Origin of the sequence: Parapedobacter flavus (genome assembly GCF_035818675.1) — a bacterium.
Taxonomy (GTDB): domain Bacteria; phylum Bacteroidota; class Bacteroidia; order Sphingobacteriales; family Sphingobacteriaceae; genus Parapedobacter; species Parapedobacter flavus.
The window spans coordinates 1-57,671 of the sequence record NZ_JAYKZZ010000006.1 but is presented as its reverse complement, the minus strand read 5'-3'; the positions used below and the strand labels follow the sequence as shown (position 1 = coordinate 57,671).

Here is a 57,671-nt window from a genome sequence, read left to right as displayed (position 1 = left end):
TGACTTTCCTATCGGTCAATCCCATCAGCTTTGCCGAATTCCTTTCCATAGATAGCCCCCAGCTATTCGATTATCTACATGGTATCGATAAATTGGAGCCACTGCCCGATATTTTCTTTAATCCGCTAGTAGATAAGCTTAAAACCTATTTTATTTCCGGCGGCATGCCCGAAGCGGTGGCTACTTTGGTAGCAACGGGAGATGTACAGGCCACACAGCAGGTCTTGCAGGATATATTGAATGCCTACGTGCTTGATTTTTCGAAACACGCAGACAACAAAGATATACCGAAAATCCAATATATCTGGTCTTCCATCCCATCGCAATTGGCCCGTGATAATAAGAAGTTCCTGTATCAAACGGTACGTGAAGGAGCGAGGGCAAGGGACTATGAGGATGCATTGCTCTGGCTTTCGCACGCTGGACTTATCCACCGCGTATTTCGGAACAACAAACCTGGTCTGCCCTTATCGGCTTACGACGATTTGTCTGCTTTTAAAACATACCTCCTGGATGTTGGGCTGCTACGCCGTCTCTCCTTGTTAGATCCAATTGCTGTAAAGGAGGGCGACCGTTTATTTACTGAATTCAAAGGAGCGCTGACTGAAAATTTCGTCTTACAGCATCTTGTAGCGTGTTTTGAAGGCACACCACGATATTGGACGTCGGGGAATCAGGCGGAAGTCGATTTTCTGTTGCAGGTAAAAAATGACATTATACCCGTTGAAGTCAAGGCAGAAGAAAACGTAAAGAGCCGCAGTCTGACCATTTATAACCAGCATTATAACCCTCCAGTACGACTCCGATATTCGCTAAGGAACCTGGAAATAAACAACGGCATGTTGAACATTCCATTGTTTATGGTCGATTACACCGAGAAATTGCTCAACCTGTCTGCACGGGCGACCGATCCATTTTAGGTAAGTTCGCATAATAGAAACAGGGGTTTCGGAAACACACGTTTCGGAAGGACTACGGCAAACGCCGGAAGCGCTCTGCCAAATCGCTGTCGAGTATTACCTTTTGTTCCCTGATGAAATGAATTTTGTTGATGACCACTTCATCAGCAATCATCAAGGTTTTAACAGCGTCGGTTTGGTTTTCCGGCATAGGCTGGTCTTTTAGTTTGATATCACAAATTGTGATATCAAGTTTACGCTTACTCCAAACGGTTACCATTTCTTGATTTCGGCTTTTAGGTCAGTTGCGGTGATGTTCAACGTACTCAAAAGCCACTTTTTCTTTTTGACTTCCTTGATGTTGTCTATATCAATAATCAATTCCATAGCTTTGACGCCTTATATTTTCAAAGTTAGCTTTTCTGGCTATAAATCCAAAATCTATCCATTGCCCTCGATTGGACAATCAAAGACTTGCTCGCACCCGATGACTGGGACATTGGCCACGGCACCAACGCGGCCCGTCATTGCGGTTTGTAATCCGCGATATGTACGTAAATTGCCACCCGGTCGATGATGTGCTCATCCTGGTAAAGGTACACCCAAACCGGAAGTTCGTAGGGGTCTACCCCCCTACGGGGAACAGTGAGGTCGAGGGAAACCGCGCAAGCCTGCTCGATACGCGGGTCGTCGCCATATATAATGTACAAAAAATCATTGCCATTGGGGAAATGTGCGTTTACCGCGAAACCCTTAAGCTGTAGTTTCTCCTCCACATTATCCCTGCGCGGAGCAATGGGGTTGGTTAGGCAGGAGCCATCGAGCCGATCTTGTACGCTCACTTGTATGGGATACGGGATACCGCCGAGGAACGATTGCCCCGCACCCGATATATGTTTGATTTTGTAGCTGGTCGTCTTCACCTCGAAATCGGCATACACATCGGCGTCTTCGATAAAACGTGCACGCAGCGTGCTGTATCCATATCCGGTGGTATCTTTTGTGCCCGGAAAAGTTGAGTACACCATCCCGTCCTGAGCCACGGTGGCAAGTTTAGCGCCCGATGTGACGCTCCAGGCAACCTCCTGGGGTGCCTCCGCGGGGTGCACGGTTGCCTCCAGCTGGAATTCCATACGGCCAAAGGGCAGCGTAAACCGTGGCGGTGTACCCCCAACGGTCGTTATCGTGATGGATTCCGGATCGGGCGCCTGTATCCGTAGCGGCAATTGGTAATCAAGGATATTGAATTCATCGGTAAACTCGAAGCGCAGCGCCGTCTTGTACACTTCGCGGTAGGCCGCCCGGAACTCCCCGGTATAACCCACGGCCAACTCGGCCATGCCCGGTAGCGCCATCTTATCGTTCAGTTTGAAACGGCCCAGCGTGTCTTGTAAGTGGAGGTTTTCGGCCACTAAGTGCTCAGGCAAGGGCTCCCATAGGTAGGCCGAATCGGGAGCCTCCGCGGGCAATGGCACATGCTCCAACGGTGGCACATCCTCCGAAACGGAGAACGTGGTGAGCTGTGCCAAAGACGCATTGACATTGGCTACTCCGGTAGCCGTGAGGTCATAGCCCTCAAAGAGCAGATGCATCAATGGCGCCACGGGCGCTCCACCGCCTCGCGGGCGATCGGCTAGTGAAACCGGGCGCCGTGCCAACGAGGCATAAATGGGGAACGGGACGCCAGCCCGGAAAACAGGATAGGCGTCGGGCCGTGGCCCGGGATTGTCAGGCAAATTCATCGGGGCAGGCGAAAAAAAGACCTCGTCGATGATTGGCGTACGCTGCAATAGCTCGCCGAAGTAGTACGAAACAAGTTGCCCATATAGTACGGAAGCATAGGTAATAAATAGTTTCTCTGGCGACTCGGGGGGAGCTAACAGGGCATAGAAGGCATAATGGTCAAATTCAAAACAAGCCGTAGCGTAACTGGTAGTCAGCTGGCTTGCCGGTTGGGATGCCGCCATGGCCGCCGCGTGGGGAATATCGCCGGCACCCGCCCATTTGTAGGGTCCGGGCCGCCGGCCGGGCAAGTACGCAGCGGCGTCGCTGGACTGTAACTGCTGCACGGCACGGAAATAACGGACAACCTGGGTCTTTTCCGCCACGGATAATCCCTCCTGGTAAGTACGGAAGGCTCCATAGCCCACAGGGGATATATCCGCGCCCAGTTGGCCGATTCGGGCTGCGACCGACCCGATGTGATCGGCGATGGCCACGTAGGCAGCATCTACATCGGGTACCGGCGGTGCCGCTTGGACACGGATGTGATACTCGAACTGCCCGAGACCCGGGATGTGTAAGGTGACAATGCCGGTGTCGATGCCTGCCGGCATGGCCAGTAGCAATGCCGTATCACCGCTATTGAGCACGTTGACTTCCATCTCACCCAACGTGGCGTGGTAAGATGAACTATCCAACTGGCTGGTGTACGGAATGCTAATGAAACCGGCCTGTGGACCATCCGTATCGGGAACAACTTGTACGGGTGGGTCTACGGGCACAGTCGGTTCGGGCGAATTATTAGGCTCTTTTTTGCATGAACACATATGCAAAATAAGGAGCAGCAGGACAGCAATGGCGCTTGGGCGAAAGGTATTCGAGACGATCATCACATCTTATTTTAGTATCTACGACAAGTTTAGGCGCTTTCTGGTTGGCAACAAATACCCAGTGGTAGGTATTTCACCAACGGCGGAATCGGTTAGCCAACGGGAGTATGTTATTTAAATCGATAGCGTACGAATATAGAAGCCGGTGTTGGATTCTCGGCCAGTTTTTCCCGAATCTTCAGGTTAGTTTAATAGATTTTTATAATTTGCACAGACCCAATTTTTAAAGCAGAGGATGAAGGTTGGCTTTGCATAAAATGAGATACGCGAAAACGATGTTACACAATAGCATAACAGCTGCGATGTGCGCCATGCTGTTGGCCATAGGGTGCATGCCCACGTATGGCCAAAAGCCCAACGTGATTGTTATACTGGCCGACGATCTGGGCTGGGCGGACCTTCCGATGTATGGGAACACCTTCAATGAAGCGCCCAACCTCAACCGATTGGCCAAACGGGGCATGACATTTAGCAATGCCTATGCCGCCGCCCCTGTATGCTCGCCCACCAGAGCAAGCATTATGTCTGGCCAATATCCGGCCCGCGTGGGGGTTATCGACTTTATACCCGGCCATTGGCGCCCATATGAAAAGGTCATCGTCCCCAAGAACAAAACGCAGTTTCTCCCTGCAGCGGTTACCACCATAGGCGAAATGATGGAAGCGGCAGGCTATACGAACGGCTATTTCGGAAAGTGGCATCTCGGATTCCAGAAAGGGCACCATCCGCTCGATCAAGGGTTTGAAGAAGCCTACTGCGCCGATGGCGGTTTCTATAACCCTAAATTCACGCCGGCCATCACACCACCTCCCCAAGGGCGCTTCTCCGATATCATCACGGATATGGGCGTCGACTTCATACGACGGAATAGCGACAACCCGTTTTTTCTCTTCCTGGGGCATTATGACGTTCATGTGCAGCTAAATGCGGACACGGCGCTCATCAAAAAATACCTTGGGAAGGCTCCGGCCGATGGCTATCCCAGCAACGCGGTGTATGCGGCGATGATTACACACCTCGATAATAGCGTAGGGAGGGTGATGAACACCCTCGATTCTCTCGGCATCTCGGATAATACGATGATTATATTCTACTCCGACAACGGGGGCCTACACCGCCGCTTCGACGAAATCCCACTGATCGATAAGGCTGTAGAACACTTCTATGATGGCGATAGTCTACAATACGTGGCCTCTTCCAACGCACCCCTACGCGATGAGAAAGGTTCGTTATATGAAGGGGGGATACGGGTGCCACTGATTATTTCGTGGCCTAAAAAAGTGCGACCCGGCACGAAATCCGAAGCCATGGTTACGTCTCCAGACTTGTACGCCACGCTCGGAGACGTAGCGGGCACGCCGCTGCCTGCCAAACAGGTAACGGATGGGATAAGCCTAACGCATACCCTGTTGACCGGCAAGAAACCGGCCGACCGACCGCTCTTCTGGCATTACCCCGTTTATCACCACAGCGCTCCTGCTTCGGCGGTGAGAAAAGGCGATTGGAAGCTCATCGAGTGGTATGAAAACAACAGCGTCGAATTATATAACCTGAAAAAGGATATCGGAGAAACCCGCAACCTGGCGGAAAAGCGGAAAGGAAAAGCCGCCGAGTTGAGGTCGTTGCTGCACGAATGGCGTCTTGCCGTAGGGGCCGAGCTGCCGGTAAACAACCCCGCGTTCGACCCGGCAAAAAGAAGGCAATGGGGGAAACACCCCGACAGGAAATGATCTGTAGCGGTTTCTTTCCCCGCATTGCCGGGTGCTCACGCTGGAAGGCCGTATTGTTCGGCATGACCATTCGTGCGCGTCGCCTGTTGCTGACAACAGCAGTTTACTGACGCATACCTTACGTGGCTAACGCCATGATTTATCATACGCCTTTTGGATCAATGGTTCAGGCGACCCTAACAGGGTTTTACGGGCGTTGCTGTGCCAGGCGACCTGTACGTTGTTTGGAAAGTGCATAACCACCGTATAGACTCCTCGGCTTTTATTGTCGGCCCATACGCCGTTTTTATAATAATAGTCGCCATGCTCGCCAGCAAGTTTCTTATCAAAACCCATAAGGTCCTTTTTCATCTTTTTCATCATGGCTTCGCTTACCAATTTGTTTTGTTCACCCGCCGCCAAAACAGCCGCCATCTCGGGGCTGTTCATATACCAGCCGCCGGGGCCGGCCTCCAAGTAGGTGGTCCAGGTCGTTACGCCGGCGAGGTCCGGTTCCTGAAAATTATAGTAGAGCGTTATCCTTCTGTCGCCGCTCTGGGGATCGATAGTTCCCGTCTCGTTCCAGGGGCCAACGTCAATAGTAGACCAGGTGGATATCCCTGCCTTCTTGAAGATGTTTTCACGCACGTAGCTGCGATAGAATTGCGATACCAGCTCGTTCGCCGCAACATCGGTAAGGCCTTTCAATCCCTGCGTTCCGTTGACGATGCAATACAGCAGCACACGGCACATAGAGTAGTTGTTGTTGTTGTACTTGTAAAACGCCTTGCCAAACCCGGTTGTGGGCGTTTGCATGCTGGTCCGATGTGATTGATAATCCGTTCCATATTTGGTCAGGCCAGCATAGTGCTGCAGCAACATGGCCACGTTCAGCGCATAATTCTCCTCCGGGATGTTCCACCATTCGGGTAACAGATCAACAAGCAATGCTGTCTCATCCTTGCCTTTCGCCTCCAGCGCCTGCAAGACAGCGAAGGCGGTGACCGTTTTCGAAGTGCTGCCGGTGCCCTGGCGGGTAAGGAAGTCGTAGCCCACTTCGCCGTCTTTTTGGGTACGGGCTATGCCACCCGCATCATATTTAACGACTTTTCCATTCTGGGAGATCGCAAAAGAGTAGCCGACCGTCTTACCGTCGGTTGCGGCTTTTAGGTTTTCACGAAATAATTCGGCGTCAAACCCGGTGTTAACAATATCCAAGCTTTTTTCGCAACCGGAAGCGAGGACTCCGATAAGTGCCAGCGCAATGGTGGCTGTTTTGATCGTTGTTTTCATTCTCGTTAAATTTAATTGAGGTAATACATGCTGCAAAGCTGCGCAATTGCATGCACCCCCAATTATTGCTTTTAACGAAATGGGGGGTTGGGTTAACGTAGACCTTACGAGCCTTTATTATGTAATCATCACGGGGGGTTCCTGCTGCTTGCCCTCCCGGTTTGCCATAGCGGTTGATATGGTCTGAACCCCACGATGCGGAAATCTGGGTTTCTCTTTTTAGCCACCTTCGTCACGGCATTGTCTATTTTACAACTTTTAACAAATTAATTGCAACAAAACGGTGCCCACATGCGTTATACAAGTTCATAATTTAGGTTTATAATTGGTTAGTTTGAAGGCCCCGATCCTCCCCGTTTCGGGGCCTTTCTTTTTCTCTTCCGATTCCTTTATGGTCATCCTCCCTGTCGGCAGGTGCTTGCCGGGGCAGACATTTGGAAAATCTCGTGCAGGGCCGTCACTTGGCTAAGCATGGCACAGGCAAAGGCACCTATTACACGTTGGGTTAAATAGTCTTCATGAATAATCATAGCTAATTTTAGGGGAGATTACACTTCTTGCAGGTTACTGCGGTAACCGCCGAAATGACAATCAAAAAAAGTAGCGATCTTTGCATACTCAGGTGTTTATGGATATAGACGATATTGCAGCTCATTTTGCTACACCAATATTGTTGCCAGCTTTCCGCATTGAGGCCGCTCTCCCACGTGTTCCACATACGCCTATACGCCGTATTGTTCGGCATGACAATACGTGCGCGTCACCTATAGCTGACAACAGAAAATTCCTCCGGATGCCATTTCTTTGTAAATCGCGCCCGCCAACCGCGGATCGTTTCGGTATCCTCGTTTTCGATAATTTAAAATCGCTTCATCGCCATCATGTCAAAATCATTGACAAACCGAATATTGCGGCGGTGATCTTCTATAATAACATTTCCTCTGGCAGAAAACATTTATTACCTTTGTAAAAGGCTAATAAGAAATATGTTGATGCCTACATTATTGAACGAAAGTGGATTCAGGTTTTTCTTCTATTCGTCCGAAGGTAATGAACCTGCTCATATTCATATTGAAAAAGGAGATGCTGTAGGAAAGATTTGGTTGGAGCCAACTTTTGAGCGTGCGTATTTAAATGGATTTACCAAGCAGGAAGAGAAAAAGCTGTTAAGCATTGCGGAAAAATCAAAAGAGGAATTTAAAAAGGTTTGGCATGGATACTTCAACAAATAATTTCGATTCGCTTGAACAACTGATATATTCGGAAAACATCGCGATACAAACCATCGATGTGCATCCTGACCAAGACCTGATGATTATCCTATTGAATACCGGAGGTATTCTGCGCGAGACCATTTCCAAATACCCTCGATTAAAAGGAGCTTCAGCCCAAGCACTTAAAAACTATCGATTGATCGGCAAAGGGACCGGCGTCCATTGGCCTGATGTAGACGAAGATCTTAGCTTAAAAGGTTTTCTAAACAGCGGATTGAAAAATCTGATATACAACCACCATAGGGTAGCCTAATACCATTGGTATGGTTACCAGGTCACCTGTACAAATTACATCAGCGCCTGCCGGCAAGGTATAATACGCAACCCTCGGCTATTCAAACAGCCAGCACACTTTTTTTTCAAAAAAATCGTCACCGAACAAAACAATCCGCTGGCATCTTCGTTTTAGATGTAGGTTTAGGTTGATAGCCCCTAACCCCATTGGGGCGGAGACCCGTCGCTTACAAAGTGACGGGTTTCTCTTTTTTTAGTTTTTTTAGCCACCTTCGTCACCGTCTATTAACAACTCTTAGCAAATTAATTGCAACAAAACGGTGTCTACAATAGGTCAATCTTTCTCCAACACAAATTGATCAACCAACAATCCCGCGACGTTGTATGCCTCGTACTCCAATCGATTCCCGTCCAATTGTATCAATTGGTACACCTGGGTTTCGGTCAAGGCTTTGTCCATCCAACGGTCCGAATCGGAATCATACATCTTTGGCCCAGCGACAGATACCACATACATGGGCGATGTAGGCTGGGCCCCTGCCCCCCTGCCGCGTGCGTAGGTGTGGTCGTGCCCCTGGAACACCAAATCTACCCCGTATCGATCGAAAACCGGCTTGAACAATTCCCTAAGCACCGCATTGTCGCGCCTTTTCGATGTTGAATATACCGGATGGTGCATGGTAACGATGGTCCAAAGCTTCGGATTGTTTGCCAAGACCCCTTCCAACCAGCGTAGTTGGGCATTGCGCGCTTCCTCGTCTAGCATAATCAGCTGGCTGTTCAACGAGATGATGCGGACATACTGGTAGTCGAGGTAATAGACCGATTCCTGCAATCCTTCGGGGCCATTACGCGGGAGGGTGAACTGCGCAGCCCAGTGCGGGTCGAGGGTCAATCGCTCGGCCGTGTCACGGAAGTATTCGTGGTTTCCCGGTGTGGGGACCACGGGTACCATCGCGTTGAAAAATCCACCGCCGTGGTGCCATTCCCCCCATTCCTTATCGGTGTTTGCCCGGTTGATGAGGTCGCCAGCATGGATCACAAAACGCGCATCGGGGTCGGCCAGTATGGCCGCCCGTACCGTACGCGACCACCGCGACTTCAGGTCATTCTGCCCATCGCCCAAGTAAATAAAAGAGAAAGCCGAGTCGCTGGTCTGTGCTGCCGCCGTGCGGAACTGAAACCATTCGCTCCAGTGTTCGCCATCGCCCACCCGATAAGTATAGTGCGTACCGGGCTGCAAGCCGCCGAACGAAACATGATGATACCGGTCGGTCCGTCCTTCTTTGGTAACCAGTACACGCGATGCGGCCCTGTATTCCTGCATCCCAGCCTGCATATCGGGCGTGCCATCTTCCACTTTCAACTGCGCTACGGCCTGCACCACCGTGCTGTCCGTACGCCACGTAACGGTTTGGCTGTGGGCCGGATCGGCCGCCCAGGTAAGGGTAATGCGATCGGGCCAGGCGGACGAATGGAATGGTTGGCCCACCGCACTTCCCGCAAGCGCTACAAACAGTGCCAGCCACAAAGCCGGCCGATAGTTTCTGGCTTTTGACGAAACGAATTTTGAAATTGACATATTGTGAATTGTTTAATGGTTTTTAAAAAGGATTGAACCGAATACCGACATTCCCCCACACCGAATAGATGCGATCATTGTCGGGCCGCCCATCGCCATAGTAGCTACGAACCGGCGCATTTGTCAAGTTGCTTACGCCCAAGAACACCTGGGTCTTTTTAGTCAGGCGCTGAGATGCCGAAAAATCGAGCTGGAACCGGCCGGCCTCGATCAGGTCTTCTTCGGGCGTATCAGCGAGCTCCATCGTGAATGTTTCGTAAAAGTAGGCAGAAATACGTCCGGAGAATCCATATTTCTCATACGATAACGCTACGTTACCTACTTTCGGTCGCATATCGGGCAGCCGCACCGTACGGTCCATCACCACACCCGGCACATCGAATTCCGACTGGATTTGGGTGTAATTTGCATAGATGCCAAAACCATTGAGAAATCCAGGGAGAAAGGTCAGCTGCTGCTGCCAGGCTACCTCAAAGCCGTATACGTTTGCAGCAGCTCCATTGGCCGACTGGTCGATCCGCCATCCGTCATACGTTCCCCCCTCCTGGGTAGTGGAGCGATCGTAGATATAATCGTCGATACGCTTATAAAACACCCCGCCGGAGAGCAGGCCGATACGCTGGAAATAGTGCTCGGCCAGCAGATCCAGGTTGGTAGCTGTTGCCTGCTTCAAATCCGGGTTCCCTTTATTGAGCCGTTTGTTCCGGTTAAGCACTTCTTCCCACGGCACCAAATCATAGTAGCTTGGCCGCGAAAGCGAACGGGTAGCCGCAAAGCGGAGATTGGTTCGCTGGGTTAGCCCGTATTTGAGGTTGAGGCTGGGGAAAATCCCATCAAATACGTTGTGCGTGCTTACCGGGTTGGTCCGCACATACACCCCGTCTTCGTCGAGGACCACTTCGTTGCCTTCGTAATCAAAACCCGTTTGCTCGTACCGGACACCCGCCGTAACTTCCAACCGATTGATGTTAAAGCGGGTCATCATGTATGCCGCCGCGAGGTATTCGGTACCGGTGTACGAGTCGGGGTCGGTATTTTGGCGGGTATAGGTTTCGTCGTCCTTGAATGCACCGCGGTTTGCCAGGAAATACTGCTGCATTTTTTCGACGTCGGGAAACATGCCTATCTCGTACTTGTCCATGTAATAATCGTTCCGTTGTATGCCTGTATTGAACTCATCCAACGAAAAGGCCCCTTCATTGAGCACATGGCGGAAATAATTACGCGATCGCTCGTTATATTTGTAACGGAGCCGGCCACCGAATTTGAAGATTCCACGATCGCGGGCATTGAATTGGAACGTGCGGATGGCATTGACCGTGAGCTGTCCGTCGTGGTCAAGCGCTGAGTCATGCCGATTTACATACTGCGTAGTGGTATACTGGCTAGGATCATACATATCCGAACCGTCTAGCGCGATTCCCGGGGTACGCAGATCGGACAAGTCCACTACGCCTGACAACCCCTTGCGGGTAAAATTGGCATTGTAGTAGATGGGTTGGTCGTATACGCCGCGGCTATAGCTGATATCGCCGTTCAATTCCCAATTAACCCAGTTTTTCTTGCCGCCGAGCGAAGCCATGATCAGGTCGCGGTTATAATCGCGGTCGTTGCCCGCCTGTTCTACCGTAATACCGGAAACGTGGCTATCTGAAGTGTATTCGCCGATGACAAAATTGCGGTTATTGCGTGCCTGGATTTCGTAGTATTTATTGTAATTGACCCGAAGGTAAAAATCGGCATCGCTATTGGGATAAAAATTGAGCTCGGCCGAAACGCCCAGGTTGTCCCGTTTCAACTGCGTATCTTCGAGCGAAATAACCCGCAGTTGGTTCTTGCGCTCCACGCCGCCAATGGTAAATCCATCGTAACCCTTTTCTATCCGATCTTCGCCACGCAGCGAACGCATATAATTGCCACCGATCTGATACCCCCACCGGCCTTTCCGCTCGGCATAGTTGACGCCGACTTCATACAGGTTCTTCCCTACCAACAGGTTGTTTCCCAGTGCCACCTTACCATCCAGCGACCGCGAATTTGCGGGCGGCCGTTTGGTGATGATGTTGACCGCGCCTGCCGTGCCGTCGGCATCCTGGTCGGGCGTCAAGGTCTTGATTACTTCAATGGCCTCCACGGTGTTCGACAGGATGCCGTTCAGGTCTGTTGTCCGGTAACCGGCCGAGGTAGAGGGGAGGCGGTTGCCGTTCAACGTGACCGAGCCCTGACTTTGGGCCAGTCCGCGGATGATCACATTGCGGGCAAGGCCATAACTGTATTCAACCGCTACGCCGGGTACGCGCTGTAAGGCTTCGCCCACGGTATTGTCGGGGAAGCGTTCGATTTGCTCCTGCGACAGCACGTATTTTATATTCTCGGCGGTCTTCATGGTGTTCAGCGATTTCACCTCTCCCCTGCGGATGCCCGACACCGTGATTCCTTCCAACTCCGTATGGGCCGCCGTCATTTCAACGCCGACGACTACTGGTTTACCGGGTACCACCTCCACGTCAACTTCGCGGGTGATGTACCCAATGTAACGCACGTTGAACACCACCGGGCCTGCGGCCACACCGGTTATCCGGAAGTACCCGTTTTGGTCGGCCACAATCACGGCCTCTTTCCCTTTGAGCTGAACAGTTGCGTTAGGCAGCGCCTGACCCGTCCCGGCGTCCGTGATACGGCCCCGGATGCGTCCGGGTTCTTGTGCCTGGTACAGGCTTATCGTGCCGGATCGTTCGGTAAATGCAATGCGATGGGCAGACAATACCTCTTGAAGAACATCGCCCAGCCTGGCGTTATCAAAACGGATGTGCTGAAGTTTGAGATCGGACAGGCGCAACCGATCGGTGTAGGCAAATTGAACATCGGCCTGCCGGGAAATGTCTGCTATCATCCGCGCGGCATCGGTCTGTTCATAGGCAAGGTTGACCCGCGTATTCAATAGCTGGCCGTAGGATGCCGCTGCCATCAGGAAGTGGGAAGTCAATACGATAAAGCATGTTACACTAACGATAATGCGCATAAGCTTGTCGACTAGCAGTAAAGTTAAATTCATGAGATTAGTAAGTAAATGCCCGTACATTGGAAATAAATCGTTGCGTTTCCTTATGTTTGGGGCAAGGTTATTATTCAATTAATGACTCGGGGCTATAGCACCGCTTCCAAACGTCAGCTATGGCCCTTTCTTTTTAGCATCGATCAATAGATGGTGATATTTCCTGTAGCCTCCTTTCTGAATTTTTTCTGTAAGATGGTGCAAATGGTCTCAACGGCCTCCTCCATGCGCGTTGTTGCCTGCAGCGTGACGTAGAACCGGTGCGAAAGAACCTGCTCATCGGTGGTCGTCAATTGCAAGCCATATAGGTTTTCAAAGCTTTGCGCAAGTTCTTCGAAGGTTGCCCGGTGCAACACCAACCGGCCTTCGCGCCAGCCGGTGCGTTGCACGGGTTGTTGGGCTACCTCGAAGGTTCCATGGTCTTTATGGAAATACAGTTCCTGACCCGGCGTTAGCTCAGACATCACATTGGAAGCCGTATCCGAAACCCGGACACGTCCCGTGTTTACCGAAACAACGACCTCGCGCAACCGCCCATAAGATTGCACGTTAAACGAAGTGCCCAACACGTGTACGGCTACCTTGTCCGAAACCACCGTAAACGGCGCATCCGGGTTGGGCACCACATCAAAAAAGGCTTCGCCGGAAAGCTGGATTTCGCGCTTATCCTTTCCGTATTGGCCCATCAAGTTTAATTCACTGTTTGCGTTCAGGAAAACCACAGACCCGTCCGGCAGTGTCAATTGTTTTACTTGCCTCACGCCGGTGGCAAAAGTCCGGGAGACGACCCGTTCTTCACGCATCTGGTCGGGCTCATACCGGGTGTTGTATAACCAGATCGATGTGGCTAACGCGAAGATTAACCCTGCGGCTGAAGCCAGCCATAACCGGTTTCTCGACCGTCGTTGCACGCGGCGCTCCCGTGCAAAAGTGCGGACGAGTATGCGGTTTTGCAGGGCATCCGCAAACGCTTCTCCAACTTGCTGGCTTTCCGTTTGTTGCTGACTTTCCTTATGCGGCCCGTCAGGAACGCTTTCCAGCCATCGCTCAATGATATACCGTTCCGCCCGCGTTGCGCTCCCGCTGAGGTAACGCTTGCAGATTTCCCTTAGTTTCGATTCTTCCAATTTCCCGCTCTTTACATGAAGAAAGGGACTTGGGAAGCCGATATGTACGTTTAATTTATGTGGTTAAAAGATTAAGGTTGTATTAAGCCAGCAACGATCAACACCAGCAGCGAGTGGCTGATGTCCGGGTGTTTGGCCAAGAGGGCATGTTTGAGCCGTTGGCTTAGTTCGGCATGGTAATTTCTCACGGTCTGCTCAGCCAGCCCCAGCGCTTGGGCGATTTCCCGCAACGAGTAGTCCTCCTGGCGTAAGGCAAATACAAGGCGCATGTTGGCGGGCAGCTTCCCGATGGCGTCAGACAAGGTCTGTTCCAAATCAGATGCCGCCATCATATCGAGTACCGTATGTTCTATCCGGTGCATGTGCCGAAGCAGGTATTCGGAGGCTTCTTCATGCAATTTGCCTCGGGCAACCAGTCGAAGAAAACGGTGCCGAAGCATACGGTAAAGATATCCTTTAAGTGATGACGATAGGTGTATATTACCCCTGTCTTGCCAAAAATCCGCGAAGACGTCCTGCAACAAGTCTTCAGCCTGGGCGCAATCGCGTGTCCAGCGGAGTGCCTGCCGAAGCAGGTCTTCCGCATACAGCCCAACCATGCGCGTGAAAGCCTCCCTGTCGCCCATCTTAATGCGATGGTGCAACGCTGCCTCTTCGTCGTTTACATTAACATTGGCAATCTTCTCCATCCGCAGGCAAATTTAGGTTGAAATAGCACGCGCTACGGCGGGTTTGGATTAACAATTCGTTAAATTATCAAACCCAGCGCCACGTCAGGGCTGGGCGAACACCGCCAGCTGCAGGATGAGCAGTTGTAGCTTAAGGAACTCCGGCACGCGGAATACCCAGTGCTGATGCTGTTGTCTTCATACTGTCCCGCCGCGCAACTCGCGTAGTACCCGGTGGGTGTAATTGCTACAGCACCGTTAGCGCAAAAAGCGGTAAATTGGTCATCCAGCTTTCTTCACGGTAGTTGCTCATGGACGTCCGGATGGCCCGACGGGGTTGATACTTCTCGCAGAATACCCGCAGGCTCTTGGCTTGTAGGTTTTCTTCGGCCTTCACTTCTACCGGAATAACGTCGCCTTTGTGTTGTACCAAAAAGTCTATTTCTGAACGGGCGTTGTCTGGCGACCAGTAGTAGGTGGCGAGGTCATTCCGTGCCGCAAGTTGCTGCAATACATACTGTTCGGTAAGTGCGCCTTTGAATTCCTGAAAAATAACGTTCCCTTCCAGCAGCGTGCGCACATCCAGGTCGGTCATAGCACCCAGTAGCCCTACATCCACGGTAAAGAGCTTAAAAACGCTGAAATCGACGTAGGCCTTCAATGGGATGGCCGGTTTGGTTACGTTATTTACCTGATGCACCAAACCACAATCCTTGAGCCAAGCGATGGCAAGCTCATAATCCTTGGCGCGGGCGCCTTGTCGGATGACGCCGTAAATAAACTTTTTGTTTTCCTTAGCCAATTGTGCTGGAATGGAATTCCATAACATGCGTATACGCGGCACGACTTCATGGGGAGCGTGTTTGGAGAAATCCTGTTCATAAGCCGTGAGGATTCGCTTTTGGATGTGGCGAATTTCTTCAAAATCTTGTGTTCGTGAAAACGTAAGTACAGCTTCCGGCATTCCGCCCACATAGTAATACTGTCGCAGGCGCTCGATGAACCGAGGGGCGAAGCTGTTAATAAGCGGCCAGTCTTCGCTAAGGAGCAATTCGGTAAGTGCTGCTTCGCCAATGGCATTCAGAAACTCCACGAACGTTAGCGGATGGAGGTCGAGGAACTCTACCTTGCCAACCGGGAAGGAGGTATGGTGGTGGAGGGCAACGCCCAACAACGAGCCGGCACAAAGGATGTGATATTCGGGGGCATTTTCCTGAAAGTATTTTAACGACGTGACGGCTTCTGGGACTTCCTGTATCTCGTCAAAAATCAGTAGCGTGTCGGCATCGATAGCTACACCTGTTTCAATACGAAGACCGGTTAAGATCCGATCCACATCGAAATCAGTTGAAAACAGCTGTTTCATCAACGGACTGCTCTCCATGTTGATGTATGCGACGGCTTTGTACTCCGCCCTGCCAAAAGCCCGCATTAACCATGTTTTGCCCACTTGCCGGGCGCCGCGGATGATAAGCGGCTTCCGGGATTGACGCGCTTTCCATTCCTTCAGTTTCGTATATAGGGTACGCTCCATGAAGCAAAAGTACATAAATATGTACGAGTTTTTGCCAATTTATACATTTTTATGTACGAGTTTTTGTTAATCTATACACTTTTATGTACGAGTTCCTAAAATCCCGCCACCCTCAATTCACAATCTTTCCCCTTACAAGGATGAATTCTTTTTTAACTCATTAGTATGGTGTCTACTTTTGTTGTTATTTTTAAATAACTGAAATTACAAAAAAATTCAATTCCAATCTCACATAGGTCAATCGGCATACGGTTGTATACCAAATTTATCTTTGTTGCAAAACTTTTGCGGCTTCGGATTCATCGATCGGATGGCTGTCATATTTATGGTACAGTTGAAGGAATTTAGCAGCGTCTATCGGTTCCTCGGCAAGTACAGCAACCATACCCACGGAAGAAATCTTCACGATGCTGCGGCGGATTGAAAAGCATCAATGCTTTAACCTCACCGTCCGTATCATTGTAAAATCCGTGGGGCGTGAATCTGGGAATGTGGATGATGCCGCCTTCTGCTAATTCTACTTCTTGATCAATCAATTGAATGGTGAGCGTACCCTGGGTCACCACAAAGGTCTCGTCCATAAAACGGTGATAATGCAGCTTAGCACCAGATACATGGGGAGCTAACGTGACCTCATACAAGCCCAATTGATTGTTAGTGGATGCAGTCGTCAGTTTGAATGTCATCGTTGACCCAAGCACACTCAGCGTTTCGCCGGCCCCGACGTCCATGACAACAGCGTTGTTGACCAAATTGTCTTTCAAATAATCAGGTGCATTAGTTCCATACATCGTCATAGCCCAGAATGTTGTGTTAAAATTTGTTTTGTCACTATTTCTTTCTTTCCCTATCAAAGACAAGCAAGGGCAAGAAATGTGACAAGTTTTACCTTATTGTTATTGCGAAAGTTATTGAGCCTCGTTTTGGGAAGCTCGTCGGTGATCCGTTCTTCCAGTCTTTTATCCTGACGGTCAACATAATAACCTTCTTCTAATATTTTCAATATAGCCAAAATCGCTTAGCAACACGACTCTTTGGTTACCTTGCGTTTTTACACCTCGACATCATTTCATAGGAGATGAATCATACCCCGACCGTTAATATCTAGGTTTTTTTTTGAAGCCCTTAAAATAATTCGTTGGCATCTTCGTGAATGAACATCAACCGGGGCTTCCGTCGCGATTATCGCTTTCTTCGGTTTTGCCCTCCACGATCAGTTCGTCCACTTCCTCTTGCTCTTCCGCCTCCAGGTGCTCCACATCCTCCTGCTGCGCGGCAGGCTTGCCGAGATGGAAGGTACAGCCCATGGGGAAATGATCGGAACCTACCGAAGGGTAAATCAATAGCCGGTCGATGAAAACCTCCGGGCTATGGAAAAAAAGATCGAGCGGCACCCTGAAAAACCAGTAATTGGCATGGAAGGTAGCGAGTATGCCCCGGCCGATGCGGGCATCGATCAGCTCACTTGTCTTCTTGAACAGGATGGATGCTCTGGCCCAAGCCACGTTGTTGAAATCGCCCGTAACCACCACAGGCAGCTTTTGGTTGCGCACCCGCTTGGCAACGCTCAGCAGTTCGCCGTCGCGCTCCTTCGAGTTCTCCTCTTCCGTAGGGCTCGGCGGGGGCGGATGCACGCCGAAAAACAAAAAGCGGTATCCATCGGCGGTTTCAAGTTCGGCTTCCACACTCGGCACGTCATCGGCCACAAAATAGTGCGTCTGTAAACGGATTACGTTCAGCTTCGTGTAAAAGTGCATGCCATACGTATTCTCCAGCGTTATCTTCTGGTGGTTAGGGTAGTCGTCTTCCAACACGCGCATCGCCCGCTCCCAATCCTTGTTGCTCTCCATGGTGATGACGATGTCGGGGTGTTCGTCCTTTACCAGCTGTACAAACCGCTCATGCTCGGTATTGAACTGGTACACGTTGCACGAAATAACTTTCACCTTATCGGATACCTGTCCGGAGGAGTCGATCTTCTTGGTGCGCCAGAACTTGGTATACCGCATCAGGATATAAACATGGTAAACCATTAAGGCGAATTGCCCGCCTTGCAGTATCCAAAACACGGGCGACCACTCACCGAGCACCATCCACAACACAAACACGACCACCTGGAGCACCAGGATTTGGAGCTTGAGGAACTCCGGCACCCGGAATACCCAGTGCTGGTGCTGCACAAAGGGCAGCACGCTGAGCAAAATCAACACCCCCGAGAGGATCATGAAGGTCATTCCCATTTACATCGTGCTTCTGGCATCCAAAGTAGTGAATATTTTTCAGTGGAAGATCTCGGCCTTAACGGATCGTCCGAATCACAGAAACTGTACATCCCGTCGGTGCGGTTCGCCGACGCAGCCGACCGTATCTGGGCGCGGATGGTCCACCCACTTTAAAACCGGCCGCTACCATTAAAACGGCACACCCATCGACTTTATTTTGCGGCGCCAATTATAAGCCAAATCGTTCTTGCGTTTAACCAGATGCCCCTACATTTGTCATTAACAAAAAACCAACTCATGGAATTCAATCCCAGCAATCCCGTTGTAAAACGCTGCCTTGAAGGCATGGCCATGGCCGAAAAAGGCGAGCCTGCAGCCGCAAGCAAGCTCTTCCGCCAAGCGTGGAACGAGGCCACGGATGACCTTGAAAAATTCATCGCCGCCTATTACGTGGCCCGGCACCAAGAAAGCCCTGCCGACAGGCTGCAGTGGTACGAAACCGCGCTGCAGTATGCCCTGGCGATAAACGACGACTCCGTGCACAGCGCTTTTGCCTCGCTGTACACCCATATTGCCAATTGCTACGACGCGTTGGGCGATCCCGCGCAGGCGGAAAAACACCGAACACAGGCGGCCACGTTTGCCGATAACCCGACAGACACCGGTCCCTTCTATCACGGCACGCGCGCCGACCTGAAGGTGGGCGATCTGCTCACCGCCGGACGCCTATCCAATTACCACCCGGGCGTGGTGATGAACCACATTTATTTCACCGCCATGGTTAACGGCGCCGGGTTTGCGGCAGCACTGGCGAAAGGCGACGGGCGCGAACGCGTGTACATCGTGGAGCCGACCGGAAGCTATGAAAACGACCCCAACGTGACGGATAAAAAATTCCCGGGCAACCCCACCCGTTCCTACCGCACGGCAGCCCCGATGAAAATCGTGGGTGAAGTGACCGAATGGGTGCGGCAAACGCCGGAGGCCATACAGCAATTCCGGGAGAAGCTGGCGGAGAATAAGGGGGAGATTGTGAATTGAGGTAGCTTCTTTACTTATTTGGCGGCGGCAAGCACTTCAACGGTATAAGGGTCTACACCAAACTTTTTTGGAAACAGAATCGTCAATTTATTTTGCAGATATCCACCTTTTTGTTACTTTTGGTTTCCAATCCGCGGGCCAATGGCCCACGGGGACCAAAGATGAGACTTAATAATTAATTAATAGCATCATAAATAAGTGTTACCAAATTTCAATTAATTTTGGTTTGGTACATTTACGAAATATGGCGTCGCGTTTCTACAAACTAGCATCTGATGATAAGCTGGTCGATCTGCTTCGGGCGGACGATCAAGAAGCCTATACAGAGATCTATAGTCGGCATGCTGAAAAATTGTACGTGCACCTGCGGAATAAATTGCGTGATCGAGAGGATGCCAAAGATATTATCCAAGAAGTCTTCACCGCACTTTGGAATAATCGTGCAGGGATGAAGCCCCGTGCGAATATATCGGCATACCTGTTCGCGGCCGTCCGATATAAAGCCATCAACTTGTTGCTCCAGCGAAAGCGCTTTACACAATACCTCGACGCTTCAGCAACGGCTCTTCCCGAAGAGCCGACGCGCGCCGATCACCGCATTCGGGAACGCGAACTTCAGGAGCAGATAAACGCCGAAGTCGCAAGGTTACCCAAGAAAATGCGCGAGATTTTTTGCTTAAGCAGGGATAACTACCTGTCTCACCGTGAAATAGCCGAACGAACGGGACTATCCGAATCCACAGTTAAGAAACAGGTAAATAATGCACTAAAAGTGCTTCGAGTGAAGCTCGGAGCGCTCCTTTCTTTCGTTTTTTTCTTTTTTTCTTGAAATAATTACTTTTTTTCTACGCCCAACGGCAGCGTTCATTGAATATATCAGTGTGAGTGGGGATATAGTCCTCAGCCAAAATGAACGAAAAACGATTAAAAGAATTATTAGCCCGCTACCTTGCGGGATCATGCTCGGACGCGGAACGAGCTTGGGTCGAAGCGTGGTATGGGCGTTTCAATCACGATGTCGAGGACGGTCAGGATCATCCTTTTCCCGACCACGAGATTCGGGAAGATTTGGCGGCTATCCAGACCGGGCTTCCTGTTCCTGCCAAAAAATCACACCGGTTCAGACGGTGGCTGCCCTATGCAGCGGCAGTGTTGGCACTGGCAATCGTGAGCGCTTGGTTTATCGCTGACAATCAGCACATCGGCCAATCCGGGCCAGACTATAAGGCTAGTCAGATGCTTACCCAAGATATTGAGCCTGGCGGTCATCGTGCAACGTTGACACTGGCCGACGGCCGAACAGTGGATCTGCGTTCGGATCAAACGGGAGTCGTTTTGAAAGATGACATGACCTACTTGGACGGCACCGCTGTACTTAGTCAAGAGATACACGAGAACAAATCAAATTACGTGGCACTTACGACGCCAAAGGGCGGCACCTATTGTGTTACGCTGCCCGATGGCACAGTCGTTTGGCTCAATGCCGCTTCGCATCTAGAATATCGGGAAGATACCATCGCCCACCTGAGGCTCGTAAAATTGGACGGCGAGGCATTTTTCGAGGTAAAATCAGACAAGCACCGGCCATTTAAAGTACAAACAAAAGGGCAGGAGGTGGAAGTCCTTGGAACCAGCTTCAACATCAACAGTTACTCGGATGAGCCAGCCATTCGAACCACGCTAGCGGAAGGCTCCTTGAAAGTTCGGGACGAATCCGGCCTGCAGGCAGTCGTGCTCAAGCCCGGGCAACAGGCTACACTCGGCCCAGCCAATCGGCTCGAAGTTCATGAGGTGCTCGTAGATGACGTAGTGGCGTGGAAAAGCGGGATGTTCAGCTTTAATAATACGGATATCGAAGCCGTCATGCGGCAGCTTTCGAGATGGTACGACGTAGCTGTGGAATTTGAAGGCGATATCCCGAAAATAAACCTGTGGGGGGAAGTATACCGCGATGTGAATGCTTCCGAAGCATTAGCCATACTCCAGTTTTTTGGACTCAAATACTCGGTCGAGCAACAGGCAGACACCAAGCGCATTGTAATCTCTAATGAACATATAAACTAATTTTATTATGAAAAGAAAGACTGATACATAACGCCTCTAACTAAGAATCGCCCTCCGATGGCCGTCGGAGGGCGAGGGATTTGAGTTTATTTTTTTGTCGAACAATTAACCCAAACATTGCAAAGGTAATGAATTTAAACCGGTGTATAACCGCAAAATTTCTCATGCGATTCCACTTGATCTTCAGTATCCATCTAATCGCATTTTTCCAAGTCAGCGGAAAGCTCACAGCGCAACACGTAACTGTACAGGTACAGAACGCACCGATCGATGCCGTATTCGCTTCGGTGAAAGCCCAGTCGGGATATGTCGTCGTATACAACAGTAACGAACTTAGGCAAGTCAAAGTAACACTCAACTTGAAGCAGGTGCCTGTTGAGCGTGTTATTATCGCTTGCCTGGCAGACCTAAACTATTCGTACGTGATCCAGGGCAACCACATTCTCATCAAGAAGACAGTCAAAAGCCCGGGAGCGGCAGGGTCTTCCGGTCCCGTAGCGGTCCAGCAACGGGAGGTCCGCGGACGCGTTACAAACGAGTCGGGGGAACCCTTGGCCGGAGTTACCGTGGCCGTTCCAGATCATGGGATTACCACCGTGACAGACAATGATGGAAACTATCGACTGTCGCTGCCGGCGGCGGCTAATGTCCTGTTGTTTTCAATGGTGGGCCATGAGCCGCATGAGCGGCCAGTTGCTGAAGGGCCCGTAGTCGATGTGGTCCTTCGTGAGCTGGTCTCAGACTTAGATGAAGTGGTCGTTGTTGGCTTCGGCCAACAAAAACGGGCCACGGTCACCGGCGCCTTGTCATCCATCGGCACCAAAGAACTCTTGCAGTCGCCGCAAGCCAACATTAGTAACATGCTGGTAGGGCGGTTGCCGGGCTTGCTGGCGGTACAGCGGAGCGGCCAGCCGGGCGCTGATCAATCTACCCTGCGGATACGGGGCGTGGGCACATTCAGCGGTTCGCAGACGCCACTGATACTGGTCGACGGAATCGAAGGGATCAACTTCAATAGTTTGGATCCCAATGAAATTGACAACATAGCTATCCTCAAGGACGCCTCCGCGACGGCGGTTTACGGAGTGCGGGGTGCAAATGGCGTCATCTTGATTACCACCAAAAAAGGCGTTATCGGCAAACCCAAAATCAGCTTTTCGTCCAACTTTGCTTCGACATCATTTACCGATGTGCGCGAAAGCGCACGCGCTTATGATTATGTAGTGGGCTTCAACGAGGCGCTGAAGTACGATTCTTATATTACCGGTGGTTACAATGAAAAGTACACCGCCGAGGAAATCGAATATTTCCGAACAGGTAGTGATCCGATTTTTTATCCCGATGTCGACTGGTTTTCAACCGTATACAAGCCGAGGTCGGGTCAGATGCACCATAATCTCAATGTAAGCGGCGGGGTAGAACGCGTAAAGTATTTTATTTCGGCCGGCTTTTTCAATCAAGAGGGGTTGTTTAATGAGACGATCACCAACTTTATCAAAGAATACGATACCCAGCCAAAGTATAACCGGTACAATTTCAGGTCAAACCTTGACTTCGATATTGCGAAAGGCCTGAAAGCCAACCTGAATGTATCCTATCAAATGGAAGAACGTCGGGGGTTACTCAACAACATTAATGCACGCCTGGAGGTGGTTACGCGCTCCAACCCTGTCAATTCGCCGGGTATCGTTGACGGAAAACCCATTACCTTAGGGGTAACCGGTCCAGCTGGGGCTGTGTTAGGGGCTTTCCTGCAGGATGGCTACCAACGCCGCTACCATAACCACCTCAACGGGTCGATCCGCTTAGATTACGACTTAGACTTCATAACGCCAGGGTTGCATACACACGGCACCCTATCTTACATGAATTTCAATGCCCAAAACGGAACGTTCTTTAAACGGATGGTCGACTACCTACCCGTGCGCTTGCCGGATCAATCGCTGGTCTACGTGCCGCAAGCTACTGAGACACCATTTACATTCAGTGAAGAGGTAGCCAAGAACAGAAGGGAATACCTGGAATTTGCACTCCAGTATGATCGGCAGTTCGGATCGCACGAGGTAGGGGCGCTCCTTCTTTATAACCAGAATAAGCTTCACGATCCAACATTGGCATTTCTAATTCCGCGTGGCTATCAGGGCTTGGTAGGGCGTATTACCTATAACTACAAAGCGCGTTACATGGCGGAGTTCGATGCAGGATACAATGGCACGGAAAATTTCGCAGAAGGGCGGAGGTTCGGGTTTTTTCCGGCATTCTCAGCTGGATGGACCGTTTCTGAAGAGCCCTTCTTCCCTGATAACCGCTACCTGTCTTACCTCAAATTCCGGGGGTCGTATGGCGAAGTAGGAAACGACCAAGTGGGTGGCGATCGGTTCCTGTACCTGCCCTCCTCTTACAACTACGTCAATAATTACTATGCATTTGGGGAAATTGGCAGCACCTACAATAACTACCGCGCATCGACCGAGGGAAAGATTGGTAACCCACTGCTTACCTGGGAACGCGCAAAGAAGAAGAATATCGGGCTCGAAGCCAAGTTTCTAGACGATAAGTTGCAGCTTACCGCGGATTGGTTCGACGAAAACCGCGATAACATCCTGGCCAATTTGGGCACGGTGTCGTACGTGGTGGGGGCAAACCTGCCCGCGGCAAATTTCGGGCGTATGCGCAACCGGGGGATAGACGGCGATATTTCATTCAATGGCCGGGTGTCTAACGTATTGTATTGGATAAAGGCAAACTATACATTTGCACGCAACACCATTGAGTTCCAGGATGAGGTTAATCGGCTTTACGATTACCAATACCGCACCGGACAATCGTATGGCCAGCATTTTGGGCTTATAGCGGATGGGTTCTATAATACGTGGGAAGAGGTAAACGCCCAAAACAGGCCGCAATCACAGTGGAACAACAACCGGTTGCAGCCTGGCGATGTCAGGTACCGGGATTTGAATGGCGATGGTACCGTCAATATCGATGACATGGGACCCATCGGCTATTCTAATTTTCCAGAGAAGATCGCAGGTTTATCTTTAGGCGGCAATTTCAAGGGAATAGACTTTTCAGTGTTGTTTCAATCGGCGTGGAATGTTTCCGTATCCTATTCACGGAATTTCCGGTACGGCTATCGCGAGGAGGCGGGTGTGCCGCAATATGTCCTGGATTATAGCTGGACACATGAGCGCTACGCAAACGGCGACGAGATCCGGTTTCCACACCTTTCCGAAGGAGACGTAAATCAAGCCCACAACTATCAAGCATCCTCCTTGTGGGTGAGAGATGCAAGCTATGTCCGATTGAAGAACGCCGAGGTGGGCTACTCCTTCGGTGAAAAAGTGACGCGGAAACTAGGGATTACATCGATGCGCGTTTATACCAATGGCAACAACCTGCTCACCTGGAGCAGTATGTTTAAGGGCGTAGACCCCGAAAGTCACATTGCGGGTACGAACAACGAACCTTATCCACTTACACGAACCATCAATGTCGGTTTGAATATTAACCTTTAATCAAGAAAACTGAAATGAGATATTTACCCATACTCGTCGGATTCATGACGCTTATCTCCACGTTTTTCTCTTGTGAGAACAACCTGACAGATTTTTTAGATAAACCGCCGGGCGTCGACGTCAACGAAGATACGATCTTTTCTTCCCAAACGCAGGTGGAAACCTTTATTGCGGGATTGTACCGCGAAGGTGTACATTCCATGCTATCCATTAATGAAGGCACCGGCGGGCCCACCGCAATTACCGGCCATTCCGGCAGTGACCGTTTTTCGTTCGTAGGCATCACGGATGAAGGCGAGCTGAGCGTAACGTGGGGCGAGAGCCGGCATTGGAATAGCGGCAGCATTACGGCAACCAATATCACTTACACGGATTTACGGCAGTACCTCAGATGGGCGGTCATCAGGAGGGCCAACATCCTCCTCGAACGCATCGCTGCGGTTCCCGGGGTAGATCAGACATACATCGACCAAGTAACGGGCGAGGCGCTGGCCATCCGAGCCATGAATTACTACGAAATGCTGAAGCGCTACGGGGGAGTACCCATTATTGAGCGGCGGTTAACCACACAAGATTTGCTGGAAAACCCAACCGTCCGCAATACCGTCGAAGAGGTGGTCAATTTCATCGTTGCCGATTGTGACCGTGCCGCGCAGCTGTTACCCGATACCTACCCGTCAAACATGATAGGCAGAGTTACAAAAGGAGTGGCGCTCATGGTGAAAGCGAAAACATTGTTGCATGCGGCGAGCCCGATATTCAACACCGCCACGCCGTACCTACCCTTCGGCGAAAACACCAAACTAATCTGCTATGGCAATGAAGACCCAGCCCGGTGGCAATTGGCCGCCGACGCCGCCAAAGCGGTCATCGATTGGGCACCAACTGCCGGCAAGCACCTGATTACTGACCAAGGCGCTGATAAGAACTATAAATACATGTGGGAGGTTCATGACAATCCCGAAATCATATTAGCCAACAAACGCAAAGGTAGCACGGCGCGGAGCACCTATCCGTGGATCGGCATACTCCCGCCCCGGATATACAGTGGTTATGGCATGAGCGTCTCCTTTACCTTCGTTCGTAAATACGAGAAAAGGGATGGCACACCGCAGACCTGGGATATGAACGGCGGGGACGACCTCATGGAAAAATATGCCGAACTCGACCCCCGGTTTGGACAAACGGTTGCTTATAACGGCGCGCGTTGGAACAACGATATCCCCGTAGTGCATTTATATCAGGGGCACGAGCACGCCACCGATTGTTATGGAGGGCATTGGCAACGTAAATTCGTTCCAGACGCGCTGACCGCATCCACGCCGGCAATTCCTCACAATTATGTTTATCGCTTAGCTGATGCCTATCTGATCTATGCCGAAGCATTGAACGAAGCGCAGGGGCCGGTCCCGGCTGCACATGCAGCGGTAAATACCATCCGTAGCCGCTCAGGGATGCCCAACCTGCCTGCAGGGCTCGACAAGGAAGCCTTCCGAGATCGCGTCCGCAACGAGCGCGCCGTCGAGTTGGCCTTTGAAGACAATCGGTTTTGGGACCTGACACGCTGGCTAACTGCACACGAAGAAGGCGTGATGGATGGCAACATGTGGGGACTACGCATCCACGCCACCGATGATCCTAACACGTTTCGCTACGAACCATACGTTTTTGAGGAAAGGGTTTTTCATCGCTTCATGTACCTCCACGGCTTCCATCGTAACGAGGTGGATAAAGGGTTGTTGATACAGAATCCGGGTTGGTAAATGGAGGTCAGAATTCATTTAGTACATCAAGTTATGAAATTGCTAAAGTTAAGATATAGTTATTGCTTTTTGGGGCTGATTGCCGCGCTGAACATCGCGAACGCCCAGGATACCACAGATACGGTCGTCGAAGAGGTCATTCCGATAGCCTACGGCCAACAACCACGGTGGCTGATAACCGGTTCACAGTCGCACGTCGCTGGCGAGGATCTCGAAAAGACGTTTACCAGCAACCTCGCCACCTCGCTTTATGGCCGCTTAGGGGGGCTTACGGTACAACAGCAGGGAGCCGAGCCCGGGTTGGAATCCCCTGTGTTACTGGGGCGGGGCGTCGCTACATTTGGTCCCGGCAGAGACGTATTGGTGATGGTGGATGGATATGAGAGCACATTTGAACACCTGAGTCCCTACGAAATTGCTTATATCACGTTGCTCAAGGACGCTTCAGCAACCGCGGTCTATGGAACACGCGGCGCCAACGGCGTATTGCTCGTTACGACCAAGCGCGGTGATCAGGGCCCGCTGCAGTTGCAGTTTGCCGTACAAAGCGGGGTACGAAACCCGCTGCGCATGCCGGCATTTTTAGGTTCGTTTGACTATGCCCGGTTGCACAACGAAGCGCGTGAAAATGACGGTTTCGAACCGCTCTACAGCGCTGCCGAGTTGGATGCTTACCGCACGGGTGCTGACCCGTATCGGCACCCCGATGTCGATTGGTACGACGAGGTGCTCCGGACAGCCGCTCCGGCAACGAGCTACAACCTCACCTTTAAGGGTGGCAGCGAAACGGTCCGCTATTTCGGCTTGCTCAATTTGCTGACTGAACAGGGCTTGTATATCAAGTCGGGCGATGCCTCGGAAAACAGTAAAAACAGCCGACTGACGCGTTATAACTTCCGGACCAATATCGACGTCGACATTACGAAGAACATGATGGCCAGCCTAACGCTATCTGGAACGGTGGAAGACAAAGCCAATCCTGCGGCAAACTCCACATCTTCGCTCTTCAATACGTTGGCCATTATCCCGCCAAATGCATTTCCGGTCTATAATCCCAACGGGACGTACGGGGGCAATGCACTTTTCTCCAATCCGTTGGGTGATGTGTTGGAAACAGGTCATTATACATCAAACGGGAGGACCCTGCAGTCTGCCTTTCAATTAGCGCATAAACTCGATATGTTGACCCCCGGCCTTAAAATCGGATCTTCGGTAGCCTTCAATAACTTCTTCCGCAATTACTCCAATAAATTGCGGCAGTATGAACGGTACCTCATGGCTGATAACGGCAGTGATACGGACTATATCCGATTCGGCGAACGGACGTCGTTAGTTGGCGACGAAGGCGGATCAGAGCAATGGCGCAATGTCGTATTCCAGGCCTACCTCGATTACGCGCGCGACCTCGGCCCGCATACCTTACGGGGTATGCTCCGGTATAACCTGGATAACTATGCCCTCCTGGGGCAACAACACCCGTTCAAGCACCTCGGGTTTAGCGGCCGGTTTACCTACGCCAACCAAGCGAAGTACATCGGCGAGTTCTCTTTCGGCTACCTGGGGTCCGAAAATTTCGCCAAAGGCCGCCGGTTCGGCTTCTTCCCCGCGGTATCCGCCGGGTGGGTGTTATCAGAGGAAGCCTTCTTAGCACAAAGCCATGTGGTCGACTTCCTTAAAATCCGGGGGTCTTTCGGCCTAACCGGCAACGACCGGATCGCCGAAGACCGGTTTTTATTCGATAACTATTACCGTTATCCGGCGTCGTATTATTTCGGGACGGACAATAACTCGTCCAGTTCCCTGCAGGAAGGGCCAGCGGCCAACCCTGATATTTCGTGGGAGAAAGACCGCATGGCCAATATCGGGTTTGAGGCCCAGCTGTTTGGTCGATTGGAGTTGATGGCAGACTGGTTCACCAACCGCAGGTATGATATTTTGACATCCGCCAACCGGGTACTGCCCGACCTGTATGGTATCGAATCGCCTTTGCTCAACCGCGGGGTCGTCCGGAACCGGGGCGTGGAGGTCATGGCCAACTATCGTTCCGATCGAAGGCGACCCTTCCAGTTCTCATTGAAAGCTAATTTTTGGTATGCACGCAATCAGGTGGTCGAAATGGCTGAAGACCTCGTCCGGTACGATTATTTGCAGCGCGTGGGCCACCCCATTGGCCAGCCGTTTTTACTGGAGGCGCTCGGGTTGTTCCAAAACGATAACGACATCGCCAACGCGCCGCAGCAACGGTTTGCGACGGTCCAACCAGGCGATGTGCGTTACAAGGATCAAAACCAGGATCAGGTCATTAACGCCGAAGACTACGTGGCCTCGGGCTATACCAACATCCCTGAAATCACCGTGGGCCTGAACCCCACCTTTGCATGGAAGGGTTTTGACGCTTCCTTGTTTTTCCAGGCGGTAACCAATCGGACGGTTTACCGATCGGGGCACTACTATTATGCGTTTCAGAACGACGGTAAAATTTCGGAATTTGCATTAGATCGGTGGACGCCGCAAAATGCCGGGTCAGCCACCTATCCACGGCTCTCCGCGGTAAATAACCTGAATAACTTTCAGCCTTCTTCATTTTGGCAGGTAGACGGCAGTTTCATCAAGCTGCGTAGTGCAGAGGTAGGCTATACCATCGGCGCCGATGTGTTGGCCCGGTGGCACGTAGGAGCCCTACGCATCTTTGCAAATGGCACCAACCTGTTTTCGTTAGATCGGGTGAAATATACCGATCCGGAAACCCTCACCGGTTACCCCGCTATGCGTTCGGTAAGTTTAGGACTGAAACTCAATTTTTAATCACATGCAATCAAGCAAAATCACGATGAAAACCTTACGCGCTATGAAGTCAGGCTTGCTGGGGATGATTGCCCTGCTGCTGTCTGGCGCATGCACTGAATACCTGGAACGCGACATCGTCACGGAGTTGACCGAAGATGACGTCATCTATTCGTACGACTTCGCGCGGTCACGCGTTTCTGCGGTTTATAATGTATTGCGGGCCGGCTTTAACGAGGTCGACAGAGCGCTGCTTGCGTCGGCCGGTGATGAGGCCGAACATACGCTTGAAACGTCGGCGGTGCACCGCTTCAACACGGGCGACTGGGATGCGGTAAATACGCCGGACGATGTATGGGCCCATTATTACCGGGGAATACGGATTGCTAACCAGTTTTTGGCCAAGAGCGACCATATCGACCTGGATCACCTCAAACTCGACCCCAATCCCGCTCAGCAGGAAACCTATCAGGCGCTCCAAGAAGAGATCGCTCGGTGGCAGCATGAAGTTCGCTTTTTACGTACCTTCTTCTTTTTCGAGTTGGTGAAACGGTATGGAGGCGTACCGCTTGTAACCACCGTATATGAGGTAGGCGAAAATCCGAGCCAGATCACACGGCAGTCGCTGGCCGATTGCCTGGATTTCATCGTTGCCGAATGCGACGTCGTCGCCGAGGGGCTACCCGCTGTCCCCGCCTCGGTTGATCTAGGTCGGGCCACGAAGGGCGCCGCGTTAGCGCTGAAAGCACGTGTGCTTCTATTTGCCGCCAGCGATTTGTATAATGACCCCTCCTGGGCAACCGGCTACGCTAATCCCGAACTCATTTCCCTGCCAGCTGGCGACCGGTCGGCACGGTGGGCCGCCGCCGCCGCCGCCGCAAAAGCCGTGATCGACCTTAGCGAAGCGAACTATGCCTTGCACGGCGATTATCAAAGTCTGTTCAGCACATTTAACAGCGCCGAGATCATCTTCGCGCGGCGGGCGGGCGCAAGCAACGAGTTTGAGCGGGCTACCTTCCCGGTTGGATATGATATGGGGCAGAGCGGCACGACACCCTCCCAAAATTTGGTTGATGCTTACGAGGTGAAGGTAGACGAAAATACGGCGGTAGCGTTTGATTGGGATAACCCCGAGCATGCGTCAAATCCATACGCCAACCGCGATCCCCGGCTGGCCATGAGTGTGCTTTACAACCTCGCATGGTTCAAAGACCGGCCTGTGGAGCTCTGGCATGGCGGACTAGACGGAAGCCCGCAAGAACGGGCTTCGCGAACAGGTTATTACCTGCTCAAATACGTGGATCCCAACATCAACCTCCTCACGGGCACCACCAGTGTGCATACCTGGATTTTCATGCGGCTAGCCGAAGTTTACCTCAATTATGCCGAAGCGTTGAACGAATACGATCCTGTGCATCCAGACATCACGCGTTACGTAGACATGGTGCGCTCGCGGAGCGGCGTTGAAATGCCACCGTTGCCCGATGGGCTGTCGCAGGCTGACATGCGCGAACGTATCCGGGGTGAACGGCAGGTAGAACTCGCTTTCGAAGGTCATCGGCTTTGGGATGTGCGCCGGTGGATGATTGCACCGGCCACGTTGGGCGGGGCACTATACGGCGTGAGCGTGCGCAAGGAAGGCGACGAGACCTTCGACTATCAACGTGTCCAGGTTGAACACCGGGCGTTTTCGCCGAAAATGTATTTTTATCCCATTCCACAGCAAGAACTACTCAAAGTAAGCGGCCTCATTCAAAACCCGTTGTGGTAATCGCTGGTCGTTAAAATAAAACTGATATGAACGTACTTCCAACTATCCAGATCCGTATCGCCTTAGGCATATTGCTGATCGCGGCGCTATCCTCCTGCGGCAAGTATCGGGAGGTGGCCGAGTCGGCCTATCCAGACCAAGTGATTTACCTGCCAGCGGCGAAGAGTATCTTCGAGGTTTCCCCTCCAGGGGATACGTACGACGTACCCACGCCAGGACAGCCCGCTAGTTTTCGGGTAGATCAGGAACAGGGCCGTGTTATCATCCCCCTTGGTGTGGTCCGTGGTGGCGTTTCTACAGCTGGCAACATATCCGTAGCGATTAAGTCGCGCCCAGACACCATCGCAGCGCTCATCGAGCGGCAGCAGCTAGACGCTGAGATGCTACCCGCGGATGCTTATTCCATGCCATCCAGTATCGAACTCGCCGACGGCGAAAGCACAGCCATCTTTGAGCTGGCGCTCAGCCTTGCTTACCTCACCGAACGGCCGGGCGAGGCGTTCGCTGTGGCCGTGCAGATTTCCAGCAACGGGCACAAGACCAACCCAGCGCTCGAAACCGCCATCGTGGTTTTTAATTCAAGCTTACTTAACAACGAAACAAGATGATCGCACGCGGCCTTTTATTCCTATTCACCTGGTTAACCATTACGGCGTCGGCTCAGGAGCGTTTTTCCATTACGCATGGCCCGTATATCCAGGCGCTCGATACGACGAGCGTAAACATCCTGTGGACCACCAGTAAACTCGCGATCAGTTGGGTCGAACTGGCCCCTGACGATGGCAGCCACTTTTATCACCGGGAGCGCCCCAAGCATTTCGCCGTAAATGATGGGTTCAAAACCAAAGATACCGTGCATCGGGTTTACCTGGACGGCCTCAAGCCGGGCACGACCTATCGCTACCGGGTATATTCGCAGGAGGTAAAGCGGCATGAGTGGTCAACGGTCGAATACGGCACCATCGTAGCTTCACAGGTATACCGTTCGGCTCCGCTGCGGTTTACCACCCCCAGCCCATTGGAAGAAACCGTCACGTTTGCGGTTATCAACGACATGCACGGCCAAAACGACGTCATGCAACAACTGCTCGAACAAGTCGATTTCGATGCCCATCCGATTGTTTTCTTTAACGGGGACATGGCCGGATTTTTCTTAAGCGAGCAACAGGTTTTCACTGATTTCATGGACACGGGCGTCAAGCAATTTGCTTCGCAATATCCCATGTACTATGCCCGTGGTAATCACGAAACACGCGGCCCATTCGCTGGTCAGTTCAGTCGCTATTTTCCTTCCGTGTCTGGTAAGCCCTATTACTTGGTACGCCGGGGGCCGGTCTGCTTCGTGGTGTTGGACAGCGGGGAAGACAAGCCCGATTCCGATATTGAATATGGCGGTCTCGCAGCATTCGATGATTACCGAGATGAACAGGCAGCATGGCTCGCCGAGGCGCTTACACGCCCCGAGTTTACGACCGCCCCGTATAAAATTGCGATCTGCCACATGCCGCCGTTCAAGGGATGGCATGGGCAGCACGAAGTTATCGACAAATTCGTGCCGCTGCTCAATCAGGCGGGCATCCAACTCATGCTTAGCGGGCACCTACACCGGCATATCAAGCAGCAGCCTGATGAACATCATGCCTTCCCCGTGCTGGTGAACTCCAACAAAGCGCTGGTATCGGCGAAAGGCGACAGTCGCCAACTGCAGTTGACCGTGCTCGACACCGAGGGAAAGCAAGTTGATTCCATCACGTTAAACCCAAGTCATTAGCATGAACCGTTTACTCATTTCCTTTTTTGTCGTATGGATAGGTCTCGTCCGCGTTGACCACCTATACGCGCTCCCTGCCGATTTGCCTGTAGAGCAGGGCATATGGTCGCCCCGGAAGCACCAACCCACATTTGTTGAACCGGGCAAGACATTCACCGTAGAAGTTTTCGCCGATGCCGACCTCGATTCGCTCGGCTGGGTAGCTCAGTTAAGCAACGAGTTCAAAACCTGGGTAAGCCCACATGTCGATGCACAATACACGCAGGTCGATCACGGCACGCGCTCGGGGTGGCAGCTCGTTGTCCACGTACCTGAAAACACATCACCCGAGTTATTGGCACTGCATATCAGCACACCCACGGGCCAACAGATGGTGTCTCCACGTGCCGTGCAGGTTGTACCAAATATAGAAAGCGATTTCTACATCATCCACCAATCCGACCAACACCTTACAGATGATGCCGCCGTCGAGCCGGGCGGTAAGGCCAGCGAAAAGTGGGGCGTTGGTAGTAAACAGGCGCTGGTCTGGCTGGCGCCGGTCATCAACCTGATTAATCCCCGCATGGTGCTGCAGACCGGCGATAATATGCACCTGTATAATGTGGCTGACGACTGGTGCGGCATGGACGAGGCGAAGGTCCGTGTTGATCGCTTTTTTGAAGGATTGGCCGGATTTACCGTCCCCACCGTACTCGCCACCGGTAACCACGACCTGGGGTGGGGCGATTACGTAGACATTCGAGCTTGGCGAGACTATTATACGGCGCATGTTGGGCAGCGGGCATTCTCGTTCCGGATGGGTTCGTTTTATGTCCTCTCAAGCGAGTGGACAGCCAACGAGTTTCTCGATTGGGCCCGTGCTGACTATGCATCCAGTTGGCAAGACCCCAGTGTGCGCTACCGATTGTTGGTTTCACACTTTTATGACGGGCTGGACGGTTGGACCACCGTGGCTACGGCCGAACAGCCTTGTGATCTGCTCTTGGTGGGACACATCCACCGATCGCGCGTGTTACAGGAGAACCCGTACCGGGTACTGTCCGTGGGCACAGCGCAGGACCGGCAGCGGGGAGCGTTCTTTAATTTCAGAAACACCCCGCAGGGCTGGGTTTCCGATCAAGCTTTAGCGCATGCCGAAGGTGTCAATGTGCATCGGCTATTGGGCGATTATGGCGCACCCACAGTGTGGGCTGAATACGAGCATGAGAATACCGGCGGGGCTACCGCCAACCATGTGCAGATTACCAACACGCTTCCGCATGATTTTTATGACGGGCGCGTTCGTTTCGTAATGAAGAGCGGGCAATACACCGTTAGTGGCGGCGAAATTCTTGCCCAATATCCTGCCGATCAAGGCGACCGGACGGTTGTAGTGGTTAGGGTGAATATTACAAAAGAAAGTGAAACCCAAGTTAGTATATCAAAAACATCCACATCATGAAAATGAATCCACTCTGTACCAAGCTAATGGGGGCCGCAATGCTGTTGGTCCTTGGTGGTATGTCATCGTGTGAGCAAATGATGATTGCCGAAAACACGCAAAAGGAACAGCAAAGCCCGTTAATGGCAGGGCAAGAGCTGTTTTATTCAGACTATCCCCATGCGTTTGTATCCAGCGATACCGGTGAGCCTGTATTAATCAATGGGGTGAATATCAAGCGGGGTCCGCACCGGAAAGTAGGTGGGGCATGGGAAACCTCCTACGTCAACGAAGAGATTACGGCGCTCGGAGCATCGGGTTCCCCTACGTTCAACGCGATTCGGATTGCCATGGACTGGCCCTATTTCAACACCGCCCCAGGCGTTTTCGATGCCGCTTCATTCGCGCAGCTAGATCTCCTTATTGATAACGCCATTTCCCAAGGCTTGTATGTCATCTTAGATCCCATCCACGTGCGCGGCCCCGGCGGGGCCTGTAATGAAGATCCTGTTATGGCCGGTGCTCGGTGGAACATTCCGGCTTGGGCATGGTCAGCCGTTGGCGCCCCCGCAAATCCAAGTGGCAGCTGTGGTGACACCAACGAAACCTCAGACCTGATGGACAATGTATTGGCGTTGCAGGCAACTGCTGATTATCTGAAGTATGTACTTACCCGTTATCATGCGTCGACAGCCCGCGGCAAACAGGTAATCGCGGTCGATTTGGTCAACGAGCCACGAGCAGACGGCGCTACGGCACAAGCGCGGTTTAACAAAATCATGGCGGTGTATGCTGATTGGCTGGCCCCAACGGGAACAAAGTCGCTGCGATCGGCCAATCCAGATAAAATTTTAATTGCAGCTGCTTTGCACGGCGATATTTCGTTGGCCGGCATGAACTTATCCGTTTTGCAACAGTCCAATATCGTCTTTACATTTCACGATTATTTTGGGCGCGCATTATCCACTTCCCCAATGTATGGATTAGGCTATTCGGCTAGCGGTTATGCGAGCCAACAAGAGCATATGTATTCGGCCACGCCGACGCCCTATGATCCGTCGACGCTGTCCTACGCCGCGCGTAAGGCCGAACACCGCGCTTACCTGCAGCAGTATCTCGACTGGTTGGGCGCTTACCAATTGCCCTTGTATATCGGTGAGTATGGGATTCTCAATCCCTGCCATGGCGGTGATGCATTGTTCTCACCACAGTACGCGCGTGATACATACGATCTATACGACAACCTGTATGTAGTACACAACGGCGAGTCTGTACCCTTGAAAATGCCACGTACGTGGTGGACCAACGGTTATTGGGACGACATGGCGTTATGGTATCGCAGCGGTACGTGTGGAAGCGTAGGTTCTAAAACCTATTTTCCCTATGCCAAAGATGTCACCGGCGAACTCAATCTGGTTAGCAATCCGGGGTTTGAAGACGACTTTGCGGGGTGGACCGTCTCCGGCGACGTCGCAGTGGAGGATGTACTGGTAAATTCCGCCAACGTCCGCTCGGGCGCTCGGTCGGTGCGCGCCTGGAATTCTACCGCGTATACAGGCAGTGTGCGCAGCGCTTCCGCGTATCCCGCTGCCGGCACATACACCGCGCAGGTATGGTCTCGCGGGGGTGGCACCTTCGGCACCAGACAGTTGCAGGTTTACGTCAATAATGTCTTAGCTGGCCAAGTTTCTATCCCGACCTCTTCAAACTGGACGGTGCACGAAGTATCGGGTATTACTATACCCAGCGGGGCAGCCATCCAGGTGGGCATTGCGCTAAACGCCGCTGCTGGTGCGTGGACACAATTCGATGACTTCTCATTGCGAAAAGATTAACACGGGGATAAACTATCTGCTCAATATCTCCTGACATTAATTGAAATACCATGCCCCGGCCAATGAAAGCCGGGGTATTTTACAAATGGTAATTATATTGCGACTCCCCGCCGGAGGCTATCCAACAATTCCGGAAGAAGCTCACGGAGAATAAGGGGGAGATAGTGATCCAACAAAAGCTGGCCTGGCTTATATCAGAACAACGGCAAAGCAAACTACCGTTACTTCTTTTTCGTATTCAAATCTGAGCGCACTTTTGCCGAGTTGGAAGCCAAGACAGCACGGATTGAAGGCAAAGACGCATAGAAACATCCGATACTTTTCGTAGTTTTGTATATACCGTTGCTCTTCGTCCGTTTTCGAAGCGGTGGCGACGGATGGGAATGTGAGGAAAATGAAAGAGAAATAAAAAAGGAGTATGCTATGGTAACCGAAGCAAGGAAACTATATGTAATCGAAGAATTACTTAAGCTTAATAATGATACCATCTTAAAAGAAGTTGAAGCATTGTTGAAAAAAGCGTCCACACCCCCAAAAACAACCAAATTGTCTGACCGATTTGCCGGCAAGCTTTCTTCTAAGACGGCTAAGCAATTACAAGAACATATTGTCAAAAGCCGGTAGTCTCCGCCTTTCTATTTTCACCCTCACCTCTCCCTACTAGCCGTCGCTGGCCTTAATGGATCGTCCGAATCGCAGAAACTGTACATCCCGTTGGTCCGGATCACCTGCAGGCCTGCCTTAGCAGCAATGGACAGCGCCTCTTCCAGCGGTGCCCGGTAGCAGATCATCGCATCCACGCGCATCGATGCCGGTATGCAGTGGAGATCTTTCACCCTGATGCCATACCAACGGCTCACATCCGCCACGTACTCCCGCAGTGAAGCATTGCGGTACCGACGCGACGCCTTCGTCCAGGCAATCGCCTCATCCGCCTTACCCTTCTTCTCGTAATGCAGCGTCTCGGTTAGGGTACCATTGAGTTCGTAGATCCACCTCACCGTGGCCTCGCCCCCGCGCCGCTCCACCAACTGGTGGAGACCCGTTACTTACAGAGTGACGGGTTTCTCTTTTTTAGCCGTCTTTGGTCACCACATTGTCTATTTAACAACTCTTAACAAATTAATTGCAACAAAATGGGGCCGGCATGCGTTATACAAGTTCATAATTTAGGTTTATAATTGGTTAGTTTTGAAAGCCCCGATCCTCCCGGTTTCGGGGCTTTCTTTCACTTAGAACTATAACTAAATTATTGCCGTGTAAGATAATGGACTCTTCCCTACCATCAATACAATTTTGATATAATGATTTAATGATTTCAATTTGTTTCTCTTGTCTCATCATGCCAGCACGTCAAACAGATATATGTTTCCGAGTCCTCGTCGTCTTCTATCAAGTATTTAACATTTCCCTTGCATCCATCTTGGCCGCAGTCCTCTCTTAGCACTCCAAAATCTGACTGGCATACGATACAACCTAAATTGGTACCAAGAGGATCATTTGGATGCAAAAATGCCCATTTGGAATAGGCTCTCTTTGCTCCTTTACTGGTGGCGATTTCTGATTTTTCGGTACAATATGGGCATAAATAAGGACGTGCAGTAATGTCAATAGAGAAATGTCTCTTTAGCGTCTTTTTGCCTAAAAAGAAATTTAAATACTCCATTCTGTTATAATGTATAATATCTTCCCATTCAACATCTTCATCTTCGTACTGAAATCCTGGGTGTTGATAGAACTTGGAAGATGCCGCTTCCCAAAAACTATCTTTCCCTAGAAGATATGTAAAAGTATCTAATATAAGCGTGAGTATGTACTCAGGGGTCAATTTTTCATTTCCGATACCATGTACTATTCTATTGCGCCTCACACGGACTTCTTCATACAATTGCAAAAATTTTTCGTGTACTTTTTTGGGACCAAGACAAGCATAATATGTTCTCAACAAGTCGTCGCCACCAATAGTATACAATTCTGAAAAATTTTCATCAGCACCTTCGGGTAAGGTTTTCCAATCCCCCCTTTTTTTGTCAATTAAAAGTAGTGGGCTTGTTTTGCAGATTTCGGATTTTAATAACCCTTCAATCCCTTGATGTATTAAGACCAAACCTGACCTCAATATAATTTGATTATATTCCCATATTTTTTCTCTCGGGGTACTGTCGGTAAGTGCGTTGTCGACGCTAACAATGGAGTTGTAAGCTTGAATCAGGCATTCTATTGCGACCTGTTTGTATTCGTTGGCGTTTGGTATGCCTGTTATCATTCCAAGTAGCTTTGTTATGTGAATTTATACAATATTTCAATATTACTTACCATTTGGCAGCGCATTACCCATTTAACATCTCTTAACAATTTCTGGTGTAACAAAGAGGCGTCTTCATGCGTTATATAGGCAGTTAGTAAAATTTGATAAAATTGTCTTTTCATAATTTAGGTTTATAATTGGTTAGTTAGTGAAAGCCCCGATTCTCCCCGTTTCGGGGCTTTCTGTTTTACTGAAGCCTTTTAAGCAAGAGCGGATGATGTTTTGGACTAAGTCGTGTAGACAGAAAACCCATATGACCAAAATTTAGGAAAAATTTTTCGCCGGGTAATATATTGTCCGTATCTTTGCATCAGCTCAGCAACCATGCTGTTTGTTCAGTAGTAAGTGTTGAAGGAGTTTAGATACCGTTTAGCCCTGCTAAGCGGTATTGGCGTTTATATAGGCCTCGTATTCCTTCCTTTTCTTTCTCATCGAGTGTTTATGCTGTATATGGAAAGCAGTCCAGAAGAGCAAATAACCTTTCCGCTTGGTAAGTACCACGATATAATTTTCCGCTTCATTCAATATATGGATTCTTTCGTCCCTGCCGACGGATTTTTCCCAGACTTTTCGCTCAATCGTAAAGTTAAATCGATAATAGCTTTATTTTGTGTTTGAATTTCGGCATCCCTGTCAGTCAGTGTTTCGTTTAAAAGGTCTCTTTCCCTTTTTATTTCTTCTAAGTCTAGTTTTAACCGTGTATTTTCACTTTTAGTCGTATTTATAATTTCGAGTTTGTCTTTTTGAGTACTTGATGCCTGCCCAATGGTCAACAGGATTGCGCCGACACCGCCTAGAAAAATAAGAACTAACGCTATTATGGTAAGTGTATTCATGACCTACTTATTTACGATCAAATTAATTAAAATCCGAATAGTATCCAAGTTCATTGGCTTGGCTTTTGGGTTAATCGATTTATGATTAATTGCGTCACTGCGAGTGACCGTGTTACATTTTCATTCACCAGTTCTTTTCCTACTTTGCTTATTTACCTCCGCTTTCGTTTCGCCATCTACAACAACGAATTCCACCACTACATTTTCCATTATTTTGGAAGGTGTATCATCCGCTTTCATTTTGGGCACTTTCTTATACCGAATAACGACTTGCTCGTCTTTAGGTATTCCATCCGAGAAAAATTCATCAAGACTTTCGAAGCCGAACACTCTTTTCAAAATCCCTATATGCCGTAAATTATACTTTTCTGGTTGGTTTAAAGATTCGCATTTGCCAACAAAGTTTACCGCAAAGCCCATTTTACTACTCAGCATTTCTTGCGACCATCCTCTCTCTTCACGGAATGCTTTTACATTTAATATCAATTCATACTCAATTCGAAAGATAGCTTTGGTCTGATAAATCTCACTCATAATTCAAAAATTAACCCCCGAATATTTGGGGGTTTAAAACATTGTTTTTATCTTTGTCTAGACGATCAGAAATCACGGCGATAACGCCATGATGAACGGTGTTTTCTCGAACCCGAATAGAGCTAAGATTCTGCCGAGAGAACCGTGTTGATCGCTCCATGCTAACTTTTGTGGATAAAGTTTTCTACTTTTGATACCACAGCATGTGAGCGGCCTCACGTTAAGCTCTGGCAGCGTCCCTCTAGAGTCTCGTGTAGATTCGAAGGTGACGAAGGGTTAGCTCCCCTGGGTTCAGGGTGTGAGGTTGCTCCTTGCTTGCAATAAGGATTACCACACAACATTCCGAGAAACATCGTTCTGCATAAACCAATAAGGATTATGAGAAAGAACGAGTTAATCACCCTTCACCAGTACCCCAGCCGCCTCAAGGAGGTTTGGCTTCGGTTCGCCTATTTTATCTTGATAAAGAACGTTAAACGTAACCCTATATAGGTCTGCCGAAAATATTGCAGCCGCAGAAGCATGCACGGGGAAAGACAATAAAAAAGTCTATCCCAAGCACGGGCAAATAAGCCCCACTTCCCGGTTGCTACCGACCCCAATGCTGAAATAAAAAGCCCGTTTTTGTCCAGATGGAAGAAGGTCCGTTTATTTTCGGTTACTATGCAACAGCTAAAAGTAGACGCTTTTTTCCAATTCTGCAAATCTTCGTGGAATTTTCTTCGGCTTGGGAATCGGTTTTGAAAAATATCTTTTTCTTAAACCGCTAAAAGCCAATGCACAATGAAGAGAACTCTAGGTTTAGGGGATGGCTATGTCCTAACCAAACATAAACTTAAACTCCCATATATAAGATATTTCAGCCTACTGGCTGTATTAACGATCATGTGTTTGTATGCCGTGAAGCAGGCCTCCGCCCAACAGGCGGAGCCTGCGGCTACGGCAGTTGGAGACGTTATTAGTTCTGACACGAAATCCCAATACGGTATACTTGGTGTGCACGAAGTAGGGAACAAGGTGTATCTCGAAGTCCCAGATTCCATACTTGGCCGCGATATCCTTGCGGTAAAAAGGCTTGCGAAGGGATGGGCGGGTAAGCACCCCTATGTTTTTTGGAGAGGTGGGCCGGTAGGGTACGCGGGAGACCATATAGATGAGTTGGTTTTCCGAATACAAAATTGCGGCGACAAGATCTGCTTCGTTATGCCTGACTTTACCGAGAGAGCTTCTGAAGGTAAAGCCAACGTGGAGCGCGTTTTCAAGGCATCTGCCGTGTACCCCGTTATAGCGTCGCTTGCGGTAATATCCCGTAATCCGCAAGGCACCGCGTCCATCGTTGATATGCCCGCTATTTTGGAAAGCGACCATGAGTTATTTGGCTTCTCGAAAACTTCGAAGAGCGAGTTTGGATTAGGGGGGTATAACGCAGCCGCATCTGGGCCAGTTACCGTATCAGCCACTGACAGTGGGATACAAGTGAAGAGCACAAAGGCTTACTCCATGCAGAATCAAAGTTATCCGGTACCGATTGAACTGGTCACAAATTGGCTTGTACTACCGAAGGAGCCGCTCCGCGAGCGTCTATCAGACTACCGTATCGGGTATTATACGGTTGATTACCGGGATTTGGGCGCAAATCCGTTTGAGGCGACCAACAAAAAGATCATTACCCGTTGGCGGTTGGAACCCAAGCCGGGCGACCTGCAGAGGTATCTACTCGGTGAACTAGTAGAGCCGCAACAGCCCATTGTTTTCTATGTCGATCCGGTCATCCCACGGCAATGGATACCTTATATGATCGACGGGATAAACGATTGGCAGGAGGCATTCGAGCAGGCCGGTTTCAAAAATGCCATACGAGGGAAAGTAGCGCCTGAAGGAGATAATGGTTCGCCGGACTTGTATGGGATGGGACATGGCTACATAAGTTATAAACCCGATCTGATACCCAGTGCGGTCACGATTACCAACGTTGACCCGCGCAGCGGCGAGATTGTCGGCGCTAGTATATCGTGGTGGCATGGTATGGTGCGCCAGTTGATTAGCTGGTACCGGTTCCAGGCAGGTACTTCCGATCGGAACGCTTGGACAGGGCAGTTGGATGAGGCGGTGATAGGAAGGCTGATACGCTATATCGTTTCCCACGAAGTTGGCCATGCACTAGGCCTTAAGCATAATTTCGGCGCTGCATCGGCGACCCCGGTAGAAAGGCTTCGAGATAGGGATTGGCTTAAAAATCACTCTTTCAGTCCGTCAGTAATGGATTACGCCAGGACCAATCACATCGCCCAGCCCGAAGACAGTGTGGGGCTGGAGGGAATAGTGCCCCGGATCGGTATGTACGATAAGTGGGCCATTGAATGGGCATACCGTTACCGCCCGCCCACCGCCGATGCCGAGATCGAAACATTACAGCTAAGTAAATGGGAGGAGCTTAAACAGGAAGACCCGAATTTATGGTACGGCGATGAAGACCATAAAAACACCGACCCACGTTGTCTACCAGAAGATATTGGCGATGATCCCATCCTGTCTGCCCATTATGGCATACTTAACCTGAAGCGCCTTCTCGACAGCCTCCCCGTTTGGGTCGGCAACCCTGGGGTGGCATCGAACCATTACAAGCAACTGGTCCGACAGTACCAGACGCATATCAGCAATGTGGCGGCCTTCATCGGGGGTCGGTATCACCGGCCAAGGGGCTGCGTTGACGCGTGGCCGCAAAACGTTCCGGTATCCGACTCCCTGCAGGAAGACGCACTGGCTTTCCTCGACGAGCAATTTTTCCAAACACCAGTCTGGCTTCTGGAGAACCCCATTGTTTCCGAAACGGGAATCGACGCGCTGGCGATGCTAACAAAATACTGGGAGGAGAGCATTCCCGCGTTGTTAGCAAGGCTATTAAATGGAAAGGAAATAGCCCGCCTTAATTCGCTACAGCGATATGTATTCGGCAATTCGAGGGCTGGTAAGGACGCCGATGAATACCGGCGCGCACTTCAACGAACCTATGTGAAGGCATTGATTGCGCTTAGCGGCCCCGATGCAATAGTCCCCGATGAACAAGAGCAGACTGCAAGAGAATTGTTGGACCAGCTTCGGACACAGATAAATCACATTGCTTCCCACGAACACGATGCAAGAAGCACCGCACATCTGCGGACTTTGCTAGCGGTTCTGGAAGCTAATCGTTAAACATTGAAATACTAAAATATGGAATGGACAAAAGTTAATTACGCGCTGATATTAATGGTGCTTTGTTTCAGCATGCCCTTGTTGGGCCAGGAGTTCTATCGGCCTTCGGAAGTGACGGTGAGGATGGGGGAAACCTTGCCCGAGTCGTTTTTCAGCACACCCCATAAGGCGATTGACATGGCAACCGGTGAAGACCGACAGATCATACTTGGCGATTACAAAGACAAACTGATTATCCTTGATTTTTGGGCGACCTGGTGCAAACCTTGCCTTTATTCGATGAACAAGCTGGATAGTTTGCAGTCAGCCATGGCTGGGGAGGCGTTCGTGGTGATCCCCGTAACCGGACAAAATCCGGCAGAAATGGCCCCTGCCATTAGGAAATACCGGTGGACGACACCGAGTATCGTTGGCGACCGAACCTTGGCAAGGATTTTTCCCCATCAGGGGATCCCCCATCAGGTGTGGATCAAGAATGGTAAAGTCTTAGCTATACCCCACTGGACGAGCGCCACATCCGACCACATCAGGCAGGTCATGGCCGGTCGTACCCCTCAGATGCCGATGAACATCGTGGACTGGCAATTCGATCCCGATTCGCCCATACTACAGCCGGTGGTTGGCAAGACCAAATTATACCGCAAAAATAAACATTCGATGATTTGCGGTAAGATCCCAGGGATAGGCACAGAGAACCTTCAGATTGTACGAAAAGAAGATAGCACGGTGCTTTACGCGTTGAATTTGCCGATTTCGGTTTTGTATTATCAGGCTTTTAAGGATGATATTTTCCCATCATACAGCGTGTACCGTGGGGCTATTGATTGGCAGATCAGTGACAGTCTCCGGTCGGTGCTATTGGCGCGGAGGCCAAAATTGCTCATGGGGAATACCGCCCGGGAAGACTCGCTTTTCGTCGATTGGGAAAATAATCATTTGTATAGCTATGAATTGAGATATCCGGGCAATATCAGCGATAAGGAAGCGTATGCCATCATGAGAAAAGACCTAAACACGTTCTTTGGGGAATACCGAGGAATACAGGGGGATATCGTCCCCGGACCGAAAATGCGCTACGGGATACTTAAACCGATTGAGAGCCGAGAAAAGACCCTGCAATTATTGCAGGCCGGGCTGGGGGTTGAAAGACCGGCGGATTCCACGGAGTACCATTTTGCCAACGGCCAATACCGTTCCCAGCTATACAGCCTAATGGTACAGACTCCGCTTAACCACATTACCGATGTGGAGTTGAGTGAGGTCGCCCCGGTCGACAGTACAAGGCTAGATCCAGAACTTCGCGTAGGCATCCACTTCCCAAAAGCGATGCTAAAAGGGTGGCCACTGAATCGGGTCAACCTGGAATTGAAACGCTATGGCCTCTTCATACAGATTGAGGATAAACAACCGCCCCTGCTGGCAATCAAAGAAACTACGGCAGAATAATCGAAGGAATCTATTAACCAATAAAACAATAAACAATATGGAAAGAAAAATATATCTAATACTCCTAATTAGCTGCACCTCACTATTGTCACTGGCGCAGGAGCGATTGGCCGGGATAGTAATCAATGCCGAAGGTAATGCCCTTGCTGGGGTTGGCATCCATTTAATCGGATCGGGCCGGGGCTGGCAAACCGACGCATCGGGAAACTTCTTGGTCACATTGTCAGAGCACGCCGATACATTGGTGTTCACACATGTAGGCTATAAGCGGCTGGCTATTCCCTCCTCATCGTTATCCGAAAGCAAAGGACCGGCCCAGGTAATCCTCGAAAGAACCACCGGGTTATTGGAAGAGGTCATGGTCAACACAGGTTATTATTCATTGCCGCGTGAACGGGCTACCGGATCGTTCAGCTATATCGATGAGGAAATGCTGAATAGGAGTGTGGGCACCGATATTCTCGGCCGGCTGGAAAACATCACCAGTGGACTGCTTTTTGACCGACGTGCGCTCTCCGGTGAAGACGTTGACGGCAGTCCGGAGTTGAGGGTACGGGGTATCAATACCATCGAAAGTAACTCCGCTCCACTCATCGTGGTAGACAATTTTCCATTCGAGGGCGAGATCTCCGACATCAATCCCAATGACGTGGCGTCGGTTACCGTTCTTCGGGATGCCGCGGCCTCCAGCATCTGGGGGGCTCGTGCCGGCAACGGCGTAATTGTCATCACCACCAAAAAAGGGAAATATAACCAGCCAGCCCGGATCAGCTTCAGCGGCAACGTGAATATTACAGATAAGCCAAACCTGTTTTATGGCCGGAATTACCTGCCCTCCCCCACAGTGATGGAAATACAGCAGGACCTGTTCCAGCGTGGCGGATATACGGAAAATGACCTGGTCCAGATTCCGGGCTACGTGGAGTTGCTGATCAGGGAGCGTGACGGAACCATCTCGCCTGAAGAGTTTCTGGAAGCGAAAAGCGAAATGGAACGGACCGATCTGCGGGAGCAATCCCTTCGCTATCTCTACCGTGAGGCCGTTGCCCAGCAATACGCACTGGGTATCCAAGGGGGAGGTGGTAATTATACCTATTCCTTTTCCGCCGGATTGGACAGAAACGCAGAAAGCCAGGTCCGGAACAACTTCCAGCGGGCGAGCATCGGGATACAGAATGGTTTTAAAATTAGGCCTAACCTCGAGTTGGAAGGTTCCTTTTGGTACACCAAGGAAATGACCGAGAGAAATGGCCAGGGATTTTATTCCAATATCGCGATTTATGAGGGGTTGGTAGATCGGTCTGGTCAGCCCCGCAGCATCTGGAGTGTCTACAGGAGAAGATTCCATGAGCAGGCCCCCGATAGGGGGCTCCTGGACTGGGTGGAACGGCCGCTTGATGAACTCCGACTGCGTGACATCAGTAACGGACGGAAGCATATGCGCTTCAATGGAAATCTAAAATACGATGTACTGGAAGGGCTTTCGTTGTCAGGCGCCTATCAGTTCAGCATGGGTGAATCAAGTGGGAAGCAGTACCATGATAAAGATAGCTATTTTGTCCGTGATCTGGTCAACCGGTTCACCGATCCCACGACAGGGGCACGTGTAATCCCCTACGGTTCCATCATGGATTACCAACCGACAGCCAGTAACAGGTCGCATTCGGGTCGCCTGCAGGCAAACTTGATGAAGGACTTCCATGACACGCACACCATCGCCGCGTTGGCGGGGGCCGAGGTCAGGCAAGCCGAAAGCCAATTTATCTCTGGGCAACGTATTTACGATTTTGACCCGCAACTGTGGACTGGTGTCACAGTTTACGACTATTTAGTGTACCATCCCAGACAACCCAGTGGGTCCGGGCGGATTCCTAATACTTCCTTTTCACCCGATAAATCTTTGAACCGGCATATATCCTATTTCAGTAACTTCAGCTACACATATTACCAACGGTATATCCTGAGTGGCAGCGCCCGATGGGACGGTAGCAACCTACTCGGGGTGAAAACCAACCAACGGGGTACCGCCCTCTGGTCGATGGGCGGGAGCTGGGAGATTAGCCGCGAAGGTTTCTACCATTCCAAATGGATGCCATACCTTCGGGTCAGGACAACTTACGGAAGTGCGGGTAACATCGACAAGAGCCAGAGCTATTATCCCACCATCCATATCCAGTCGAACCCGGTAACGAACGGGCTTCAGGCGGATCTGTACAGTCCCGGCAATCCGTCCCTGCGATGGGAACAAGTAAACACCCTGAACGTGGGGTTGGACTGGGCGATGGCAAATAGCCGTATAAACGGAAGTCTCGAGTATTACGACAAGGAAAGCAAATACCTGCTTGGACCCAACCTGATGGACCCGACCACCGGCATTCCCCTCAATTCCCCCTACAAAATGAATTACGGCAATATGCGGACCTGGGGGTGGGACGCGCAAATAACCAGCAGGAATCTTGTGGGCCCGCTCTCCTGGAGCAGTACACTCCTTGTGAGCCACAGTGAGAACAAAATAACCCAACTGAACAGGCCTGTGCAGAACTACGCCAGTACATACGTTAACGGCGGTATACCCGAAAAAGGCAAATCCGTGGATATTCTGTATGCCTACCCCTGGTATGGTCTGGACGGCAACAATGGCCTTCCGATGGTCTATGTGGATGGAGAGCCTACGACTGGACAGAATAGCTATGGCAAATTTATTTTGGGCATAGAATATAATGAACTGGTCAATGCCGGAACCGTGGTGCCACCAATATTTGGTTCTTTACGCAATGTATTTACATGGCAGGGACTACAATTGGATTTCTTGCTTTCATTTAAATTCGGTCACGTTTTCCGCAGGTCTTCAATAGGTCCTGGTCAGGAATTCCTCAGGCTGCCTGTTTATCACATGGATTATTTCAATCGTTGGAAAGAACCGGGCGACGAAAAGGAAACGGATGTGCCCGCGGCGCTGCCCGCAAATAACATCGGCCTTTCGGAATATTATTTGGCATCGACTACGCTAATTGAGAAGGGCGGATCTTTGCGTCTACAGGATGTCGGATTACGGTATTCCCTCCCCGGGAAATTCTATCACGGACGGGGTATCCAACGGTTTACCTGTTTCCTTTACGCCCGCAATCTTGGTATCCTTTGGCGAGCTAATGACCTTGGTTTGGATCCTGACTACCCAAATACCAGCTACCCTGCCCCGCGCAGTATTGCGTTCGGGGTACAGGTAGCATTTTAATAGGCTAATTTAAATTACGAGAAATGATGAATTCCAGCAAACGATTCTATTTACTTTGTTTTACCCTTGCTTGTTTTGCTTCTTGCGGCACAGATTTCCTTGATGTAAAACCCAATATCCGGCAACGGGTGCCCAGTGAGCTCGGGGACTATTCGCTATTGCTTGACAACACCGGGGTGATGAATGTTTCCGCCCACGCGTTGGGTATGATCGGAAGCGATGAATATTACCTTACCGACGCCCAGTATTCAACTTTTCCCGATGGTGCATTGCACAATTACCAGATAAGGGCTTACACCTGGGAGAAGGAAATCTTCCAGGGTAACGAAGCCGGGTATATGGATTGGAACAATGGTTACAAACGCATCCTGTGGGCAAATCTGGTAATCGACGGGATAAGCCGGCTGTCTTTGACAGGGGAAGAAAAGGTAGCGGCTGAGCATGTGCGGGGGATGGCATTATTTCACCGCGCGTGGAACTATTACAGCCTGGCGCAGCTGTTCTGCCCGGTTTACGACGATGTCTCGTCGGAAAAGGCGTTGGGATTGCCGCTCCGACTGGAGCCCGACCTTACCTTACGCATCCCGCGATCAACCTTAGCGGCCACTTACTCGCAGATTATCAGGGACCTCACCGGGGCCGCTTCGGTGCTTCCAGAAACAGCATCTACTGGTTTTACCCCTACCAGAGCGGCAGCACATGCGCTGTTCGCCCGATTATACCTGCAAATGGGAAACTATCAGAAAGCGCTGGATCATGCCTCCAAATGTTTGGAAACGCGCGGGGAGTTATTGGATTACCGTTCACTGGAATTCATAAACAACATGACATTCCGGGCAAATGGAACCGGTAATCCGGAGGTAATCTTTATGGCCATAGTAAGGGGTGATACCAATTATTTACGCATGCTGAGACAGAATATTCTTTCGGTGGACAGTGTTTTGTTGGAAAGTTATGCCGAAGGTGATTTGAGAAGGCAGGCGTTTTACAGACTGTTCAACAACGTTAGATATACCTTCAGGGGGAGTTATGACGGGACGTCTCAGAACACCTATTTTTCGGGACTTGCGGTGGATGAAGTGTACCTAACACGAGCAGAATGTGCAGTGCGGTTAGGCGATTTGACACAATCGCTGATTGATTTGAATACATTACGCAGGCATCGCTACGTCTCGGAAGGCTATGTGGATCTGACCAGTGGTGACGGCCAACAGGTGCTAGACTGGGTGCTGGAGGAACGACGCAAGGAATTGGTTTTCCGGGGGACGAGATGGGAAGATCTGAGACGCTTGAATAAAGAACCCAGATATACCCGCACGCTTGAACGACGGATTGCTGGCCAGATTTATACGTTGGAGCCCGGCAGTCTGCGATACGTGTATCCGTTGCCGGTGGAAGCCATTGTGCAGGGCGGTTATGAACAGAATGATCGGTAACAGATTCCGTTCTTGATGAAAAAGCCGGTATCCTGCAGGATACCGGCTTTTTTCAACTATCTATTCAGCAACCAATTAATTACCGTCCTGATCTGGATCGAATGTTTTGGCATATTGCACTGAGGTAATTCCCAGGGCAAGGAATTCGGAAATTGTGGGCGGATTACCTCCGCCAATCCGGTCAATCAGCGCATCATACGCCGCTTGATTGGAGGAAGGCATATTGGTCTTGTCGAGCTTTACACTGCAGATCGGCCCACTGTAAGGCGGTTGGCACGTCCCGCTTGGATTTGCTTGCGCCGTCACTTCCTGGTTTGTTGGCAATGTTTCGTCAATTCCCGTTATGGTAACGGAGAACCACACCGTATCCGCCGATTGAGAAAATAAAAGTACGTCGAATGCTGGTTGCGAAACAATTTCGCCCGATAGCATAGCTACTTTCTCCTGCGCCACGCCAACCTGCACGGCCATAAAGAATACCGCAACTGACAGTATTCCAGTGATTATGTTTTTTATCTTTTTCATAATCGTAAAGGCATTTATTTTACGGAAATGCTTACCGTTTTAAGTTTAAAAATGTTTTGGTTAGTCGGTCATCGGCCGAACTCGCCGCCGTCTCCCAAACGCTGGAATGGGAACAAATGTGGTTGTATGCCAGCAACCGGAATGTTTTATCCACGGCCCTACGCCGGAACAAGGCAAATCGGCGATCGTGTACAACCTGCGTAAGCATTCCGTAGGGCAGGGCGGTCTTGCGGAACAGCATCCTTCGAGAAATATGGATGATGAAGGCAATCAGTCGAACGAAACCAAAAGTACGCCTGGTGGTCAGCGCCACATGTTTACGCATACGCGCTAGGTAGTACCTTCGGATTTGCGCTTGCCACGCCGTTACTTTTGCTTTAGCCCGCTTAACCAAGGCCTTCCACCCTTTCGCTTTGACCTGATCCGCCCCACCGTCACCGCGCTGCGGCCTCGGCAGCGCGGGGCCCGGGTGGTATAGTTCAGCACCTATCGCCGTGCCGGGCGTCCCTTGCGATGGCTCCGGTAACATCGTTGCCAGCACCGTCGGTTTGCGCAGGGAAGGGGTGTTATTTCTTAGGGGCACCCCGCCCGAGCGGCCATCGCTTAACTGCAGGGGAACCGCAGTATGAATTCCGGTGCTCCCCTTTCTTGTGCTTATATGTATTACCTGTTTCATATAAGCAAAAATACCCCAAATACCCCCTACAGCATGTTAAACCATTTACATACTGCGCGTTAACTATTAACACCTGCCACTCCGCTAGGATAGGTTGAGGGCTTTGAGTTTTTTGCTGTAGGTTTGCCTCGTTAGCCCGATGTGCATACAGCGTTGTTCGATGGTAGCCACGTGGATATAGGCCTTATAACGTGTTTCAAAAGCGGCTACGCGCTCTCCAGGCGTGAGGTGCAACAGATGGTCGTGCAGCCGCCGCTGGCGCTCCTGCTTGCGCGCCAACACCACGATGGCACGGTCTACAACACTGTGGTCGGCAATAAGACGGCGCAATATCGGGTATTGGATACTGAGATAGGGTCCGGGTTCGAGCGTTTGCACGAAGTCTGTCCGGTCCGCGCCGTCAAGCAGGGCATAAGAATCGAAAATGAGCGTACGCCGCGCCCAAACGTGGGTACCGATATGCTTGATGCCATCTGCACCATCAACCACCTGAAAGCTGTGCGCTACCGACTGCGGCATCACGATGGCCTGGCCGGCATCGGCCGGCCCGGGTTCATCCAAATACTGGCGTGCAACGGATTGGCGGAGCTGGCTATGGGTAACCAGCTGTTCGGTCAACGCCAGCCCACTGGCCACAGGCAACGATCCGAGCACCGGCAGTAGGTATTGTGCAATGAGCTCGGTCTTCACTTGAAGGAGCTCGGTCATTGCAGCTTGTCTTTATCGGTTTGTTTCGGTATCACACCGCACTCGTGGGCGATCGCAATAAGCGCGGAATTATCCTCAACATCAAACGTGTCTCGCAGCTTTTTAACATGGCCACGAACGGTATACACGCTGGTCTCGTGCTTAGCGGCGATCTGCTTTTGCGAATATCCGGCACACAGCAGCCGCAGCACCTCCATTCGCTTACTGGGAATATCAGCGACACCTCGGGGTATTCTGCCCTTTTCGGCATCCCTGAATTCGGCTTCCGTAACCCACGCATTGTAATACCTGCCCCTAGTGGCGAGTTCGCGGATGGCCACCGCGAGGTCATCACTTTTGGACGACTTATCGATAAAGCCCCTTGCCCCGCAACGAAGCATGCCCATCATGGCAGACTTCTGCTCTGAAAAGGTTTGAACCAACACCTTGGTATCCGGATGATGCGCCGTAAGCCACTTGGTGGCTTCGAAGCCGTCCATCGGTTCCATGCGGATATCCATCACCACAACATCGGGCACACCGTGAATATTGATTTGTTCAATCATTTCTTCACCGTTCTCCGCCAAGAACAGCACACGGATATCTTCGTTGTGCGTATGGAGGTAAGATGTTGTATAACGGTTAGCGCGCATATGATCATCCACCAGCGCTACGGTAACTTCTTTTGTTAAATGAATTGTCATGCGTTTGTGTTTATGTTTTGGTTTTTTTGTTTCGTTAGGGAACGGTAGCGGTAGGTACCCGCAGCGAGATGCGGGTGCCGCTGCCCGGCTTCGATTTGATATACAGGTTACCGCCAATTGTTTCCGCGCGGAAGCGCATATTGCTTAGCCCCAGCGAAGCAGCGCTATCCACCGCGGTGGTATCGAAACCACAGCCATCATCTACCACATCCACTTGTACGGCCGTGTTGCCGACCGCGGTGATGGATAGTGTGATTGTGCTGGCCTTGGCATGTTTGATGGCGTTGAAAGCCGATTCCTGAATTATCCGGCGAATATGCAGGAGTGTATCCAGTTCGAACGCTTCAAAACGAGTGGTGTCGGTATGCAGGTTTACTGTCAGTCCTTCGAGATGTTGCATCTGGGCCACGTCCGTTCGGACAGCGTGTATCAACCCCTTTTCCAGAAGCGACTCCCCCTCGATGATCCGGTTGAGGCCTCGGGCGTTCTCCCAGATCTCTTCCGCCAAATCTTGGGCAAGTTGGAGTCCGTCGGCACCGAGGTCCTTTTTTTGGCGGTGGAGATTACGCATGTCGCCCAGGATAGTCACCAACAACGCCATTTTATTGCCCAGGTGATCATGAAGGGCAGCGGCAACTTCGCTGAGAATATGCTCGGCTTCTTGCGTGCGCGCGGCTTGCAACATGAATTCATATTCGCTCGCCTGCCGTTTGGCCTTTTCTTCAAACAGCAACCGCTTTCGCTCGTACAAAGTGGTGATCAGCCAAACCGAAGCCAGACAGAGCAGCATGGTGAGGGTGCCAACGATGACAATTCCAATTAACGAAGATTTCGATATCTGTACGTAAAGGTTATCATCCATAATCCGTAAAGCATCAGGTTCAATAATAAGTACACCAAGGCATACAACGGCAAACCGGCTAGTTCTACTTGGGTGGCTATGAGCGGCTGGGCCAATAGCATCGTCACAAAGCTACCGAAATAAAAGCAACTGATTGCGCCCATCCAAAGCGAAGACGCATGCCGCCGCAGCGGTACGGGCTGCAGAGGGGCGTTGAACAATAGATAGATGTAATAAATGGTAGCTACCACGAATGACGCGCTGATCCAAATCACCGTCCAGAAATGCAAAGAAGCGGGTTTCTCAACGGCCGTTTGTTCGATGGAAAAGAAAAGGATGAAAAGCGCCAACCATAGTAACCAATACCGGATGTGCAGGCCATAGGGCTTGCATATCCGGTAGATGAAATAGCTGATGAACGTACCCTCTATCAGCAGGAATATATTGTACAACCACGCATTGTTTTTATGTTGCACGATGCCTATATAACCGCCGAGCCCTTCGGTGATAACCACAATCAGTAAATACCACGGTTGCAATGCCCAATGCAGTTCCTTTTCATGGCGGAGGTATCGCCATGCGGTGATCAGGCACGCTATTTCAACAAGAAAGGTGAGGGTGTACTGGATCATTCATCGGCACCTTTCAGCAGGGCTGGATCATCTCCACAGGAGGGTGGGCAGAGCATTCCCCGGTTTTCGACGGTGGATTTCCTCATAAGATTACTGGGCCGGCCGCCGGATTGACTAATACCGGTGAGGTAATCCCGGTGGTAGGTAATTCCATTGGCGGTGCTATCTCGCGTGGGTACCATGAGTAGTGTATTGTACCCCCAGTACGCTTGCGGTGGCACCTCGGCATTTACGCCGCCGTCAGGATAGCTGTCGTCATACGCTGCGAAGTAAAATCGAATCCCGTCGCCACCATCACCTTCGATTTCGTTGATGAAAGCCTTAAGTTGGGCAAGGCTAAACCATACGGTCCGCGTATTGGGCAATTGCTCGCCATCACGCTCCACAAACCCGGCGCGCGGGGCATAATTGGCCACCATGCGGTGAGCTACATCCACGGGCACTTTTGCCGACCCCGATGAAAAGGTTGCCGCTAGGGGTGTGTTGGTTTGTCCATCAGCTTGCAACGCATACCCAACAAAGAAAACCAGGGCACATGTAATGAATAAATATGTCTTCATAATAATTTGATAAATTGATTCGGGGTAAAAATATGGGTTATATATACACGAGCAAACGCCCATTAATGGGTGTTTGACAAATGAAAATGGCGCTATACCTTTGTAACAGACATACCTGTGTGTCCGTAATAAACAGATCTATGATAAACATCGATATCAAACCAGTTGTATGCTATGACTATAAATCCGTATCCCGTTCAGCCCAAACCCAAGGAAAATTGGTTGGCTGATGCCCCATTACCCTTACTGAATCAACTTGCCGAACTGCTCAAGCGACTGCTGGCCGGGCTGGGCAACCCAACGCCCAAACCGGTACCGCAGCCGCGTCCTTTTATCCTCAATCCCATCTGCCATGGATAACCGATTCCCTTACGATAAATTCGAACAGGCGCTCGACGTGTTTATCCGTTACATCGAAAACAAACTAGATGCGCTCGAAAAATGGCTCTCCAAGCAACAGGTGATGGAGTACTTAGACATCACAAGCTCTACCTACTACCGTTGGGTAGCAGATGGCACGCTGGTACCGCGGGGTGGGGCAGGCGAAGATAAATTTTTCGTGAGCGATATCCAAAAGCTGGTCGCCGAACGCCGCTACCGCAAGCGTAGAAAGCCGCTTCGCAGGGATGACGATGCACCGTCGCAAGCGGACAACGAGCTGTAGGATCGGGGCAGCGTTTCCCTTTCACCTTACTTAGAAGCACTTCGGGGGCGAGATGGATTCCCGCTCGCTCGCCATGCGATTTTGTTCCCCTATTGTAGAGCGCTGTGGCCCGACAGGCGTTCATTGCGGCTCCGAAGCGGTTTACAGTACCCCCGCCATGCGGCGCTGTACCCCTGCAACGTTTGCCGGTGCCCCCGCCGGGCAGCGCCGGGCCGGCGCGGCGGGCCACGATACCCTCACCCTGCTTCATCGTACCCCTGCCGTGTTCCGCCGCAACCCCTCCGGGTGGCGCTGCACCCCCGGCGCATTCCATTGCGCCCCTGCAATGCGGCATTGCGCCCCGACAGTGACTCACTGCGCCCCCGCAATGGCGTACGGCGCTTGCTGCGCGGCGCACAATCTCTCCGTTTAATTTTCCCACAACCGACCCATACGCTCCCAAGTTATCCCAATGTGTCCCATTGATAGGCCACCTCGGCGCGCCCCCCGACCTTTATTCTTATAAGCGCCGGTGGTCCCATGGGATTCGGCCGAAACACCGGTGTATGGTTACACTTTTAAACGCTTTACATTATGGTACTACGACAGCAAGCCATCAGTGGCTTTTTACGAATGCGGGACGATGAGCTGGCCCGCCAGACGGCAACGATCATCCAAGCAATGACCGATAACGCCAACTTTGCAACACCGGTGCCCGATTTGCCCAGCCTGCAAGCTGGACTTGACGACTACCTGCTTAAACTCTCCGTGGCCACCAAACGGGGTGGTACGGAAGAAACGGCCTTGAAAAACGAGGCCAAGGAGGTGCTGGCCGATCTGCTCCGGAAACTGGCGTTTTATGTAAACAACAACACCGGTGGTATGCTATCGGTGCTGAAAAGCTCGGGGTTCCCTACCACCGATTACCCGATGGCGGGTGATCTTCCCGGCCGCGTGTATGATGTACGGATACGCGACGGGCGCTTCGATGGCGAGGTAAACATCACCTTCAAACCGGTAAACAAGGTACTCTTCTATGAATACCGCTATGCCCTATCGATCAAAGGAGAGACCGAGCCACAATGGGGCGACCCGGTGATGACCACCCGGTCTAAACTAAACTACCTCACTGTACCACAGCGTATGCGGGAGTACGTGGTGCAAGTGCGCTCGGTAAACGCGTATGGCAGGTCGCCGTGGAGCGATGTGGCAAAAAGGGGGGTAGCGTAATGGGGGCAGTATTTGCCAGGGTAAAGGGCCAGCTGACGCTGGTCCTTACCCGTATTTCCCAGCCTGGCGGCACCAACGGCACGTTGCTGTTGCGCGGAGCACCCATCTGCCATACCATTGAACTGCCCTGGCGCGGCAATCGCACGAATGTGAGCTGCATACCCACAGGGCGTTACCGCCTGCGGCGTACGTGGTCGCAGCGCTTTGGCTTTACCCTGCGTGTGATGGGGGTGCCCGGGCGAAGCGGTATTCTCATCCACGCGGCAAATGATGCAGCTACCGAACTGCGGGGATGCATCGCGCCGGTGACTAAGCACACGGGCGAAGGCATGGGGATTTATAGCCGAGTGGCGCTAGAACGAGTGGAGAACATCGTATACCCTGTGCTGGAAGCGGGAGAAGAAGTGTGGTTAGAGGTTTTATAGATTGCTACGCCACGTCTGGGTGCGAGCACCCTAGGTCGTGTTCGTAGCAATCATAAAACGATGGGGGTAGTATAGATGGTGGTTGGAGGTTTTAACGGCTGACCACACCGCGACTGGGAACTTCGTCCCCTAGGCCGCTTACGTGGCAACCTTAAAACCGAAGGGGAAGTTTAGGAGGCGGAATGTTGGTTTGGGCTGTCGTATAAGCGACCTAGGATGCTTGCATCCAGACGCGTTGCGATAGCCCAAACATTTAGGATAGGAAAAAACAATGAGCAAAAAAACAAAAAACAATGAAAAAACCAATGAATACCGTCGGCCGCCCCGAAGCGGGGAAACCGACACTTTACGAACGGATTAAGGAAGCATTGGCCGTAGCCAGCCAGCTCGTCATCGCCTCGCCGGTGAAGCTGCCGCCCAAAATAGTGGTGGTAGCGCGGTACCTGGCCCTGGCGCTGGGTGTGCTGGAAGCGGTGGAAAGCGGCCTGCAAGACCGCCACGAAGGAAAGGAAGGCGATGAAGGCAACTAACGTCCAGCTCGGCATCGGCACGGGCGGAGGCACGTTGCTCAGCGTGGTGGCCCAGTTGGGCGTGCACGACATGGTCAAAACCGCCGTGCTGGCCGCCATCGGCGCGGCAGTGAGCTTCGCGGTAAGCTGGGCACTGCAGCGGTGGTGCCGGAAACGGTAAAGCCGTCGGCGACGTTAATCGCACCGATGCACTAATTCAGAGCCCCTGCCCTACCCGGCAGGGGCTTTTTTTGCAGAAGTGGCGATAGCGGCTTATGAAGTGGGGTTATTTCTCTAGGTGGTCGATAATATGCTTTACTTGTTGCCCGAATTCGGGCAGGATATCCTCAACGACACCCCAAACGGCTCTTACGTCCACGCCCATGTAGTCATGGATTAGCTTGTCGCGCATCCCGGCTATGTTTTTCCAGGGTATCTCTGGATATTTTTTCCGAATTACCGAATCGACTTTTTTAACAGCTTCGCCAATTACTTCGAAATTTCTGATTACAGCATCTTGGATCAAGAAATCTTTTAAAAACGCTTGCTCATCAACGTCCTTGGTGTACGCATGTATCCGTGATATACAATCTAAGATATGATGTAGATAGACGGAGGACGATTTTTCCATTAGGTGATACGAATCAAGTCGCGCTCAATGATGGGCCGCAAATGTTGATGCACGGAATTGGCAGTCACTAAGTCCACCTTTATGCCTAAACGATCAGACAACTCGTTCTCAAGGCCAATAAGCTCCAGTAAATTGACTCGGTGACTAAAATCAATCAGGATATCGAGATCGCTGTGTTTTCCTTGTTGCCCTCGGGCATACGAACCAAATACCCCAACCAGCGATGGACTGAATTTTGCGGTTATTTTTTTTATAAGCTGTTGTTGCCTCGAATCAATCATTAGCCCAAAAATACAAAATTTAGTCTACTCATTCAAAATTATATACCGTATAATTGGTGTCGCCAACCCGGAGCTACACGTCTCCATGGAAAATGTATCGACGATGCAATACTACATGTCTATTTCGGAGATATGGGGCCGATGTTTTCGGTCGATACTGG

The 57,671-nt window shown here is 51.0% G+C and carries 50 protein-coding genes (1 of these 50 running past the window's edge); 27 read left to right on the top strand and 23 right to left on the bottom strand.

Annotated features, from left to right (window positions below; translation table 11 throughout):
• A protein-coding gene (locus U9S71_RS05980) for an ATP-binding protein (RefSeq protein ID WP_326325989.1) crosses the window boundary here: on the top strand, positions 1-920 show its 3' portion. 418 nt of this gene lie to the left of the window's left edge; 920 of the gene's 1,338 nt are visible here — the last part of the coding sequence; its start codon lies off the left edge, out of view; the stop codon is at positions 918-920.
• A gap of 52 nt (positions 921-972) precedes the next feature.
• Here U9S71_RS05980 and U9S71_RS05975 read toward each other — a convergent pair whose 3' ends face one another.
• Both U9S71_RS05975 and U9S71_RS05970 read right to left on the bottom strand, forming a co-directional pair.
• Positions 973-1,179: an ORF6N domain-containing protein gene (locus tag U9S71_RS05975; RefSeq protein WP_326325988.1), complete on the bottom strand. Its 207-nt coding sequence runs from the start codon at positions 1,177-1,179 to the stop codon at positions 973-975.
• A 244-nt stretch (positions 1,180-1,423) separates the two neighbouring features.
• Complete coding sequence (locus U9S71_RS05970) at positions 1,424-3,511, bottom strand: Ig-like domain-containing protein (protein WP_326325987.1); 2,088 nt, start codon at positions 3,509-3,511, stop codon at positions 1,424-1,426.
• Between the two features lie 275 nt (positions 3,512-3,786).
• On the opposite strand from U9S71_RS05970, the gene U9S71_RS05965 reads away from it, so the two are divergent.
• On the top strand, positions 3,787-5,241 hold the full coding sequence (locus U9S71_RS05965; protein ID WP_326325986.1) for a sulfatase: 1,455 nt from the start codon (positions 3,787-3,789) through the stop codon (positions 5,239-5,241).
• 126 nt (positions 5,242-5,367) lie between these two features.
• On the opposite strand, the gene U9S71_RS05960 is transcribed toward U9S71_RS05965, so the two are convergent.
• Positions 5,368-6,513 carry a serine hydrolase domain-containing protein gene (locus U9S71_RS05960; protein WP_326325985.1) on the bottom strand — a complete coding sequence of 382 codons (1,146 nt, stop codon included), beginning with the start codon at positions 6,511-6,513 and terminating at the stop codon, positions 5,368-5,370.
• Positions 6,514-7,141: 628 nt separating this feature from the next.
• Here U9S71_RS05960 and U9S71_RS05955 point away from each other — a divergent pair.
• The 3 genes from U9S71_RS05955 to U9S71_RS05945 are packed head-to-tail and all read left to right on the top strand — an operon-like array spanning position 7,142 to position 8,040.
• The gene (locus U9S71_RS05955) at positions 7,142-7,483 is read left to right on the top strand and encodes a hypothetical protein (RefSeq protein ID WP_326325984.1); all 342 of its coding nucleotides are present in this window, start codon (positions 7,142-7,144) and stop codon (positions 7,481-7,483) included.
• Positions 7,484-7,505: 22 nt separating this feature from the next.
• Positions 7,506-7,745, top strand: a complete 240-nt coding sequence (locus tag U9S71_RS05950; RefSeq protein WP_326325982.1) for a DUF4160 domain-containing protein — start codon at positions 7,506-7,508, stop codon at positions 7,743-7,745.
• Complete coding sequence (locus tag U9S71_RS05945) at positions 7,726-8,040, top strand: DUF2442 domain-containing protein (protein ID WP_326325981.1); 315 nt, start codon at positions 7,726-7,728, stop codon at positions 8,038-8,040. Before U9S71_RS05950 ends, U9S71_RS05945 begins: the two co-directional genes overlap by 20 nt.
• A 315-nt stretch (positions 8,041-8,355) precedes the next feature.
• On the opposite strand, the gene U9S71_RS05940 is transcribed toward U9S71_RS05945, so the two are convergent.
• The 7 genes from U9S71_RS05940 to U9S71_RS05910 form a co-directional block, all read right to left on the bottom strand.
• The gene (locus U9S71_RS05940; protein ID WP_326325979.1) at positions 8,356-9,603 is read right to left on the bottom strand and encodes a purple acid phosphatase family protein; all 1,248 of its coding nucleotides are present in this window, start codon (positions 9,601-9,603) and stop codon (positions 8,356-8,358) included.
• 22 nt (positions 9,604-9,625) lie between these two features.
• On the bottom strand, positions 9,626-12,658 hold the full coding sequence (locus U9S71_RS05935; RefSeq protein WP_326325978.1) for a TonB-dependent receptor: 3,033 nt from the start codon (positions 12,656-12,658) through the stop codon (positions 9,626-9,628).
• A gap of 143 nt (positions 12,659-12,801) precedes the next feature.
• Positions 12,802-13,785, bottom strand: coding sequence for a FecR family protein (locus U9S71_RS05930; RefSeq protein ID WP_326325976.1), 984 nt, complete (start codon positions 13,783-13,785; stop codon positions 12,802-12,804).
• A gap of 71 nt (positions 13,786-13,856) precedes the next feature.
• On the bottom strand, positions 13,857-14,474 hold the full coding sequence (locus tag U9S71_RS05925; RefSeq protein ID WP_326325975.1) for an RNA polymerase sigma factor: 618 nt from the start codon (positions 14,472-14,474) through the stop codon (positions 13,857-13,859).
• 226 nt (positions 14,475-14,700) lie between these two features.
• Positions 14,701-15,987 (bottom strand): ATP-binding protein, encoded by a 1,287-nt coding sequence (locus tag U9S71_RS05920; RefSeq protein WP_326325973.1) that lies wholly within the window; start codon positions 15,985-15,987, stop codon positions 14,701-14,703.
• 344 nt (positions 15,988-16,331) lie between these two features.
• Complete coding sequence (locus U9S71_RS05915; protein WP_326325972.1) at positions 16,332-16,778, bottom strand: cupin domain-containing protein; 447 nt, start codon at positions 16,776-16,778, stop codon at positions 16,332-16,334.
• 369 nt (positions 16,779-17,147) lie between these two features.
• A complete protein-coding gene (locus U9S71_RS05910) occupies positions 17,148-18,221 on the bottom strand; it encodes an endonuclease/exonuclease/phosphatase family protein (RefSeq protein ID WP_326325971.1) in 1,074 nt (357 codons plus the stop codon).
• A 579-nt stretch (positions 18,222-18,800) separates the two neighbouring features.
• Here U9S71_RS05910 and arr point away from each other — a divergent pair.
• The 12 genes from arr to U9S71_RS05850 all read left to right on the top strand — a co-directional run bounded on the left by arr (position 18,801) and on the right by U9S71_RS05850 (position 36,800).
• Complete coding sequence (gene arr, locus U9S71_RS20985; protein ID WP_436410306.1) at positions 18,801-19,250, top strand: NAD(+)--rifampin ADP-ribosyltransferase; 450 nt, start codon at positions 18,801-18,803, stop codon at positions 19,248-19,250.
• Positions 19,251-19,476: 226 nt separating this feature from the next.
• Complete coding sequence (locus tag U9S71_RS05900; protein ID WP_326325969.1) at positions 19,477-20,079, top strand: RNA polymerase sigma factor; 603 nt, start codon at positions 19,477-19,479, stop codon at positions 20,077-20,079.
• An 80-nt stretch (positions 20,080-20,159) separates the two neighbouring features.
• Complete coding sequence (locus U9S71_RS05895) at positions 20,160-21,314, top strand: FecR family protein (protein ID WP_326325968.1); 1,155 nt, start codon at positions 20,160-20,162, stop codon at positions 21,312-21,314.
• Positions 21,315-21,478: 164 nt separating this feature from the next.
• On the top strand, positions 21,479-24,832 hold the full coding sequence (locus U9S71_RS05890) for a TonB-dependent receptor (protein WP_326325966.1): 3,354 nt from the start codon (positions 21,479-21,481) through the stop codon (positions 24,830-24,832).
• Between the two features lie 14 nt (positions 24,833-24,846).
• Positions 24,847-26,595, top strand: a complete 1,749-nt coding sequence (locus U9S71_RS05885) for a RagB/SusD family nutrient uptake outer membrane protein (RefSeq protein WP_326325964.1) — start codon at positions 24,847-24,849, stop codon at positions 26,593-26,595.
• A 33-nt stretch (positions 26,596-26,628) separates the two neighbouring features.
• On the top strand, positions 26,629-29,400 hold the full coding sequence (locus U9S71_RS05880) for a SusC/RagA family TonB-linked outer membrane protein (RefSeq protein ID WP_326325962.1): 2,772 nt from the start codon (positions 26,629-26,631) through the stop codon (positions 29,398-29,400).
• Between the two features lie 43 nt (positions 29,401-29,443).
• A complete protein-coding gene (locus tag U9S71_RS05875) occupies positions 29,444-31,150 on the top strand; it encodes a RagB/SusD family nutrient uptake outer membrane protein (RefSeq protein WP_326325961.1) in 1,707 nt (568 codons plus the stop codon).
• A 26-nt stretch (positions 31,151-31,176) separates the two neighbouring features.
• A complete protein-coding gene (locus tag U9S71_RS05870; RefSeq protein ID WP_326325959.1) occupies positions 31,177-31,758 on the top strand; it encodes a DUF1735 domain-containing protein in 582 nt (193 codons plus the stop codon).
• The gene (locus tag U9S71_RS05865; protein ID WP_326325957.1) at positions 31,755-32,921 is read left to right on the top strand and encodes a purple acid phosphatase family protein; all 1,167 of its coding nucleotides are present in this window, start codon (positions 31,755-31,757) and stop codon (positions 32,919-32,921) included. The genes U9S71_RS05870 and U9S71_RS05865 overlap by 4 nt, the downstream gene beginning before the upstream one ends.
• Before the next feature lies 1 nt (position 32,922).
• The gene (locus U9S71_RS05860) at positions 32,923-34,362 is read left to right on the top strand and encodes a metallophosphoesterase family protein (protein WP_326325955.1); all 1,440 of its coding nucleotides are present in this window, start codon (positions 32,923-32,925) and stop codon (positions 34,360-34,362) included.
• Positions 34,359-36,176, top strand: a complete 1,818-nt coding sequence (locus U9S71_RS05855) for a cellulase family glycosylhydrolase (RefSeq protein WP_326325953.1) — start codon at positions 34,359-34,361, stop codon at positions 36,174-36,176. The genes U9S71_RS05860 and U9S71_RS05855 overlap by 4 nt, the downstream gene beginning before the upstream one ends.
• A gap of 423 nt (positions 36,177-36,599) precedes the next feature.
• The gene (locus U9S71_RS05850) at positions 36,600-36,800 is read left to right on the top strand and encodes a hypothetical protein (RefSeq protein WP_326325951.1); all 201 of its coding nucleotides are present in this window, start codon (positions 36,600-36,602) and stop codon (positions 36,798-36,800) included.
• A 23-nt stretch (positions 36,801-36,823) separates the two neighbouring features.
• On the opposite strand, the gene U9S71_RS05845 is transcribed toward U9S71_RS05850, so the two are convergent.
• The 4 genes from U9S71_RS05845 to U9S71_RS05830 all read right to left on the bottom strand — a co-directional run bounded on the left by U9S71_RS05845 (position 36,824) and on the right by U9S71_RS05830 (position 39,854).
• Positions 36,824-37,204 carry a FecR family protein gene (locus U9S71_RS05845; protein WP_326325950.1) on the bottom strand — a complete coding sequence of 127 codons (381 nt, stop codon included), beginning with the start codon at positions 37,202-37,204 and terminating at the stop codon, positions 36,824-36,826.
• A gap of 290 nt (positions 37,205-37,494) precedes the next feature.
• On the bottom strand, positions 37,495-38,442 hold the full coding sequence (locus U9S71_RS05840; RefSeq protein WP_326325948.1) for a hypothetical protein: 948 nt from the start codon (positions 38,440-38,442) through the stop codon (positions 37,495-37,497).
• Positions 38,443-39,005: 563 nt separating this feature from the next.
• Positions 39,006-39,320: a hypothetical protein gene (locus U9S71_RS05835; RefSeq protein ID WP_326325946.1), complete on the bottom strand. Its 315-nt coding sequence runs from the start codon at positions 39,318-39,320 to the stop codon at positions 39,006-39,008.
• 120 nt (positions 39,321-39,440) lie between these two features.
• Positions 39,441-39,854, bottom strand: coding sequence for a hypothetical protein (locus U9S71_RS05830; RefSeq protein ID WP_326325944.1), 414 nt, complete (start codon positions 39,852-39,854; stop codon positions 39,441-39,443).
• Between the two features lie 783 nt (positions 39,855-40,637).
• Between U9S71_RS05830 and U9S71_RS05825 the strand changes: the two genes are divergently transcribed.
• The 4 genes from U9S71_RS05825 to U9S71_RS05810 are packed head-to-tail and all read left to right on the top strand — an operon-like array spanning position 40,638 to position 49,166.
• On the top strand, positions 40,638-43,049 hold the full coding sequence (locus U9S71_RS05825; protein ID WP_326325942.1) for a zinc-dependent metalloprotease: 2,412 nt from the start codon (positions 40,638-40,640) through the stop codon (positions 43,047-43,049).
• Positions 43,050-43,067: 18 nt separating this feature from the next.
• The gene (locus tag U9S71_RS05820) at positions 43,068-44,495 is read left to right on the top strand and encodes a TlpA family protein disulfide reductase (protein ID WP_326325941.1); all 1,428 of its coding nucleotides are present in this window, start codon (positions 43,068-43,070) and stop codon (positions 44,493-44,495) included.
• Between the two features lie 37 nt (positions 44,496-44,532).
• On the top strand, positions 44,533-47,730 hold the full coding sequence (locus U9S71_RS05815; protein WP_326325940.1) for a SusC/RagA family TonB-linked outer membrane protein: 3,198 nt from the start codon (positions 44,533-44,535) through the stop codon (positions 47,728-47,730).
• Positions 47,731-47,753: 23 nt separating this feature from the next.
• Entirely contained in the window at positions 47,754-49,166 is a 1,413-nt protein-coding gene (locus U9S71_RS05810; RefSeq protein ID WP_326325939.1) for a RagB/SusD family nutrient uptake outer membrane protein, read from the top strand.
• A gap of 75 nt (positions 49,167-49,241) precedes the next feature.
• Here U9S71_RS05810 and U9S71_RS05805 read toward each other — a convergent pair whose 3' ends face one another.
• The 7 genes from U9S71_RS05805 to U9S71_RS05775 form a co-directional block, all read right to left on the bottom strand.
• Positions 49,242-49,691, bottom strand: a complete 450-nt coding sequence (locus tag U9S71_RS05805; protein WP_326325937.1) for a hypothetical protein — start codon at positions 49,689-49,691, stop codon at positions 49,242-49,244.
• 31 nt (positions 49,692-49,722) lie between these two features.
• Positions 49,723-50,367, bottom strand: a complete 645-nt coding sequence (locus U9S71_RS05800) for a hypothetical protein (RefSeq protein WP_326325936.1) — start codon at positions 50,365-50,367, stop codon at positions 49,723-49,725.
• A gap of 84 nt (positions 50,368-50,451) precedes the next feature.
• Positions 50,452-51,075, bottom strand: coding sequence for a cyclic nucleotide-binding domain-containing protein (locus U9S71_RS05795; protein ID WP_326325934.1), 624 nt, complete (start codon positions 51,073-51,075; stop codon positions 50,452-50,454).
• The gene (locus U9S71_RS05790; RefSeq protein ID WP_326325932.1) at positions 51,072-51,758 is read right to left on the bottom strand and encodes a response regulator transcription factor; all 687 of its coding nucleotides are present in this window, start codon (positions 51,756-51,758) and stop codon (positions 51,072-51,074) included. The genes U9S71_RS05795 and U9S71_RS05790 overlap by 4 nt, the downstream gene beginning before the upstream one ends.
• A gap of 34 nt (positions 51,759-51,792) precedes the next feature.
• Complete coding sequence (locus tag U9S71_RS05785; RefSeq protein ID WP_326325931.1) at positions 51,793-52,620, bottom strand: sensor histidine kinase; 828 nt, start codon at positions 52,618-52,620, stop codon at positions 51,793-51,795.
• A complete protein-coding gene (locus U9S71_RS05780) occupies positions 52,578-53,231 on the bottom strand; it encodes a hypothetical protein (protein WP_326325929.1) in 654 nt (217 codons plus the stop codon). Before U9S71_RS05780 ends, U9S71_RS05785 begins: the two co-directional genes overlap by 43 nt.
• Entirely contained in the window at positions 53,228-53,791 is a 564-nt protein-coding gene (locus tag U9S71_RS05775; RefSeq protein WP_326325927.1) for a hypothetical protein, read from the bottom strand. The genes U9S71_RS05780 and U9S71_RS05775 overlap by 4 nt, the downstream gene beginning before the upstream one ends.
• 174 nt (positions 53,792-53,965) lie before the next feature.
• Here U9S71_RS05775 and U9S71_RS05770 point away from each other — a divergent pair, with 174 nt between their 5' ends.
• The 6 genes from U9S71_RS05770 to U9S71_RS05745 all read left to right on the top strand — a co-directional run bounded on the left by U9S71_RS05770 (position 53,966) and on the right by U9S71_RS05745 (position 56,779).
• Complete coding sequence (locus tag U9S71_RS05770) at positions 53,966-54,151, top strand: hypothetical protein (RefSeq protein ID WP_326325926.1); 186 nt, start codon at positions 53,966-53,968, stop codon at positions 54,149-54,151.
• Positions 54,144-54,455 carry a helix-turn-helix domain-containing protein gene (locus tag U9S71_RS05765; RefSeq protein ID WP_326325925.1) on the top strand — a complete coding sequence of 104 codons (312 nt, stop codon included), beginning with the start codon at positions 54,144-54,146 and terminating at the stop codon, positions 54,453-54,455. The genes U9S71_RS05770 and U9S71_RS05765 overlap by 8 nt, the downstream gene beginning before the upstream one ends.
• Positions 54,456-55,028: 573 nt before the next feature.
• Positions 55,029-55,664, top strand: a complete 636-nt coding sequence (locus tag U9S71_RS05760) for a fibronectin type III domain-containing protein (RefSeq protein ID WP_326325923.1) — start codon at positions 55,029-55,031, stop codon at positions 55,662-55,664.
• Entirely contained in the window at positions 55,664-56,089 is a 426-nt protein-coding gene (locus tag U9S71_RS05755) for a DUF5675 family protein (protein WP_326325921.1), read from the top strand. Before U9S71_RS05760 ends, U9S71_RS05755 begins: the two co-directional genes overlap by 1 nt.
• Before the next feature lie 293 nt (positions 56,090-56,382).
• The gene (locus U9S71_RS05750) at positions 56,383-56,619 is read left to right on the top strand and encodes a hypothetical protein (protein ID WP_326325920.1); all 237 of its coding nucleotides are present in this window, start codon (positions 56,383-56,385) and stop codon (positions 56,617-56,619) included.
• Positions 56,606-56,779 (top strand): hypothetical protein, encoded by a 174-nt coding sequence (locus U9S71_RS05745; RefSeq protein WP_326325918.1) that lies wholly within the window; start codon positions 56,606-56,608, stop codon positions 56,777-56,779. Before U9S71_RS05750 ends, U9S71_RS05745 begins: the two co-directional genes overlap by 14 nt.
• Before the next feature lie 105 nt (positions 56,780-56,884).
• Here U9S71_RS05745 and U9S71_RS05740 read toward each other — a convergent pair whose 3' ends face one another.
• Entirely contained in the window at positions 56,885-57,229 is a 345-nt protein-coding gene (locus U9S71_RS05740; RefSeq protein ID WP_326325916.1) for a HepT-like ribonuclease domain-containing protein, read from the bottom strand.
• A complete protein-coding gene (locus tag U9S71_RS05735; protein ID WP_326325914.1) occupies positions 57,229-57,510 on the bottom strand; it encodes a nucleotidyltransferase family protein in 282 nt (93 codons plus the stop codon). The genes U9S71_RS05740 and U9S71_RS05735 overlap by 1 nt, the downstream gene beginning before the upstream one ends.
• Positions 57,511-57,671: the final 161 nt, after the last annotated feature.

Bases quoted from the DNA above. Each gene is read 5' to 3' on its own strand.
- U9S71_RS05975 (WP_326325988.1), bottom strand. From the start codon at position 1,179: ATGGTAACCGTTTGGAGTAAGCGTAAACTTGATATCACAATTTGTGAT.
- U9S71_RS05970 (WP_326325987.1), bottom strand. From the start codon at position 3,511: ATGATCGTCTCGAATACCTTTCGCCCAAGCGCCATTGCTGTCCTGCTG.
- U9S71_RS05965 (WP_326325986.1), top strand. From the start codon at position 3,787: ATGTTACACAATAGCATAACAGCTGCGATGTGCGCCATGCTGTTGGCC.
- U9S71_RS05960 (WP_326325985.1), bottom strand. From the start codon at position 6,513: ATGAAAACAACGATCAAAACAGCCACCATTGCGCTGGCACTTATCGGA.
- U9S71_RS05955 (WP_326325984.1), top strand. From the start codon at position 7,142: ATGGATATAGACGATATTGCAGCTCATTTTGCTACACCAATATTGTTG.
- U9S71_RS05950 (WP_326325982.1), top strand. From the start codon at position 7,506: ATGCCTACATTATTGAACGAAAGTGGATTCAGGTTTTTCTTCTATTCG.
- U9S71_RS05945 (WP_326325981.1), top strand. From the start codon at position 7,726: ATGGATACTTCAACAAATAATTTCGATTCGCTTGAACAACTGATATAT.
- U9S71_RS05940 (WP_326325979.1), bottom strand. From the start codon at position 9,603: ATGTCAATTTCAAAATTCGTTTCGTCAAAAGCCAGAAACTATCGGCCG.
- U9S71_RS05935 (WP_326325978.1), bottom strand. From the start codon at position 12,658: ATGAATTTAACTTTACTGCTAGTCGACAAGCTTATGCGCATTATCGTT.
- U9S71_RS05925 (WP_326325975.1), bottom strand. From the start codon at position 14,474: ATGGAGAAGATTGCCAATGTTAATGTAAACGACGAAGAGGCAGCGTTG.
- U9S71_RS05920 (WP_326325973.1), bottom strand. From the start codon at position 15,987: ATGGAGCGTACCCTATATACGAAACTGAAGGAATGGAAAGCGCGTCAA.
- U9S71_RS05915 (WP_326325972.1), bottom strand. From the start codon at position 16,778: ATGTATGGAACTAATGCACCTGATTATTTGAAAGACAATTTGGTCAAC.
- U9S71_RS05910 (WP_326325971.1), bottom strand. From the start codon at position 18,221: ATGACCTTCATGATCCTCTCGGGGGTGTTGATTTTGCTCAGCGTGCTG.
- U9S71_RS05895 (WP_326325968.1), top strand. From the start codon at position 20,160: ATGAACGAAAAACGATTAAAAGAATTATTAGCCCGCTACCTTGCGGGA.
- U9S71_RS05890 (WP_326325966.1), top strand. From the start codon at position 21,479: ATGCGATTCCACTTGATCTTCAGTATCCATCTAATCGCATTTTTCCAA.
- U9S71_RS05885 (WP_326325964.1), top strand. From the start codon at position 24,847: ATGAGATATTTACCCATACTCGTCGGATTCATGACGCTTATCTCCACG.
- U9S71_RS05880 (WP_326325962.1), top strand. From the start codon at position 26,629: ATGAAATTGCTAAAGTTAAGATATAGTTATTGCTTTTTGGGGCTGATT.
- U9S71_RS05875 (WP_326325961.1), top strand. From the start codon at position 29,444: ATGAAGTCAGGCTTGCTGGGGATGATTGCCCTGCTGCTGTCTGGCGCA.
- U9S71_RS05870 (WP_326325959.1), top strand. From the start codon at position 31,177: ATGAACGTACTTCCAACTATCCAGATCCGTATCGCCTTAGGCATATTG.
- U9S71_RS05865 (WP_326325957.1), top strand. From the start codon at position 31,755: ATGATCGCACGCGGCCTTTTATTCCTATTCACCTGGTTAACCATTACG.
- U9S71_RS05860 (WP_326325955.1), top strand. From the start codon at position 32,923: ATGAACCGTTTACTCATTTCCTTTTTTGTCGTATGGATAGGTCTCGTC.
- U9S71_RS05855 (WP_326325953.1), top strand. From the start codon at position 34,359: ATGAAAATGAATCCACTCTGTACCAAGCTAATGGGGGCCGCAATGCTG.
- U9S71_RS05850 (WP_326325951.1), top strand. From the start codon at position 36,600: ATGGTAACCGAAGCAAGGAAACTATATGTAATCGAAGAATTACTTAAG.
- U9S71_RS05840 (WP_326325948.1), bottom strand. From the start codon at position 38,442: ATGATAACAGGCATACCAAACGCCAACGAATACAAACAGGTCGCAATA.
- U9S71_RS05835 (WP_326325946.1), bottom strand. From the start codon at position 39,320: ATGAATACACTTACCATAATAGCGTTAGTTCTTATTTTTCTAGGCGGT.
- U9S71_RS05830 (WP_326325944.1), bottom strand. From the start codon at position 39,854: ATGAGTGAGATTTATCAGACCAAAGCTATCTTTCGAATTGAGTATGAA.
- U9S71_RS05825 (WP_326325942.1), top strand. From the start codon at position 40,638: ATGAAGAGAACTCTAGGTTTAGGGGATGGCTATGTCCTAACCAAACAT.
- U9S71_RS05820 (WP_326325941.1), top strand. From the start codon at position 43,068: ATGGAATGGACAAAAGTTAATTACGCGCTGATATTAATGGTGCTTTGT.
- U9S71_RS05815 (WP_326325940.1), top strand. From the start codon at position 44,533: ATGGAAAGAAAAATATATCTAATACTCCTAATTAGCTGCACCTCACTA.
- U9S71_RS05810 (WP_326325939.1), top strand. From the start codon at position 47,754: ATGATGAATTCCAGCAAACGATTCTATTTACTTTGTTTTACCCTTGCT.
- U9S71_RS05805 (WP_326325937.1), bottom strand. From the start codon at position 49,691: ATGAAAAAGATAAAAAACATAATCACTGGAATACTGTCAGTTGCGGTA.
- U9S71_RS05800 (WP_326325936.1), bottom strand. From the start codon at position 50,367: ATGAAACAGGTAATACATATAAGCACAAGAAAGGGGAGCACCGGAATT.
- U9S71_RS05795 (WP_326325934.1), bottom strand. From the start codon at position 51,075: ATGACCGAGCTCCTTCAAGTGAAGACCGAGCTCATTGCACAATACCTA.
- U9S71_RS05790 (WP_326325932.1), bottom strand. From the start codon at position 51,758: ATGACAATTCATTTAACAAAAGAAGTTACCGTAGCGCTGGTGGATGAT.
- U9S71_RS05785 (WP_326325931.1), bottom strand. From the start codon at position 52,620: ATGGATGATAACCTTTACGTACAGATATCGAAATCTTCGTTAATTGGA.
- U9S71_RS05780 (WP_326325929.1), bottom strand. From the start codon at position 53,231: ATGATCCAGTACACCCTCACCTTTCTTGTTGAAATAGCGTGCCTGATC.
- U9S71_RS05775 (WP_326325927.1), bottom strand. From the start codon at position 53,791: ATGAAGACATATTTATTCATTACATGTGCCCTGGTTTTCTTTGTTGGG.
- U9S71_RS05770 (WP_326325926.1), top strand. From the start codon at position 53,966: ATGACTATAAATCCGTATCCCGTTCAGCCCAAACCCAAGGAAAATTGG.
- U9S71_RS05765 (WP_326325925.1), top strand. From the start codon at position 54,144: ATGGATAACCGATTCCCTTACGATAAATTCGAACAGGCGCTCGACGTG.
- U9S71_RS05760 (WP_326325923.1), top strand. From the start codon at position 55,029: ATGGTACTACGACAGCAAGCCATCAGTGGCTTTTTACGAATGCGGGAC.
- U9S71_RS05755 (WP_326325921.1), top strand. From the start codon at position 55,664: ATGGGGGCAGTATTTGCCAGGGTAAAGGGCCAGCTGACGCTGGTCCTT.
- U9S71_RS05750 (WP_326325920.1), top strand. From the start codon at position 56,383: ATGAAAAAACCAATGAATACCGTCGGCCGCCCCGAAGCGGGGAAACCG.
- U9S71_RS05745 (WP_326325918.1), top strand. From the start codon at position 56,606: ATGAAGGCAACTAACGTCCAGCTCGGCATCGGCACGGGCGGAGGCACG.
- U9S71_RS05740 (WP_326325916.1), bottom strand. From the start codon at position 57,229: ATGGAAAAATCGTCCTCCGTCTATCTACATCATATCTTAGATTGTATA.
- U9S71_RS05735 (WP_326325914.1), bottom strand. From the start codon at position 57,510: ATGATTGATTCGAGGCAACAACAGCTTATAAAAAAAATAACCGCAAAA.